The organism is Flavobacterium sp., assembly GCF_049240005.1.
Taxonomy (GTDB): Bacteria; Bacteroidota; Bacteroidia; order Flavobacteriales; family Flavobacteriaceae; genus Flavobacterium.
In genome coordinates, this window is the sequence record NZ_JBMLTK010000069.1 from 1 (window position 1) to 57671 (window position 57671).

The window sequence follows — 57671 nt, forward strand, 5'->3', positions numbered from 1 at the left end:
TGGAAAGCGCCACCTACTAAAGCAAAAACTGTAATAAGTACGTTTACGTTTTGTAAGTCATCAAATAATGGGAAGTTTGTGTTGGTATAGTAACGACGTGGTAAACCAGCCATACCAATAAAATGCATTGGGAAGAAAACTCCGTAAGCACAAACCGCAGTTACCCAGAAGTGGATGTAACCTAAATTTTTGTTCATCATACGACCGTACATCTTTGGGAACCAGTGATAAACACCCGCGAATAGACCGTACAGTGCCGAGATACCCATTACTAAGTGGAAGTGCGCAACAACAAAATACGTATCGTGAACGTTGATGTCGAGCGTACTATCACCAAGGATGATACCTGTTAAACCACCTGTAATAAATGTTGAAACCAATCCGATTGAGAACAACATCGCAGGGTTTAACTGCAGATTTCCTTTCCACAATGTAGTAATGTAATTAAACGCCTTTACTGCCGAAGGAATCGCAATCAAAAGAGTCGTGAAGGTAAATACCGATCCTAAGAATGGATTCATACCCGATATAAACATGTGGTGCCCCCATACGATAGTTGAAAGGAACGCAATTGCTAAAATCGAAGCAATCATAGCACGGTAACCAAAAATTGGTTTACGTGAATTTGTTGCAATAATTTCAGAAGTGATACCTAAAGCTGGTAATAATACGATGTATACCTCAGGGTGTCCGAGGAACCAGAAAAGGTGCTCGAATAATACAGGTGAACCACCTTGGTAGTGCAGTACTTCTCCAGCAATATAAATATCTGATAAGAAGAAAGACGTTCCAAAACTTCTGTCCATAATCAACAATAAAGCAGCAGATAAAAGAACAGGGAACGAGATAATACCGATAACAGCAGTGATAAAGAAGGCCCATATGGTAAGCGGCAAGCGTGTCATCGACATACCTTTAGTTCTCAAGTTGATTACAGTTACAACGTAGTTTAATGAACCCATCAAAGACGAAGCGATGAAAATTGCCATCGAAACTAACCATAACGTCATACCTGTTCCTGAACCCGGAATTGCTTGTGGTACTGCAGAAAGCGGTGGGTAAATTGTCCAACCAGCAGAAGCTGGCCCTGATTCAACAAATAAGCTCGACACCATGATTACACTCGATAAGAAGAATAACCAGTATGAAATCATATTCATAAAACCGGACGCCATATCTCGTGCTCCACATTGCAGTGGAATAAGTAAGTTACTAAACGTACCACTTAAACCAGCGGTAAGAACGAAGAATACCATAATGGTACCGTGAATGGTAACTAAAGCCAGATAGATGTCATTTCGCATAACTCCGTTTGGTGCGAAATCATCACCTAAAAAGAAACTAAAAACTTTAAAAGATTGTTCAGGCCATGCTAACTGCATTCTGAACAATAAAGACATTCCAATACCTATTACACCCATAATGATACCAGTAATCAGGTACTGTTTGGCGATCATTTTGTGGTCAATACTAAAGATGTATTTTGTAATAAAAGTATCCTTGTGGTGGTGCTCATGGTCGTGAGCGTGATCCAATGCGTGGTCGTGTGCGTGCGCTGCTGACATAATATTATACTTTTAAATTATTTTCTTAAAACTTGAGCCATTGTTTTTGGAGCATCGGCTGGAGCCGCAGCTGGTTCTGTTGCAGGGGCAGCACCTTCAGCAGGAGCTTCCTCAGCAGCTTTTGCTTCTTTCACAGCTTGCGCTAAAGTAGGCTTAGCATCAAGCCACTGTTTGAAGTCGGCCGGTGTGTCTACAACAAGTTTAATTTGCATGTTATAATGCGAAGCACCACAAATCTTGTTACACAAAAGCAAGTAATCAAAGATGTAAGGATCAAGAGGCGCCTTACCCTCAGCCTTTAATTCATTACTTTTTTGGATTCGGATTTTATTGATGTTGGCAACTTTCTCAATCATTTTTGGATCGTTGCGCATTTCGTCGGTAGTTAGCGTTGGAGTGAAGGCAAATTGCGTCACCATTCCAGGAACACAGTTCATCTGTGCTCTAAAGTGTGGCATATACGCTGAGTGCAAAACATCCTGGCTTCTAAACTTGAATAAAATTTTCTTACCTTTTGGGATATGGAATTCACCCGTTACCGTTTTATCATCCTGGGCATTAGGATCCGACATATCAACACCCATGCTATTTACACCTTCGATATAACGAACGTTTGCTTTGCCAAGCTCGTTATCATTTCCAGCATAACGCACTTCCCAACCAAACTGCTTTGCGTACACTTCAACAATCATTACGTCGTCTTCTTCATCAACGAACATGATGTTGTTCCAAGCGTAAAGTCCATATAAAATAAGACCGGCCAAAACAATTGCAGGGATAACGGACCAAATGAATTCTAGGCGATCGTTATCTGCAAAATAAAGAGCTACATTACCTTTTTTGCCTCTGTACTTGAAAGCAAAATAGTGAAGTAATACTTGAGTCACTGCTTGTACGATAAAAATTACCACCCAAGTTATATTCATCAACTGGTCGATGTCTTTACCGTGCTCGGAAGCTGGGTTAGAGAGTACTAAGTGACCCCACTTTAATAAACCGTAAATTGTAAAGATATAGATGAACGCCAAGAAACCGAACATAAGGTAACCTTGGATATTGTTGTCTTTGTCATTTGCGATTTGAGAATCGTCGTAACCACCTTTCCTGGCCTGTGTTAACTGAAATATCTTTGTCAGTTGCCAAACAGCAATCCCCAACAAGGCTACGACAATAATTACCAACAAACTTTGCATCTGTTTAAATCTTTAAAATTAATAATGAAAATGCTTACTTTCTTCAATAAATGGATTGCGCTTCACGAGTAAATCTGCCTTTCCAAGCGCGGTAAATACAACCAAAAGGAACAAACCTACAAAGAACATGAGTGCTCCAATTTCTGGAATTCCGATGAACCACTGGTCGCCAACAGCCGATGGCATGATCATGTTAAAGAAGTCAACGTAGTGTCCTAACAAGATTACGATACCTGCCATTACGATTACCCATTTGACACGTTTGAAATCCGTATTGATTAGAATCAATAATGGGAAAAGGAAATTCATAACGAGCATTCCGAAGAATGGTAGGTTATAATCTTCTATTCGTTGAACGAAGTACGTAACTTCTTCAGGTATGTTTGCATACCAAATCAACATGAACTGCGAGAACCATAGGTACGTCCAAAATACGCTGATACCAAACATAAATTTCGCTAAATCATGAACGTGGCTGCTATTCACGAATTTCAACTCACCCACTGATTGTAGGTAAAGTGTCACTAATGCAATTGTAGTAATTCCACTTACGAAGAAACTAGCGAACACATACCAGCCAAACAGCGTACTGAACCAGTGTGGATCGAATGACATAATCCAATCCCAAGCCATAATAGACTCGCTCACAATAAAAAACACTAAGAAACCCGCCGAAAGTTTAAAATTCTTTTTATAGAAGCTGTCGTCAGAAGCAGCATCTTGTGCCAAGCAATTCTTTCTTGATAGATAACGATATAGATTCCATCCGATTAAGAAAATAGCTGCGCGAATCAACCAGAATGTCGGATTCAAATATCCAGCTTTGCCTTGGATCAATTTATCATTCTTCACCACCTCTTCATCCATCCATACGAACAGATGATTAAAGTGCATAGCAGACAATACTAATATCACAAAGAAAATAATTGAACCTACCGGAAGATACGCAGTGATTCCTTGCATTACTCTAAACAATACTGGAGACCATCCGGCCTGTGCTACTTGCTGAATTGCGTAGAATACAAGCACCCCTAATGAGATTAGCATTACAAAAATACACGCCACATATAAAGCAGCCCAAGGCTTGTTTTGCAATTGGTGGAATTGGTGCTCTAAATGTGCTTGGTGAGCTGCGTGATCATCATGTGCGGCATGAACGCCTTTTTTTGCTGCATTTTCATGGGCTACTGGATCCACAGGAGCTACTGCGGTATCTTTTGCTACAATGCTTTCAGAAGACTTCACGTCAGCTGCAGCAACTTCTACAGTATCGACGGCCTTCTTAATAGTATCGACCTTGTGTGCCACATTTTCGTGTGCAACACCCTCATGTTTAGTTTCCTCAGTATGAGCGGCGTCTTTGTGAGCTACCTCTTTTGATGCAGCGTGAGTATCCCCATGCCCTGAAGTATGTGCAGCGCCGTGAGCTTCGCTATGGCCGCCATGCTCGCTATTTTTTGCAATAATTTCTTGAGCCTGTTCAATAGTCTTTGGAGCTTGCATAAAGCCCACTGCAATACCTATTCCTCCGAGTATAATCAGGAGAATTGCTGTTATTCTAAGATTGCGTGATATAGTGTACATAATCCGTAGTTCAGTAAATTAAGATATTACAGTTCGCTTTTTAATTTCATAACATAGGCAGCTACCATCCAACGCTCTTTGGCATCTAGTTGGTTCGCGTAAGATCCCATTGAATTCAAACCATAAGTTTGAACATGGAACACACTACCCACGGTGATAACTCTATCCTTATAGCTCGGAATACCCAAAAGCTTTTCTCTTTTTACAAGGTTCCCTTGTCCGTTTCCTTTTTCGCCGTGACAAATGGCACAATACACGTTGTAAAGTTCCTCAGCTTTTTTCATATCCACCTGCGTAGAGTCTAGAGGTGAAGTCACAACTAATTTAGATGCATCGTAGCCTGCAGTCGTATTTGGCAAATCGTAAATTTCTGCTCCTCTTTTCAAGGTACCGTTTGGTGGAAGCTGCGCTTCTTGACCATTTTTAAAAGCACTAGACTCAGAATAAGTTTCGTAGCCAACAGACTCGTACATGTTAGGAAAGTACTGGTAGTTTGGACTCTTCTTATCATGACAAGAGGTCAACAAAACAAACAAAGCAAAAATGGAACTAATCTTTAATATATGTTTCATGGCTGAATTAGTGCTTTTCTATAACTTTAACTTCGACAGCTCCAGTAGATTTAAAGAAACTCACGGCTTCTTCTTCTGAACCTTTTAGTTCAACTTCCATAAGAAAATGATCATCGGTAGTTCTAACATCTGGATTTTCAGCTTCCTTAAAAGGCCACAATTTACTTCTCATGTAAAATGTTATTACCATTAAGTGTGCAGCGAAAAATACGGTCATCTCAAACATAACAGGCACAAAAGCCGGCATATTCTCGATATAACTAAAACTTGGTTTACCACCAATATCTTGCGGCCAGTCAACAATCATGATGTTGTTCATCATCCAAGTTGCGAAACTGATCCCACAAACTCCGTAAAGAAAAGCACAGATTGCTAGTCGAGTTGGAGCCAATCCCATTGCTTTGTCTAGTCCGTGAACAGGGAAAGGTGTGTAAACTTCTTCTATATGATGATGTGCCGCACGGGTTGCTTTTACTGCATCCATTAAGACATCGTCGTCGTTATAAATGGCGTGGATAACTTTATTAGTCATGGTGTACGTCTTTATTAGCTTCTCTTCTCTTTTTGTAATATTCTCCAGATGACTTCAAAATTGTCTTAACTTCTGCCTGAGCGATAACAGGGAAAGCACGAGCATACAATAAAAACAACACGAAGAAAAATCCTATAGTACCTATAAATATTCCAATATCTACGAAAGTCGGCGAGAACATTGTCCAAGCTGAAGGCAAATAATCTCTGTGTAGCGAAGTAACGATAATTACGAAACGCTCGAACCACATGCCAATGTTTACTACAATCGAAATAACGAATGAGAACATGATGCTCGTTCTTAATTTCTTAAACCACATGAACTGAGGTGAAAACACATTACAAGTCATCATCGACCAATATGCCCACCAGTAAGGTCCAGTTGCTCGGTTCAAAAAGGCATATTGTTCAAATTCTACACCTGAATACCAAGCAATAAACAACTCAGTGATGTAAGCAACACCTACAATCGAACCTGTAATCATAATAATGATGTTCATCAATTCGATATGCTGTATGGTAATGTATGCTTCAAGATTAGATACCTTTCTCATGATGATAAGGAGCGTATTAACCATCGCAAAACCTGAGAATACTGCACCAGCCACGAAATACGGTGGGAAAATCGTAGTATGCCATCCTGGAATTACCGAGGTAGCAAAGTCAAAAGATACGATTGTGTGTACGGAAAGTACAAGTGGCGTAGCTAAACCTGCAAGTACAAGTGATACTTCTTCAAAACGTTGCCAGTCTTTAGCTCTACCTGACCAACCAAACGATAATATTGAGTAGATTCTTTTGTTGAATGGCGTTACAGCGCGGTCGCGAATCATAGCGAAATCAGGAAGTAAACCTGTCCACCAGAAAACTAATGAAACAGAGAGATATGTTGAAATCGCGAAAACGTCCCAAAGAAGCGGCGAATTAAAGTTAACCCATAACGAACCGAATTGGTTTGGAATTGGTAATACCCAAAATGCCAACCATGGACGACCCATGTGGATGATTGGAAACAAACCTGCTTGCACAACCGAAAATATGGTCATCGCTTCCGCAGATCGGTTAATTGCCATTCTCCATTTCTGACGGAATAAGAGAAGTACGGCCGAGATAAGTGTTCCTGCATGACCAATACCAACCCACCAAACGAAGTTGGTGATGTCCCAAGCCCAACCAATTGTTTTGTTCAATCCCCAGGTTCCAATACCTGTAGAAATGGTATAAGTTATACAACCAACTCCCCACAGAAAAGCAGTGAGTGCAATAAGAAAGACAGTCCACCATTGCTTGTTTGCTTTACCTTCAACAGGCGCAGCAACATCAACAGTCACGTCGTGATAAGATTTATCACCAATTACTAAAGGTTTTCTGATGGGTGCTTCGTAGTGAGACGACATATTTCCTTTATGATATTACTTAATAGTCAATTAAACGTTTCTAACCTTAACATGATACATCACGTTTGGTTTTGTCCCGACGTGCTCTAACAAATGATACATGCGCTCATCATTCAACAATGAAGCAACTTCGCTGTCTTTGTTATTTACATCTCCAAACTTCATAGCACCAGAAGAACATGCTGCCGAACAAGCGGTTTCAAATTCGTCTGCACGAACTTCTCTGCCTGAACGTTTAGCTTCTAAGATAGTAGCTTGGGTCATTTGGATACACATCGAACATTTTTCCATAACTCCACGTGAACGAACATTAACATCAGGATTTAGAACCATTTTCCCTAAATCATCGTTCATGTGGAAGTCAAACTCGTCGTTGTTATTATACAAGAACCAGTTGAATCTTCTTACTTTATATGGACAGTTATTGGCGCAATAACGCGTTCCAACACAACGGTTGTAAGCCATGTGGTTTTGTCCTTGACGGCTATGCGATGTTGCGGCAACCGGACAAACAGTTTCACAAGGCGCATGATTACAGTGCTGACACATAACAGGTTGGAAAGCTACCTGTGGATTCTCCGAAGCGGATTCTAATTCTAAGAAACCGCCTAACGATCCTTTATCACCAGTTAATCCATCGAAATTTTCTTTCTTTTCGTTATCACCTTCGAAAGTCGTTTCACTTGAGTAGTATCTGTCAATACGCAGCCAGTGCATATCGCGGCTTCTTCTCACCTCCGACTTTCCAACAACTGGAACGTTATTCTCAGCATGACACGCAATAACGCAAGCGCCACAACCTGTACATGCATTTAAATCGATAGACAAGTTGAAGTGATGCCCGGTAGAACGATCGAAAGAATCCCACAAATCAACTTCAACAGCTTTAACTGGACTGTGATCTAGGGAAACCATCGGAGCAACGTTCCATTTAGAAGCGTCTTCCGTTCTGAAGATTTCAAGACTAGTTTCCTTAACAATATCGCCACGACCCATCAAAGTTTTGTGCAACTGAACGCAAGCAAATTCGTGCTCACCGTCGGCTTTTGATATACTTACAGGTACTGAGGATTTGAAATTTTGGTACAACATAAATGCGTTGCTACCCACTTGCATCTCTTCTTTTAATCCTTCTTTCTTACCATAACCGAAAGAAAGCCCAATTGTACCTGGAGCTTGACCTGGCTGAATGATTACTGGAACTTTCTCCAATTTCGCAGATCCTACAGTTAAGTTAACATAGGAACCGTTCAAACCACCGTTTGCAACATTTACATTAACCAAACCTAATTTATCAGCATCGGCTTTTGAAACAGTTGCGTAGTTATCCCAAGACACTCTAGTAATTGGATCTGGGAACTCTTGTAACCACGGGTTATTGGCATGTTGACCATCGCCCATCCCTACTTTAGAATATAAATTCAATTCGTAAGGACCTTCGCTTTTCGCAGCAGATAAAACAGTAACAGCATCTCCAACAGCAACACCTGTTGACTGACCTATTGCATACGTTCCGTTTACACCATCGTGTAGAACTTTACCCCAGCTTAATCCACCAGAAACTACCGGGAAATTAGCTTTAAGATAATCGTAATATGAAAGATTTTTGCGACCTGTTAAAGCCAATAAAACATCTTCAAACTGTTTGTTAGCAGAAAAAAGTGGACGAATAGTAGGCTGTGCTAAAGCATAGCTTCCCTTCAACAATGAGTAATCACCCCAAGATTCTAGGTAGTGATTTGAACCAATAACAATTGAAGAAGCAACAGCAGTCTCATCAGATCGTAAACCTATGAATACTGAAGTCGGAACTTTCTTCATCGCAGCTTCAAAGCCGTATGATTTTGGTAATGAATAAACTGGATTTACGTGTGATGTAATCAATACACCCACATTACCGGCATTCATTTCTTGTAATACTTGTGCTATTGCAGCATTTGAACCTTGGCGAACTAATCTAGTTCCCGCAGTAGTATATGCTTCAGAAGTAAGCGCAGCATTTATAGCTAATGCTAATAATTGTGCATTTTTATCGTCGATTCCACACAATAAAACACCTTTAGAACCAGCTGCTTTTAATTGTTGAGCTGCTTTTGAAACAGCGTCTTTGTATTTTGCATCAACGTTACCACTTACTCCTGTTCCAGTAACTACTCCGTAAACAGTTAAAAGTGCTTGAATTTGCTGGTAATTTGACATTGGTACACGCTTGTCGGCAGCTGCACCAGACAAAGTCATGTTCGCTTCAAACTGGAAATGCTTTGACATTTTTCCATTCTTCGGAACACGTTTAGATGCATATCCTTTGTCGTAACCTCCACCTTGCCAATCGCCAAGGAAGTCGGCACCAATTCCCACAACTACATCTGCTTTCGACAAATCGTAATCAACCAAACCTCTTGTTCCGAAGGCTTGCTGATAGGCGTCTAGAGCTGCCGAAGAAGAAACAGCATCGTACATTACGTGTTTTGCTGTTGGGTTTGCAGCGATAAATTCTGCAATAAGTTTAAAAGTTGTCGGACTAGCGATTGTCGGAGTCAACAAAACAACCTGTTTTCCAGCGCTCTTGGCATCAGCTAAGGCTTTCGAAATGGCATTACTAACCGTATCGAAATCGGCAGTCTTACCTTTAATTGAAGGTTGTTTGATTCTATAATTATCGTAAAGACCTAAAATCGACGCATGAACACGCGCATTTGCAGAAAAAGTAGCACCTGCAGTTTTATTATTTTCGATTTTAATTGGTCGGCCTTCTCTCGTTTTCACCAAAACGTTGGCAAAGTCGTAACCATCGAAAACAGTTGTAGCGTAATAATCTGCTACACCTGGAATCACTGATTCTGGTTGCACAACATAAGGAATGGATTTATGAACCGGACCTTCGCAAGCCGCCAATGTTGCCGCTGCAGTAGAGAAACCTACGAACTTTAGAAAATCTCGTCTAGAGGTTCCGGTAGCATTTAGTTTATCTGCATTTCCTAAAAACGAATCTGTCGGAATTTCTTCTACAAACTCATTGCTTCTCAATGCGTCAACAATAGAACTATTTTCATTTAGCTCTTCAACACTTTTCCAGTATTTTTTATTTGATGACATTCTTTTCGATGTTAGGCTAGAAACTTTATTTTTTTACTCTGTGTATCGGACTAGTAGTGACACTTACCGCACTCTAATCCACCCATTTGTGCAGCAGTTAATTTTGTTACACCGTACTTTTTAGACAATTCTTTGTGTACTTTGTCGTAATACGCGTTTCCTTCCATTTTCACTTCTGTTTCGCGGTGACAATTAATACACCATCCCATTGTAAGCGGAGCAAACTGTTTTTGTATTTCGTACGTTTCAACTGGACCGTGACATTTCTGACATTCGATGCCCGCTACGGTTACGTGTTGAGAGTGATTGAAGTATGCGAAGTCGGGAAGATTATGGATACGTACCCACTTAACTGGTTTCGTTTTTCCCGTATATTTCTGATTGGTTTTATCCCAACCTACTGCATCATATAATTTTTGGATTTCAGCAGTATAGAATTCTTTTGAATATTCTGTATATGTTGAGTCTTTATCACCAACGAATTCAGCAATGTTTTTGTGGCAGTTCATACACACGTTAAGTGAAGGTATACCTGCGTGTTTAGAAACTCGAGCCGATGAGTGACAGTATTTACAATCGATACCGTTATCACCAGCATGAATTTTGTGAGAGTAGTGTATTGGTTGAATTGGCGCATAATCTTGATCGACACCTATCTGCATTAAAAATCCATACACGAAGTAAGCACTCGAAAGCAACAAGAAAATAGCTGTCACCAATACTAAGAACTGGTTTTTAGCATATGCTTTCCAAATTGGCGTACCTGCTACTTTTGGCTCAGGAAGCGTTCCGTTGTTTTTAGCAATTTGTGTAAGCACCGAATTAACTTTAACGAGCATGAAAATCAATATCGCTAAAACTAAAATGAGCGCACCTAATATAATTGCGTTTGTGCTTCCATCTTCCGCCGCAGGACCGCCAGGAACTGCACCAGCAACAGTTGTGGTTGGAGCTTCAATTGGCTGCGAAGTATACGCCAAGATGTTATCAATATCGGCATTTGTTAACTGCGGAAAAGCAGTCATTACCGATTTGTTGTATTCGTTAAAAATTTTTACAGCGTATGCATCGCCAGATTTAATTACCTCAGAACTGTTCTTGATCCACTTGTAAAGAAATTCTTTGTCAAGACGCTCAGCCACACCGCGAAGTGCAGGTCCAGTCATCTTGGCATCTAATTTGTGACAAGCAGCACAATTGGCATTAAATAAAGCCTTGCCTGCAACAGGATCACCAGCACCAGCAGGAGCAGCAGCTGCAGCGGGAGCAGCAGCGGCTGGCGCAGCAGCAGGAGCAGCTGCCGCCGGAGCCTGAGCCTGTGTCGCAAATTGCGCCACGACCAATAGTAATAAAGTAAAAAATGATGTTTTTGAAATCAGAGGACTAATACCCGGTAGTTTCATATCAGAGTTGATTATCGTCTTTTGCGTATAATTATTGAGAATTCACCAAAACACAGCGCTCCCTCAAAAATTTGAGCAAAAATACGACGAAACACCAATTTGAAAAACCTTAAAATTATGATAATTTATAATTTATAATGACTCTAAATAACAGCTATTTTCAAGTTAAATTTAATTTTTACATTTGTTTAAACTCATTATCGATGCACGTAAAGACGTTTCAGATTACACTCATCGCGCTAACATTCGCATGCTGTTTTAGTTACGGACAAAATCAAAGTTCTTCCACCGAAGAGAGTGTGAACAAAATCCTAAAAGAGAGACAGAAAATAGCTAGTGTTATTAACTTTTCTGACACCTATCGCATTCAAATTTATACAGGCACAAGCGAGGAATTGAAGAAAAAAATGTCGGAATTTAAGAAGCAATTCCCCGATTTAGATGCCGTAGTGTCGTTTAGCGCACCTTTATATAAACTTTGGGTTGGGAATTTTCGAACACGCATAGAAGCAGAACGACAACTTCTCGCACTTAAAAAGAGCTACAAACAAGCTTTGGTTATTAAACCTAAAAAGTAGCACATTGCCTTAAAGCGACTTCCGCACTATTAGTCGGCTCGGATTCTCAATTTTAACCTGCTCTTGGTCCCACACCATCTCTGCCAAACGTTTTCCCATGGCAGCAAAATCGGTGGAAATAGTGGTAACTCCATTGGCAACTACCCGCTTTAAAGCTGTATCATTATACGAAATCAATCCGACATCGTCTCCTATTTGGAATCCTTTCTCCAAACAGCTTTCAATAATAAACACCAAATCTTCGTCGTTAGGCACTACGTAAACGCAGCGTACTTCTAAACGAAACTGCGCTATGTCTGTCACTATTTCATAAGAAAAGTCGTTTTCTTCACAAAAGCGCTTAAATCCCCGCACCATACCAATCGGTTCTTTATAACTAGTGAAAATCAATTTTATTTTCTGATATTTCATAAGTGCTCCTTTTGCTTCCGATAGAGAATTATACATGGCAGCTGAAAAATTTTGATAAATCGACGGATAGCCTTCTAAAGAATCGCGAATCTGATCCAAGATAAAAACGTCGGAGACTGGCAGCGTCGCTATTACATCTTCAATATCCGTTAAATTCGAGGGCATCAAGATATACTTCGCATAATTTCCCTTCGCATCGCGAATTAACTTCCGAAACATATTTGCATTGAAATGATGAAAGAAAAAATCTATTTGTGCCTTTCCGCCTAAAGCAGAAATAAACGCTTGAAAAAGCTGCTCTTTAAATGCATTCAATTCGTCAAACAACAAGAAATAGCGCAGTCCTTGCTGGAAATCGACCGTCTTGACAAAATAGCCTTTACCCATTATGGCATAGATAATTCCGCGCCGCTTCAGTTCATCGAACGCTTGAAAAACTGTATCGCGCGAAATCCTATTCTCCAAACAAACCTTATTTACCGAAGGCAAACGATCGTCTTTAAACAAGCGCTTACTCAAAATCGCCATTTCTACCTGAAAAACAATCTGTTTATACGCCGGCACGACCGACTCCTTATCTACTTGTATGATCCGCATAATTCAAAAACCGGTAGCGTTTTTATGTAAAACCGGTAGGTACTGGTCTGCAATTTACCAAAATGTGTCTATTTTTGAAAATAGTTGAAAAAAACAGCCATGAAAAATTACATTTCGCAATTTAATTCCGATATAATTACCAGCTCATTTGGTTTGCTTGCCGACGGTCGCGAAGTATTCAAACACAAAATATCGAATGCAAACGGCTACGAATTAAGTGTTTCGAGTTATGGCGCAGCAATTACAAACCTGTTAATTCCTGTTTCAGATTCAGAAAAAATAGATGTTGTTTTGGGTTTTGATTCGGCTGCCGATTATGAAAATTCATTTTCGCTACCCAATGCACCTTATTTAGGAGCTGCCGTTGGTTTATATGCCGGAAGAATCGATCAGGCCTCATTCGAACTCGATGGAAAAATCGTTCAGCTCGATCAAAATCACGGACCGCACCAACTCCATGGCGGTTTTAAAAATCTGAGCAACCAAATTTGGAATTTTGACTCAGAAAAAAGCAACAAACAGCAATTAGTCTTTAATATAGGTACAAAACTCAACAGTGCTAATTACAACGCCGAGGTAAGCGTTACTGTTTCTTATGTCTTAACCGACGACAATGCTGTAAAAGTTCGATTTACTGCAACAACAGACCAACCAACAGCCATAAACCTCACACAACACAGTTATTTCAATTTAGATGGCGATGGACGATCGGTTTTAACTCAAAAACTAAAAGTATTTTCGGAATCCTATCTCGAAACGAAACCCGACGGTATTCCTACAGGAAAGATTGTGCCAACAATAAATACCGCCTTAAATTTCACTGAGGTTCAAAATTGTCCGCGTTCGATCGACAATACATTTACGCTCGCTCAACCTCTAGCAGCAGTGCTGTACAGTCCGTCTACAAAAATTAAGCTGACCGTATTTACCAATCAACCCGCAGTACATATATATGTAGGAGGAAATTGCTTTAATACCCTTGCTGGGAAGAACTTTGCCAACTATGGTGAAACTTCGGGTATTTGTTTTGAAACACAAAACTATCCCGACGCGCCCAACCAAAAACATTTTCCGAAATCAATAATTCAAGCACACGAAACCTATTTCAACGAAAGTATATTTCAATTTGAAACAAATAAAACCGAATAGAATATGAAAAAGATTGCCATTTTTTGTTTAGCAGCACTGTTTGCAGCGTGCTCATCCGAGAACAATTCGACCACCACGCCACCTGATGTGGTTACCGACGAATTCATTCGCGGAGCCGACATGTCGTTTTTACCATTGATCGAAAGCGAAGGAACAGTTTTCAAAAACAACAACGTACCCGAAGATCCGATCATTACCTTAAAAAACGCAGGCTGTAACTACATTAGAATTCGTATTTGGAATAATCCTGAAACCTCGAGCAGCAGTTTTCAAGAAGTAAAAACGTTTGCAGACCGCGTACATCAAGCTGGTTTAAAAGTTTGGTTAACCGTGCACTATTCCGACACTTGGGCTGATCCCGGACATCAAACCAAACCACAAGCGTGGCAAAACATGAATCTCGAAGCACTTAAAACGGCTGTTGCAAGTTACACGACCGAGATTATGACGCAAATTAAACCCGACCTTATTCAAATTGGAAACGAAACCAACGACGGAATGCTTTGGCCGGAAGGTCGCTTATCGACAAACGAAGCAAATTTTAAAGCGCTAGCATCGGCGGGTATTGAAGCGGTTCGTGCGCAATCAACACAAACTAAAATTATGCTGCACTTCGCTGGTATGAACGGTTCCGATTGGTTTTTTGATAAAGTTAAAGATTTAGATTACGACTATATCGGACTCTCCTACTACCCTATTTGGCATGGGAAAAGTTTGAGCGACTTGATGCAAACTATGAATACGCTCGGAGGTTTATACAACAAAAAAGTTGTAATTGCCGAGACCGCCTATCCGTTCACGCTTGGATTTAACGACTTCACCAATAACATCATGGGACTAACAAGCCAGCTAATTCCCGCATTTCCTGCAACCGAGGCTGGACAAAGCGGCTTTATGTCGACTATCTACAACACTGTAAATCAATCATCTCACGGGATTGGCTTTTGTTATTGGGGTGCTGAATGGGTTGCGTTCCGCGGAAATACTGCAAGCAATGGCTCAACTTGGGAAAACCAAGCACTTTGGGATTTTAACAACGATGCACTACCTGTAATGACGCAATTTAGAGACCGTAATTAATCGCAATGAAAAAGAAATATTGGTTGCCTATTTTATTATTGCTCAGCTACATTTATAGTTCTGCACAAACAAATGCTGAATTTGCAAAAGGAGCGGACGTGAGCTGGCTTCCGCAGATGGAAGCGACCGGGTTTGTATTTAGAGATGCCAATGGAAATCCGGCGGACTGTCTTCAAATCCTTAAAGATCTCGGCATGAACACCGTTCGACTTCGCGTGTTTGTAAACCCAAATGACAACCCACAAAGCGGACATTGCAGTAAAGAAGAAACTGTTGCCTTGGCTTTGCGCGCCAGCAAATTGGGTTTTCGCATTATGATCGACTTTCATTACAGCGATTCGTGGGCCGATCCTGCAAAGCAATTCAAACCAAAAGCATGGGAGAAATTGGCATTTCCTAAACTAAAAAAGGCCGTTTATAATCATACTTACGACGTCTTATCCGCTATCAAAAAAGCAGGCGTTACTACCGAATGGGTTCAAATAGGCAACGAAATTCCGGGAGGCATGCTTTGGCCCGACGGTTGTACGCACAACTGGCCACAATTGGCGCAACTTTTAAACGAAGGCTATAAAGCTGCAAAAGCTGTAGACGCCAACATGGGCGTTATTGTACATGTCGATGAAGGAAACAACATCGATAAGTTCAATGCTTTTTTCGATCAGGCTACCAAACACGGAGTGCAATACGACATCATCGGGCTTTCATACTATCCGTTTTGGATTAAGAAAGATTACACAGAAACAATAACAGACTTAGAAACCAACATGATCAACCTCAGCAAAAAGTACAATAAACAGGTTTTTGTTGTGGAAGTTGGTGGTGAAGTTTCTCAAGTTGAAAACACCTACAAATTACTCGAAGCCACAATTAAAGCCACTCGAAACGTTCCCAATAACAACGGCTTAGGTGTTTTATATTGGGAACCACAAGGTGCCGAAAGCTGGAGCAAATACAAACTATGTGCTTGGCAAAACGACGGCCGACCCTCACCTGCATTAAACGCTTTCAAAAACTAAACGTATGTCGAAACTTAGCTCAATTGTACTTCTTTTTACAGTACTTACTTGGACCGGATTTTCACAAAAACGAACATCTTTAGACGACGACTGGCGGTTTCATTTCGGACACGCTGCCAATGCAGAAAAAGACTTCAATTACAGCATAGCCACAATTTTCTCGAAATCGGGTGGCGCTGCAAAAACAGCTATTGATCCGAAGTTTGTTGATACAACATGGACTAAGGTGCAGCTACCGCACGATTGGGCTGTGAAACTCCCCTTCGTGTATTCCGACAACTTCGATGTGGTTTCTCACGGCTTTAAACCCGTTGGCGGATTATATCCCGAAACCAGTATTGGCTGGTACCGCAAGAGATTCCAAGTAAGTAGCAATTCCAAAAACAATCGTTTTGAAATACAATTCGACGGTGTTTTCAGAAATGCGTCGGTTTGGCTAAACGGCTTTTACTTAGGAACAAACCAAAGTGGCTACCTCGGCTTTTCGTACGATGTTACCGATTATCTGAAGTACGGAGAAGACAATATACTCGTTGTACGCGTCGACGCCACACAGTACGAAGGTTGGTTCTACGAAGGTGCCGGCATTTACCGACACGTATGGCTCCATGAAACAAACAAAATTCACATTCCACAGCATACTGTATTTGTAACTGCTACGCCTTCCGGCAGAAAAGCAAACGTTTCCGTGGCACTCGAGGTGGAAAACAAAAATCTAACTTCCGATAATTGCTCGGTTTACACATACATTACCGATCGCAATGGAAAAGAGATAACGCGCTCTTCTAAAAAGAACTTACAGATTGGTGCACACCGAAAAACCGACGCTAGCTTTAATCTTACACTCAACAATTGTACACGCTGGGATTTAGAAAATCCGTACCTCTATCGTGCAGTTGTTGTCGTTGAAAAAAACGGACAAAAGATTCACCAAGAAAAAGTGAAATTTGGGATTCGCAGCTTTGAATTCGACGTAAAAAAAGGCTTTTCGCTGAACGGAAAACGATTCAAGATTAAAGGTACAAACAACCACCAAGATCATGCAGGTGTTGGTGCTGCAATGCCCGACGATTTACAGTACTACCGCATTCGCTTACTAAAAGAAATGGGAAGCAATGCCTATCGCGCCAGCCACAACGCACCTACACCCGAGCTTTTAGAAGCCTGCGACAGTTTGGGCATGCTCGTAGTCGACGAGCAACGATTGCTAAATAGCAGTCCGGAATACTTAAACCAATTTGAGCGTTTGATTAAGCGCGACCGCAATCATCCGTCGGTTATTCTTTGGTCGATTGGCAATGAAGAGGGCTGGATTCAGAAAACAGAAACTGGGAAGAAAATCGCACAAACCTTATTAACACAACAAAAAATCTTTGATCCGACGCGAACTTCTACCTATGCTGCCGATATGCCGAATGAGTTCAATGGAGTAAACGAAGTAATTCCGATCCGAGGATTCAACTACCGCCAAAACGCCGTTGCCGATTACCACCGCGATCATCCAAACCAACCGCTTATCGGAACTGAAATGGGAAGCACCGTAACAACTCGTGGAATTTACGAAGTAGATAAACAACGCGCCTATGTTCCCGATCAAGACATCACAGCTCCTTGGTGGGCAAGCAGAGCCGAAGAATGGTGGGTGCTTGCCGCAGAAAACGATTTCTGGTTGGGCGGTTTTATCTGGACCGGCTTCGATTACCGAGGCGAGCCCACACCCTACCAATGGCCAAACGTTAACTCGCATTTTGGCGTTATGGATGTTTGCGGATTCCCAAAAAACATTTATTACTATTACAAGAGCTGGTGGACTGATGAAGATGTTCTTCATATCTCTCCGCACTGGAATTGGCCTGATAAAGTAGGTGAGGAAATCGATGTTTGGGTGAATTCGAACGCCGATGAAGTAGAACTATTCCTCAACAACGAATCGCTTGGCAAACAAATTATGCCTCGAAACCGACACTTGAAATGGAAAGTGCCCTACCACGCCGGAACACTGGAAGCAGTTGCGCTCAAAAAAGGTAAAACCATTCGTGCGCAAGTAAAAACAACCGACACTCCGTTTGCCATCAAACTCACGCCAAGTGTTGAAAAAATGCGCGCCAACGGAACCGACCTCGCCATCATCAATGTATCGATCGTCGACAAAAACGGATTGGAAGTTCCGGTTGCCGATAACGTAATAAAATTCCGCGTAAGCGAAAATGCCAAAATATTGGGTGTGGGTAATGGCGACCCAAGCAGCCACGAACCCGATCAATGCGCTCCCGGAACTTGGCAACGCAGCGCTTTTAACGGCAAATGTCAACTGATCGTACAAGCGGGAAAAACAGCTGGCGACATCACCGTGGAAGCATACTCGAATACGTTACAAACAACAAAAATTACCCTAAAACAACTACCCTAAGTGCTCTTATCGATGAAGAAAAAACTCATCCGAAATACGGTTTCACAATTTAAAATCCAATTTCATCAAGAACCCGACGCCGTATTCCTTTCGCCCGGACGCATCAACATAATCGGCGAACATATCGACTACAATAACGGATTTGTCCTGCCTGCGGCAATTAACAAATACGTTTGCTTCGCTGTAAAAAAATCGTCGGGAACAACGATACGGCTTTTTGCTGCCGATTTAAACGACTACTACGAATTTGAAAGTAATACAAAACTCCAACCCATAGACAAAACGTGGGTGAACTACCTGATTGGTGTCATTCAAGAATTAAAAAATCGCGAATTGCACTTCTCTGGCTTTGATGTGGTTTTGAGCAGCAGTATTCCCATGGGATCGGGCCTGTCGTCGTCGGCTGCTGTTTCTTGTGGAATGGCGTTTGCCCTAAACGACTTATTCGACATGGGTTTAACTCGCGAAACACTTGCGCGGATGGGACAAAAAGCCGAGCACGAATTTGCAGGTGTGAATTGCGGAATCATGGATCAGTTTGCCTCTGTTTTCGGAAAGAAAAATCAGGTTATCAAACTCGATTGCGATGATCTTTCCTACCAATACTACAACGCCGAACTCGACGAAAACTGCTTGCTGCTGATCGACAGCTGTGTGAAACATACGCATTTAACCTCGGGCTATAACGACCGCCGACAAGAAGTTGAAAGCAGTTTTGCGATTATTCAAAAGCACTTTCCCGACGTTCAAAATTTTAGAGATTGTACTTCAGAACATTTAGCCGTTGTTGCCGAAGAATTAGGCGCCGTTCGGTTAAAAAGATGTGCCTTTGTAATTGCCGAAATTGCTCGCGTAGGCAGAGCCGCCGACGCTTTAAATGAAAAAGACTTCGAAACGCTCGGAAGTTTAATGTCGGAAACACATCGTGGATTATCGAACGACTACGAAGTAAGTTGCCCGGAACTCGATTTCCTAGTTGCCGAAGCGCAAAAAAATACTGCGGTTTTCGGAGCACGCATGATGGGCGGTGGATTCGGTGGCTGCAGCATCAACCTAATTAAGAAAGCGGCTGTTCCTGATTTTATCAATCAGCTGAGAACAGCCTACAGCCGAGAATTTGGAATTGAACTCAAATACTACCCCGTAAAAATTTCTAAAGGAACTGCGAAAATTAAGAAAACATGGTAGCATTCGACAAACTGCAACACCCACACCGACGATACAATCCGTTGCTCGACGAATGGATTCTAGTTTCTCCACACCGAGCCGGACGCCCTTGGCAAGGACAAACCGAAACACAAACACAAAGCGAACGCAAACCGTACGATCCAGACTGTTACCTCTGCGCTGGAAACACCCGTGCAAATGGAAAACAAAATCCGATGTACGACAATTGTTATGTCTTTGAAAACGACTTTCCCGCCTTGCTAAACGAAAACGTAGAACCGGCAAAATCGACACAATTCTTTAAATCGGTTCCCGAACGCGGCGTAAATCGCGTTGTGTGCTTTTCTCCGAACCACGCGCTAACTTTAGCAGAAATGACCGTTACCGATATTTCGGAAATCAGTAAAACTTGGCAGCAGCAATATCTGGAATTAGGCAGCTTACCGTACATCAACTACGTGCAAATTTTCGAAAACAAAGGAAGCGTCATGGGTTGCAGCAATCCGCATCCACACGGACAAATCTGGGCACAACAGTCTATTCCTTCTTTAATAAAACGCACACAACACCAACTTAAAGAATACTTCGCCGAACACGGAACGAACTTACTTTCAGATTATCTTAAAGAAGAATTAATAGCCGGTGAGCGCGTATTATTTGAAAACAATTCTTTCGCAGTAGTCGTTCCGTACTGGGCAACTTGGCCGTACGAGACGCTGTTGCTTTCCAAGAAAAATCACAAATCCATTGCCGAATTTTCGGAATTCGATCATCTGGCTTTCGCGGAAGCGCTCAAATTTGTTACAGTAAAATACGACAACTTATTTCAAACTTCGTTTCCTTACTCGGCAGGCATTCACCAGGCTCCGACCGACGGCGAAACGCACGAAGAATGGTTATTTCACATGCACTTTTATCCGCCTTTGTTGCGAAATGCACATGTCAAAAAATTTATGGTAGGCTACGAAATGCTTGCTGAAGCCCAACGCGACATCACGCCCGAGCAAAGTGCCAAGATTCTAAAATCGCTTTCCAACCAACACTACAAAGACCAAAAACCATGAACACGCTCTCGTTTCAAGATTATGCCGTTTTTATCCTCTATTTTTTCATCATAGTAGGCTACGGATTGTACATCTACAAAAAGAAAAAACAGAAAACGGCCGATAGCAAAGATTACTTTCTCGCCGAAGGATCGCTAACGTGGTGGGCCATTGGCGCTTCGCTAATTGCCAGCAACATCAGCGCCGAGCAATTTATTGGCATGAGCGGCTCGGGTTTTAAAATGGGATTGGCCATTGCAACCTACGAGTGGATGTCGGCTCTTACCCTCATTATCGTTGCTGTATTCTTTATTCCGGTGTATCTTAAAAACAAGATTTACACCATGCCGCAGTACCTAAACCAACGCTACAATGCAAACGTAGCCATGATCATGTCTATTTTTTGGCTACTGCTTTATGTTTTGGTAAACCTAACGTCGATTTTATATTTGGGCGCATTAGCTATTAACGCAATTTCAGGTTTAGACCTTAATCTGTGTATGTTCTTTCTGGCGTTTTTTGCGATAATGATTACCCTCGGCGGCATGAAAGTAATTGGATACACCGACGTGATTCAAGTATTTTTCCTCATTCTCGGCGGACTCATCACTACTTACCTCGCACTCGATTTAGTGGCAACGCATTTAGGTGGCGAAGGTATTGTGAGCGGTTTCCAACTTATGCAAAAAGCTGCTCCCGATCACTTTCACATGATTTTCGAGAAAACCAACCCAAACTACATCGATTTGCCGGGCTTATCGGTTTTAATTGGCGGTATGCTTATCATAAATCTCAACTATTGGGGTTGTAACCAATACATCACGCAACGTGCGCTCGGCGCCGATATGAAAACAGCCCGCAACGGTATTTTATTTGCTGCCTTCCTGAAGTTGCTGATGCCGCTTATCGTGGTTATACCCGGAATTGCGGCTTATGTGCTCTACCAAAACGGCTACTTTGGTGCCGAGTTTTTACAAGACGGCAGCGTAAATCCCGACAAAGCCTATCCAACGCTGCTAAATTTGCTACCCAGCGGATTAAAAGGTTTGTCGTTTGCCGCGTTAACTGCCGCAATTGTAGCCTCGCTTGCCGGAAAAGCCAACAGCATTGCCACCATTTTTACGCTCGATGTGTACAAAAAAAGCTTGAACAAAGCCGCCGACGAAACCAAATTGGTAGCCATCGGAAAACGCACGGTTGTCGTAGCCATGATTATTGCCGTTATCGTTGCGCCTTTGCTGGGCATCGATAAAAAAGGCGGATTTCAATACATTCAGGAATACACCGGTTTTGTAAGTCCCGGGATTTTTGCCATGTTCTTTTTGGGCTTCTTCTGGAAAAAGACGACAGCCAACGCTGCGTTGTTTGCTACAATCTGCGGATTTATCTTATCTGTATTGTTTAAGTTTTTACCGGGTGTCGTTTCGTTAGAATTCCTTTATCCGTATGGTTTTGCCGTTCCAAATGCGTCGGGTGTGTACGAAATTCCGTTTGTTGATCGTATGGGATTTGTATTCCTGATTTGCATTATTGGCATGTGGTTAATTAGCACTTACGAAACCCGCAAAGGTGTTGAAACTAAAGGCCTAGATATCGAACCAGGCATGTTTAAAACCTCAACCGGTTTTACTGTTTGGACGCTAATCATCTTCGGAATACTAACAGCGTTGTACACAATTTTTTGGTAGCACGTACAAGCTAGCTATTTACTCGTAAAACATTGATAAACAATTGCTAGAAATTAAAAGACTCAAATTTAATTGCGCATTTTTATCTCATAATGCACAGATATTTGACGAAATTCCCACGAACAGATTTCAGCGAATTAATTTTAGCGGATAAGCATTGTATATTTGTTACTATATAATCTGCTTGTGCCTTTTATACATAAACGTCGAATACTATTTAATAAGTTCAAAAAATGAGTTTTAATTTTAAAGAAATTAAAGAATCTATTCGAATTAAAGACAAAGAGATTAAGTTAAAAGTGCTTACTTTCTCAGGAAAAGATGGGGATTTTTATGTAGTTGTTTCTCCTGCTTTACTCGTTAGTGGCTACGGAGACACAACCGAAGAAGCGGAACAATCATTCAAGGAAAACTTAGAAACATTTTGCCGCGATCTGTTGATTTTAGACGCAGAACAACGCGATTTGGAACTCAAAAAACTCGGATTTTTAAAGGAAAAATACCACACGAAGAATTTTTCGAAAGCGTATGTCGACGAAAACGGCGTACTGCAAGGGCTTGAGAAAAGCTCGATAAAAACGGCTATGCTCGAAGCAACGGTTTAAGTTTTTACGCTACTTCGATTATGGGAAATAACAGACCTGTAAAAACAAAAGATTGGGTAGCATTTCTAGAAGCCCACGGATGCAAGTATTTGCGAACAAAAGCTTCACACGATCACTACAAGTGTCCGGGTTGCTTTCGAACGATAACGCATCGCGAAAAAGACAAAGAAACGATTGGGATTTTAAAAAACTTCAATAAGATTAATCTCTAGAATTACTGCTTTAGCTCACTCTGCCGTTTCGATACGTTGAGTTTTTTATAATTGCCTTCTCACCTCCAAAATTTGAGCCGTCAATTATCATCTTAAGAAGTGAATTAATATACTTTTCGTAATACGCTTTCTGCTCGAGAAGTTTCAATCTAGTAAATGGCACGTTATTGATGTTTCTACCGCCAATTTCGGAAATGAACTCCGACTTGACTATCTTTAGAAAACTGTCTGGAAATATATATTTCCTGTACTGACCTTTTTCAATATCATCTTCACAAATATCCTCAATTCCCGGAAAAACACTTTCTATCGTATCTAAAGCAAATTTACAAAGATGAATTTGCTTAGTTTTTTCATATAGCAAGTTAAGGTGTTGATTTAAGTAAAGCTCAACAAAAAATCTACATGTGTAATTTTCTCGTAACTCGATATCCTTCGCATACTTTTTAGATAACTTACCTTTTAATTTGTTTTGGAGTACTAGAGCCTTTTCAATGAGCTTTCGTTTACCAGCAACTATTTTAACCTCATTTTGAAGTACCTTATCTAGAATCATATCTTTTGAGTCAAGAACTAGATGATAATATTTCAAAACACGGTAAGAAGTACTTGAATTGAAGAATATATCCCGATAACTGAAATTTTGCTTGACTTTGTCGATACTTCTATTTTCTTTTTTAATAAAATCGTGATAAAATTCTCCATTTAAGTAGTTTACAAAAAGATGAGGGGAAATACAGCTATAAGCTAGCCTTTTAAGTTCTACATCTTGCGGTCTTAAGTCAATAAAGTACTCATTAACACACCTCATACACTCTTCAATAGCACTAATTTGGTTGGTAAACTTATAAACATCCAATAAATGATCATTTAAAAGATCTAACGTATCAATCAATAATTCTTCTGAAGTTGTTTTAGAAGTTAGTCTATTACCATAAAAATCGTCGTAATACAAATCTTCTTGCAATAAGTATTTAGATATAGCAAAATAGGAATCGAACTTCGCTACAAAAGAGTTACAATTCTCAAGTATTATACGGTAATCAACAATATCGCCGGCCTCTTGAAAGAGAAACAAATCTTCTTTTTGAATTTTTTTCATGCTATAAAGTTCTACTTTTTGAAAATCACCCTTAAATGAAACAAAAAAATTCTAAAAAAACGTAAAAAATACAAAATGAATGCCGTTAAGACCAACACAATTTAGACAAACGAGACTGAGGCTAATTGAAGATTTCTTAGGAAATTTAGAGTGGGTCTGCTGAGTTACTAAGAACAATTAAATTTTAAAGAAACAGGATTTTAAAAAATAAATCTTCCCACTCACCGAGAGTTTAAAACACTCTGAGAGTGGGAAGTAAATTATTTTTCGAGTAATCCAAAAAACAAGCTTCCAATTGAAAGAATCCCTTTGTAGTTAGCCAATACTTTAAAGCAGTTGCCGATATACTTGTTGCAGTTGCTAATACTCTTTTAGGAGTTACAAATATTCTTTTCGCAGTTGTTAATAATCTAAACACAGCTTTTTACTTTTTAAATGCCGACGATCGAAAACTACGTGCAGTTGTGTATATACTAAATGAAAAAGCAATAATACGCATTGAAGTTGCCTATTATTGCTTTGTAGTGGTGCTTTTCTAAAGCGTGATTGATTGGTATTTAAAAATGTTAGCTTTTTACTTTTTTGAATTCAATGCCTTTTACTTGAGCAAATTCGGGACTTGCTGCGCCGAAAACAGATTTAATGTACTTTTTAACTTCAAGTGCTGTAGTTACTAAACCAGCGGTATCGTTATAAAGTGTGTTGTTTCGTGCTATGCGTGAGTTGCTAACGTTAGCAAAAGCAGTTGCTACTGCGGTGTTTTTTGCTTGTAAACTAGCTTGTTTTGCGCTTAGCGTTGTTATTTTAAGATCGTTCTCGTTAGGAGCGTAGCTTGGTTCTGACTCGAGTACCGATACCAAACCGGCGAAGTGTTGAATGCGCTGATCGAACGATTGTTGACTAGCACTGATTTTATTTGGTGCAGGCGCATCGGTGCTTGTAGTGGTTGGTGCGGTTTGCGTGGCGCGTTTGCCTTGTAATTTGCGATTGAAGCCTTTGGCGTCGCGTATTTTCTCTGCCGAAGCGTCGGTAGCTTGAATTGCGTTAACCAATCGGGTTGCTAATTCTCTTACAGAACCGAACTCTAATACTCGCTCGTTTACTGCATTGTTATAGCTCGTGTTTTTTGCTACAACATCGGTTAGTTTGTTTTGCGCCTCGGCAAGTAGGGCGTTTAATTGGGGTACTTTCAGTGCATTTTTTGTGGGGTTGTACGCGTTCCCAAAGCCTACTACAAATGCTGTTAGTTCCTGAAAGTTTGCCACATTTTTTGCATGTCCTGTTTCACTCACCGAGTTTTTATTTTTAGCGGTGTTCGTGCTTGTTAAGTCGAATTGTGATGCCATAATTTTAATTTTTTAAGTTAATATTAAATAATTCGATTAAAAATCTGGCTTGAAATTAAAAATTATTTATCGATTTTCATAAATGTTAAGAGTGTTTTTTCAGGTACTAAATTACAAGTGCATTGACCTGAGAATAAAATGATATTGGGATAAAAAGATATGTCTGTTGTTCTAAATGAAAATCAAAATTCGACGATTTAAGTTTACGAATTATTGGATAGGGCAGATTCGATATTTTTTACTTGTGGCATTTCATCATAAGTGCGACCATTTAAAATCCTTCCGGCTGCTTTTTTATTCTTACCTCCCCATTGCTTAAAGAAAAAAGCAACATTAGCATTCTTACTTTGCTGCTGAATATCAACTACCCATTCGAGCTTCATAGGTCGCGGATTATGCCCACTTTCTCCGCCGACAATGACCCAATCAATATTTGTAAGATTTAGGTTTGGTAATGCGCCAATAAGTGGCTCCAACGATAAGAACTTAACTTTTGCATTTGTTTTTCTCAGCAAGTCAATTCGTTCCGTTACATTTTCATCTTCAACTGATACACCCATCCAAATATTATGAGTCCAATTTAATTCTTTGTGTATCTCGAAAAGTCTTTCTGCTCTCTTAGTCAATAACTGAAAAACATGCTGCGGATTGTCGTTCATAACCTGAAAGACATCTTTAATAAAGTCGAGCGGCACGTCTTTATGAAACAAATCACTCATCGAATTAACAAAAACAATTTTTGCTGTCTTCCAAGTATAGGGAATCGCAAGAGTCTCTGGATGTACTTTTACTATTTTGAATCCATGTTTGTACTTTTCTTGCCCCATTGCTTTTAATCTACGGGTCATAATTTCTGCATAGCAAAATTTACAACCTGCCGAAACTTTAGTACAGCCTGTTGTTGGATTCCAAGTCATTTCAGTCCATTCAATAGATGAATTAGCCATTTAATTAAAGTTTAATTTACAATCTTTTGAAATAATTACTGAAACCTTGTGCGATCTACCATCGGTAAACTCTGCTGACAATTTGTTCTCTTCAACTAACCTACGAAGTGCATCTGTGTAGTGTTTTCTGCTAAAAGGAGCTGAGGTATTTTTTACGTGATGGCTCTCAAAAAGATCAAATGATGTAAGTCTTGCACCAGTGTAAGTCTTGTACAGTTCTTCCTTCAGGTTCTCGATATTAATAGAATTGAAATCAAACAATTCATTGACTTCTTTACCATATGTTTTTGCATCAAATGTGTATGTGTTAATTCCGTCAAAAACAGTCCCAACGTTAGCGAAATCATTGTATATCGTTTTAATCAAGTCATAGCCTCTTGCACCCTTCGTAAGGTGTAAAATGTAATGGCTTGTTGCATCACTATCCTCTTCTTGAAACTTGAATGCCGTGTAGTACAATTTGCCTCCTAAAATATTTTCATATTCCTTTCCTAATCCTTCAATAATTAAATTTAGACGCTCGGAAACTGTAGCCGTATATCTTCTGTCTGACTTTATTTTTTGAAATGTAGTAGGAAATAAATCGTTCATTAAACCTTCAAACTTATCGTTTTCTAAAGCAGGATGAATCCTCTTGGTGTTAACAAAAAGAAATATCTCGTTCCCCCAATTTTTTAAAAACTCTGCTAAAACTTTTGTTTCGATACCCTTATAACCAAACGGATCAATAAAAAGCAATGATGGAGCATCATTCTTTCTATTTTTATTCATCGTACTTTTTTTCAAGAAGTTTGTTATCGCTATATTCTCGCCAACAGTACCGCTTCCGAAATGCGGTTTGTGTCTAAAAGTGGCCTCAGCAAACTGACTTTCAAAATTTCTTCTTAACTCATCGAAATAAATATTATCATTAAAAATCATTTTAACGATGTTTTTTAATACTGGATCTTTTTCACAGTGTCTTGCGATAAGAATGGGAGTCGATGGATTTTGATCGTTGTAAAAGCCGGGGCCTGCAAACAGATCTATATATCTTACCGACAATGGTGTATGTTTATTTATAATTATCTTACAATAACTTGGAAAGTACTCGGAAACTATGCTTGCTTTAATGCGGGACGAAAGTGTTTGTTTTTCAAAAAACTTGTTTTCTGATGAAGCCATAAAGTCTAAATATTAAAAAGCGTTAAACTTATCTCCTAAATAGTGTTTTAAGTTCCATTTTTTGGTGGTGTCGAGGGCACGTTCGAGGCAAATGAACTTTTGTTTGTTGTGTTGTTTAAAATGCTCTACTGTTTGCATATCTATGGAAACATCTAAGCAAATTAGGGTTTCTTTTTCTCCGTCTGTGGCAAAGAAAACTTCGTTTTTCTGGAATTCTTCTTGCTTGTTTAATGTGTAGTTGAGTGTAAAACCGTTTTTGATTAAAATTTCGGTAACCAATTCTTCTCTATTGAATGCCGTAACAAGCTGCGACTCCTTGTCTTTAATGTACTTTTTAAGTAGCTCTATATTTTCTTCGTCTGTTTTCTCTGGATCAGGTGCAAACTCTACTCTCGGAAAATTAGACTTTTGCAACTTGAACACTTTAAATCCTAAACCCGTAAACGTTGGGGCTTTTTGCTCAGAAGTAAAAAGATCGGGCTGTTGCTGTTTCTTATCTGCAATTATCTTTTCAACTACGCGTTTGTTGCGCTCGATCGTAATATCACTGATTTTTTTGTAGCCTTCTTTGTAAGCTTCGCTTGATGTTTCAGTAAATTCTGGCATCTGCACCAATATAAATTTTCTAGTACCGCCGTCTAAACGGTTAAGCTCGTAGATTGCATGCCCTGTTGTGCCAGAACCAGCAAAAAAATCAACTACTAAAGCGTCTTTACTGTTTAGTAAACTTATAAAATGTTTTATTAGTGCAGTAGGTTTTGGAAAACTAAAAATTTTACCTCCTAATAACTCGTATATCTCTTTATTACCGTCTTCATTCATACCTACTTCTTTAGGCAGAAAAGTCGAAACCGCTTTAATCGGATCTTCAGAGCCGTACTTTTGAAGTGCTTTTGCTTTGTCCTCAAATTCAAATACGCGAAATGCTGGTATACTTATATTCAAAAAAGGATAATCGTCGGGGAACACAATTTTGCCCTTTATATAATATTCTTGGAATGTATCTTCAGTAACAGCCCAGACTCTCCTAGGATTGAAAGGGTATGATTTCTTTGTCTTAGGATCTACCATATTGAAAGCAGAATTTGGTCTCTCACTAGCGGATGTCTGTTTGGTTAAATCAGAAAGTCTCCATCTGCTATTTGGAAAATCATCGCTGTTATAATATTTCCTTTGTATTTCCAAACCGGCATTAAACACTTCTTTTGCATATCCAACAATCCATTCGTAATCCTGAGAGATCCCAAATGGTACGTCGCTTTTTGCAGTTCTTTTCTTCCAAGGAAAAACTGCAATAAAACACTCTGCACCAAAAATCTCGTCACATATTTTTCTTAAATGGTGTAACTCATTATCATCAATCGAAATAAAAATCACACCATCTTCTCTCAATAACTGCCGAGCAATAAGCAAACGGCTATACATCATGTTTAGCCAATTGCTGTGGTATCTACCGGAAGTTTCTGCATTTGTGTCAATTTTTATCCCTTCTTCGGTTACGCCAGCTTCTTCCCAATATGCTTTTTTGTCTTGGGTGTAATTATCGGAGTACACAAAATCTTTACCCGTATTATAAGGCGGGTCAATGTAGATGCATTTTACTTTTTCGCGATAGCTGTTACTAAGTAATTTCAATACCTCTAAATTTTCTCCTTCAATAATCAGATTGTCGCTTTCGGTTGGGTTTTTACTTCTCGATTCATCAAAAACCAGAGTGGCATTACTTGGGGTAAAAGCTTGGCGTTTGGCTGCACTTTTGCCAAACCATCGAAATTCGTAGCGTTCTGTTTCGCTCACGCTATCGGGCTCAACTACTTTTTTCAATTCATCGATGTTCAACTTCCCTTCGTTGGTAAAAAGGTCGGGCATCAATTTTTTTAATTGCTCCAAGCGCTCTTTATTCCAATTGTGTGTTTGTACGTTTTCAAGCGGGTTGTATTGTTCTTCCATGGCTTATTTTTTCTTACTGGTTGGCTTTAAAGCTTTTTTTTCTTCTGCTAAATGCTTTCGCTGTAATTTCTTAACATCTTCGGCGGGTGGCAGATTTTCGGGCACAATATTTCTTTCGGTTAACATTTTACGCACTGCTAAGTTGTTGTCTACATGTTCTTTTTCTATCGGATTTTGTCCTTTCAAATCTTTATTTTGAACATTAAGGCTGGTCATTTCAGCAGCTAAATCTTTTGCCTTTATACTAATTGTTGGGAGAAAATCGGCTACGGGTCTGTTGCCGGGAACGCCCATTTTTTTCTTTAGTGCTAGTGTGTTTAATTTAAACAATGCTTGATCTCCTTTAGATCGGATCAGGGCAAATCCTTGGCTATCTACCCCTCTTTCGTAAAGTACTCCTGAGAGTTGTTTTTCGGTTTGACTTAATTTTTCACGTGCTTTAATACGCTCGTTTTCCAGTAACCTTTGTTCTACTAACTCGGCTCTTCTTGTTTGTACAGCGAAATAATTTTGGGCAAAAGCTATTTGCTCTTTCCGACTATCGCCATTTTGGGCAATGAGGTAACAAGCATACCTTGTGAGTAGCATGTCATCAATTTCTTTTTGGGCACCTTTGGGCATTGGTATCGTTTTCCTGACGTCAGGAAAATGATACATTATCTGTTCACCTGCATTGGCGCAAGCTTCTTTTGCTTTGGCAATTACTTTTTCGAAATTTTCCCATTTACTGTATCCGAGTAGTGCTTGCATTTCTCTTGCACTCCAACATTCAACACCTTCGTATTCAGAGGCAACTGCCTCAAACTGCTCGAACAGTTCTTTTATTTCTTGTGTTTTCATCGGTTTAGTTGTTCGTTTGAGTTATTTTGTTTATGGCGTTTTCTTTAAAATGTAGGTACTCTTTGACAGGTGCTTTATATTGTACATCTATCCCAAGCGCTTCAAAATGTTTCATAGCGCATTTTATTTTGTACACTTCGCTCTCTTTAAGCGCCTTTTTATCGTTGATGTTGTTGGTGCCTTTCGTTTCAACTACAAAATAAAATTCACTATCCTCATTTGTTTTTAAGCTTTTGCGTTTCATTACTATTCCAAAGTCGGGCGCGTAATCGCCAATGGGCGTTTTTATTTTGTACCAATTTGGCAATTTCAAGAAACAAACCACTTCGGGGTCCATATCTGCTCCCCTGCCGAATAAATGCTCTACATCGCTGTCGTTTATAAATTTGTCGTAAAGTCCCTTGTTTGGGGTTTCCGTAACGCTTTTTTGATCTACTTGCTTGACAAAGTCGTTAAATTCAAATGGAAATTCTTCGCCCGTTACTTCATAGCTCAAACCGCGGAGCATTTCGTTTAATTCAATGTTTCGGATAATGGCCGCTGCTTGATGAATAAATTGGGGCGGATTTTTTATGAACTGATCTAGGTTGGTTATAGCGTTTACAATTTTAAACGCGCTTGCGTAGCACAATTTAGTGTTTTCACTAATTTCTTCGACTAGATCGAGCGGTGTAAATTGGGCTTTTAAAGCATAAGCTTCCGTTCCTTCAAAGTCATCTTGTATACCTTCTTCGGTAATTTGATTGATCGAACGGCTGCTTACCTCTGCTATATAATCTTTTATCTTTAGCTCACTAATTTCCTGAATCGCTATTCTTAACAGCTCATCTTCGTTAAATGCAACGAGGTAGTCCGTTTTCTTTGCTAACGATTTCCAAAAGCGTTTAAATGCTGTGTTGATACTTTCGTTTTGGTTTCTTTTAAAGTGCACTTCATTTTGCCGCTTACCTTTATGTGAGTATGTAAATCCTGCACCTGCGTTAGTGGTTCCGTAAACCTCTTTGATTTCTTGCTGATATTGTGTTACGAACGTTTCGTAGGTCTCATTTGGTATAACTGTTAATTGGTTAACGCGTTCGGAATCTTCGACATCCAAAGCATCGTAAACCCTTTGTCCGTGTTGGTTCACACAAATCCGCAAGCCTCTGCCAATCTCTTGTCGTTTACGGATTTCGGAATAAGCTGTGTTTAATGTCGCAATATTGAAAACATTTGGATTGTCCCAGCCTACACCCAATGCTGAGTGCGAGAATATAAACTGCACTGAGTTAGTACTCGAAAGAAGTTCTTCTTTACCTTCTAAAATTAGCTTGTAGATTTTGGTTTGTTCCTTTATTCCGCCTTCATTGTCAGCAAACTCTCCACTCGCTTTTTGAGCAAAGTAGTATCCTTGTATTTGTTTGATATGTTCGTCTGTAGGTATTTTGCCTTCATTATATTCAGCGTAAACTAGCTTATACTTCTCAATAAAAAGGTTTTTAATAATGGGGGTTTCGCCTATGTAGTTAGCAACTTTATCGATGAATATTAGCGAAAGACACTTGATGTGCTTTTCTTTTAACTTTTGCGCTTTTTGAAAATGTCTGCGGATAAGCCATTCTAATTGTAAAGCCCAAATATTTTTTAGGTTTCCTGCTGTTTGTTTTTCTTGTATGATGGCACCATTTGAGAATTTGACCTCCCATTTACCCGTGTTTAAACTTTTGTTTATTCGGTCAATATTGTAATTTAAGTAACTTGGGTTGTTTGCTTTCTCTCCTAAATTGTCGCCATCCTTGAGCCAATTTGTTTCTTCAAAAACAAATTTTCCACTTTTTAGTTTCCATACTTTGAGTTTGGCTTTCGGGAGACCTTTTCCGTTTTGTATTTCTGTAAGTTCAATTTTAATTGTGGCTTCATCATTTTTTTCTGTCACTGTAAGTACTTCAATTTTCTTTACTAGCCCCTCTTTATAACTGTCGTAGGGCGTTAAGCGGTACAGTAAATTTTTAAACACTTTATGAGTAGCCGAATAACGAAGCTTAAACAACGGCTTGAGTTTAGCGATTTGCCTAATAGAGTTTTCGGTGTCCATACCTTCTTGTGGCTCATCCATAATGATAATCGGTTTTGTTTTCCCGATTGCATTTATGAAAGGTATGTTGGCAAATAAATCTTCTCTTTGCGCCTGATTAAGAATTTTTTCTTCAGAGTTAAACGACGCAAGTGTCATTACCATTATTTGCGGGTGCTGTTCCTCTATAAAGTTGGTTACTTTATTGAGTCGCTTACTATCATATTCGAATGCTTTAGGCGTAAAACCATAGCTATTTTCGAGCTGCTTTTCGAATATACGAAGCGCATTTAAAACACCCTGGCGAATAGCTACTGAAGGAACTAAAATTATAAATTTGGTAAACCCGTAATGCTTATACAGCTCATAAATGGTTTTAATATACACGAGCGTTTTTCCCGTTCCTGTTTCCATTTCAATGCAAATATCATTTTCAGTAGAAAGCTTAGCTATAAGCTCGTCAATGCCATTTTCCTTACAGACACTACTGATGTTTTCTCTTATTTGCTCGGCGGTTAGTTTACAAACATTGGCTCGAATTCCGTCGATACAGGCATTATCGAAAGTATTTTTTTCCGTTCCATCAAACACCTTCACGACTGATGAAACAGCGATATCTTGGTATAGTAAGCTTTCTAATTGTATCTCCATTACTATTTACGATTCTTCTTTATTTTATTTTTGCTGTGCTTTTCTGTTTTCTCGCTTTCAATTTGTGTCTGCGCTTTCGAATAGCTCAGCTCCTCTTCTGCTGCAATTAAAATGTCTTTAGCGTACTTTTCGTCTGCCAACTGATATGCCACCTGCTTACTCATAAACGTCACTACAAGTTCTTTCTCGTCTAACTCAAAAGTTTTAGCAATCATGGGCAATATTTGTCTGTTTACCGGGCGTTCTCCCCGCTCTAATTTACTCAGTGTGCTTTGGTCTATATCAAGCAGCGCTGCAAGTTTCCGCAAAGGCATTTCAGCCTGTTCACGCAACTGTCGAATAAACTCTCCTAAATTATCTCTTTGCATCTTGAAAATGGTTTCTTGACAACTATGTCAAATATAAAAAATTAACCTTACAAAGACTTTTTTTATTAAAAATTGAATTCTAAAATAGGAGGGGCAATTTTGGTTTAAAATTCGCACTATTGTTGTTGCACATTCCCCGCGGCCGCGATTGCAGTGGAAATACGGGCGTGGCGGCTGCGTGTGTAGGCTATTTGGTTGCAGCGACCAACGGAAGCTGCAACCAAATAGTGCCGAAACCGCAGTTGCTAGCGCGGATTGCAACGTAAAGCGCAAAATGCCGCCCAAATAAAAACTATTCTGCCTTTTGATATCGGTGAAGAGTTACCCTGCAAATGCAATTCTCTAGCTTCTTTCGCAGTTCAACAAACGCGCCACCGAAAAATACAATTCGGGCAGCTGTGTTTTCAACTGTTCAGGCGATTCGAAAAAGTGTTCTACCAAAACCGCTAAAAACTCAAACTCGTTGGTTTTTGCATAATCGCGAAACAAAGCTGCTTCTTCAATCTTTTGCTTGTAGTCGTCTTGGGTTAGTAAAACCAAAATGTTGTTGAAGTGTTTTCTAAACAAACGCGCGTTAGCATGCTGAAAGCGCATCGAATCGAAATGCAAAACGTGGGTAAACTCGTGTATGCCCAAATTCAAATTGTCGTTTTCAATTTCATGACCATCTCGAAAATCTTCCCACGAAAACACCACCGATTTCGTGGCTGGGTTAAACTCGCCTTTGTGATAATCGTCGGAAACCGATGATGGGTACACGCTGGGATAAACCACAATACGTTCGAAGGATTTCGACAAAAAGTCGCGAAACCCAAATGTTAGCATCACATAAGTCCCCGAAATCGTTAACGCCATTTCTTTGGTAATGCTGATATCGCGGCCGTGAATGCGGTACTGCTCTAAAAAGATAACTACCCGATGATTAAAAAACAATTGCTGCCGTTGGGTAAGTTGGTTATAAAACGGAATCGTATTTTGCAATACTGCGCTGTCGGCTAAAGAGAGTTTCCGCAAACGCAACGCAAACCGCGATACCGGAATGCGATCGAAAAAATAACTGTGGAGCGAATCGTAAACTTCTCTAACGAAGTTATAAAACAGGAATAGAATCCATATGCCGAGAATAACGACAATTCCCATGATAAAATATTCCCCAACTGCTTCGTTTTTTTCCAACTGCTTCGTTTCTGGCATAAAAAAAGCTGCCCTAAGGCAGCTAATATATCAAAATATACGTTTGATTACTTCAACTTCTTACGTACGGCAACTTCTTGGAAGGATTCGATAATATCGTTTTGTTCGATATCGTTAAATCCTTTGATTTGAATACCGCAATCGTAACCTTTACTTACCTCTTTCACGTCGTCTTTGAAACGTTTAAGGGCAATTAAATCTCCGGTATGAACTACCACGCCGTCGCGAATAATACGCACTTTGTTGTTTCGGAAAATTTTTCCATCGATAACCATACATCCAGCAATCGTTCCGACTTTTGAAATCTTGAACAATTCGCGGATTTCTGCAGTACCAGTAATTTCCTCTTTCATTTCCGGCGACAACATACCTTCCATCGCGTCGCGTAAATCATCGATTGCGTCGTAAATGATTGAGTAGTTACGGATATCGATTTCTTCCTTATCTGCTAAAGCACGTGCAGCACCTGCCGGACGTACGTTAAATCCGATGATAATGGCATCCGATGCAGAAGCCAACATCACATCCGATTCGGTGATGGCACCTACTCCTTTGTGAATGATATTGATTTGAATTTCTTCCGTCGATAATTTCGAGAACGAATCGGAAAGTGCTTCCACAGAACCGTCCACGTCACCTTTAAGGATAATGTTCAATTCTTTAAACTGACCTAAAGCAATACGTCTTCCGATTTCGGCAAGGGTAATGTGACGCTGAGTACGCACCGACTGCTCGCGCATCAATTGTGTACGTTTTGCAGCGATTGCTTTTGCTTCGCGTTCGTCTTCAAATACAGCAAATTTATCGCCTGCGGTTGGCGCACCGTCGAGTCCGAGAATAGATACTGGTGTCGATGGTCCTGCAACGGTAACTACGTGTCCGCGTTCGTCGTGCATTGCTTTTACTTTACCGTGGTGTTTACCTGCGAGGATATAATCGCCTACGCGAAGTGTTCCGGTTTGTACCAGTATGGTTGACACGTAACCTTTTCCTTTATCTAAGAACGCTTCCACAACAGTTCCTTGTGCGGTTCTAGCTGGGTTGGCTTTTAATTCTAAGATTTCAGCCTCAAGCAGTACTTTCTCTAAAAGTTCGTGAACACCAGTTCCCACTTTTGCAGATATGTCTTGCGATTGGATTTTTCCACCCCAATCTTCAACCAATAAATTCATTCCGGCTAAACGCTCCTTAATTTTCTCTGGATTTGCGTTTGGCTTATCGATTTTGTTGATGGCGAAGATAATTGGTACACCAGCGGCTTGTGCGTGCGAAATCGCTTCTTTGGTTTGTGGCATGATGTCGTCGTCGGCAGCAACCACAATAATAGCGATATCGGTAACCTGCGCTCCACGTGCACGCATCGCGGTAAACGCTTCGTGACCCGGTGTATCTAGGAATGCGATTTTCTGACCGTTTTCGAGTGTCACGCCGTAAGCACCAATGTGCTGGGTAATTCCACCCGATTCACCGGCAATAACGTTCTCTTTACGAATGTAATCGAGCAAGGATGTTTTACCGTGGTCAACGTGACCCATAACGGTTACAATCGGCGCACGAGTTACTAAATCTTCCGGACGATCTTCAACAACTTCTAGTGTTTCTTCGATGTCGGTAGTGATGAATTGTACTTCAAAGCCAAACTCATCGGCAACGATGGTTAGCGTTTCGGCATCCAGACGTTGGTTCATGGTAACCATGATTCCGAGCGACATACAAGTACCGATTACTTTGGTGATCGGCACGTCCATCATGGTAGCAATCTCACCTACGGTAACGAACTCGGTAACTTTTAAAATCTTGCTACCTTCTTCGATAGCTCTTTGCTCATCGTCTGATTTTTGTCGGTGGCTATCGCGCTTATCTCTTCTATACTTCGCTGCTTTGGATTTGTTTCCTTTTCCTTGCAGTTTTTCTAGCGTTTCGCGAATCTGGTTTTTAACTTCTTCTTCGGTAGGCTCAACTTTTGGTGTGATGGCCGGACGTTGTCCTTTTACAAAACCAGGACGTTGACCCGGTTTATTTTGTGCGCTATTCGGAACGATGCGTTGCCCACTTCCCATTCCGGGCTTGGCGCCTGGAGCTGGCGTTATGCGTTTGCGTTTTCCTTTGTTCGGATCGTTCGACGCATCTGGTTTGGTATCTTCTTTTTTCTTTTTCGGTTTATTGAACTGAGAAAGATCGATTGTTTTTCCGGTGAAAGTAGTACCGCTAAGTTGCACATATTGCGTTTGAAAGGTCTCTTCTGCCGGAGCCGCAGGCGTTTCTGGAGCAGGCGTTACTGCTTCTGGCGCTGCCGCAACTGGTTCAGCTGCAACAGGTTTAGGCGCTTCAACTTTTGGTTCTTCCTTAACGGGTTGTGGTGCCTCAACCTTAGGGGTTTCCACAGGTTTTGGCGCAGCTGCAACCGGTGCTGCTGGCGCAGGTGCAGGTGCAGCGGCAGGTTTAGGTTCCGGTTTTTTCGGATTTAAGTCGATGGTACCAACTTGTTTAATGGTTGGTGCATTGGCTTTTGCCTTAATAACCTCTTGCTGCTGACGCAGTTTTGCCTCATCAGCTTTGCGCTTTTCCTCAATTTCGCGTTCGCGTTCCAAACGAAGGAGTTCTTTCTCCTTGCGTTTTTCTTCGCTTACTTCTTTTGAGGCTTCCTTATTGGCTAAATCACCGGCAAACTGTTTGTGCAAAATCTCGAATTCAGTATTCGAAATCTTGGCATTCGGATTTGCATCGATGGCAATTCCCTTTTCTTTCAAGAATTCAACAGCTCTATCTAGCGAGATATTGAATTCGCGTAAAACTTTATTTATTCTTATTACTCTTTCCTCAGACATAAATTTATTTAAAGGTGTCCGTTGTGTTGTTGTTGTAGTTGTTAGTTGCTAAATTCTTCTCTCAGAATTTTAAATACTTCGCGGATTGTTTCTTCTTCAAGATCCGTTCTGCGAACCAAGTCGTTAATGTCGTGTTTAAGTACGCTTCTTGCCGTATCAAGACCAATTTTTGCGAATTCGTCGATGATCCAGCCATCGATTTCATCCGAAAACTCTGTCAATTCTACGTCGTCTTCCTCGTCGGCAGCAACGCCTTCGCGAATTACATCAAGTTCGTAACCTGTAAGTAATCCTGCTAGTTTAATGTTGTGCCCGCCGCGTCCGATTGCCTTCGATACTTCGTCTAACTTCAAGAAAACCTCGGCACGTTTGCTGTTTTCATCAATTTTAATCGACGAAACTTTTGCAGGCGAAAGGGCACGAGTAATGTACAACTGCGTATTGGTTGTATAGTTGATTACGTCGATGTTTTCGTTTCCTAATTCGCGAACGATACCGTGAATTCGAGAACCTTTCATACCTACGCAAGCGCCTACCGGATCGATACGATCGTCGTAAGAATCCACAGCTACTTTTGCTTTTTCGCCTGGAATTCGTACTACATTTTTAACCATAATTAAACCGTCGAAAACCTCTGGAATTTCTTGTTCGAATAATTTCTCTAAGAATTTTTCCGAAGTGCGCGACATGATGATTTGCGGTTTGTTGCCTTTCAGCTCGACGCTTTCGATGATTCCACGCACATTATCTCCTTTGCGGAAGAAATCGTTTGGAATTTGTTTTTCTTTTGGAAGTACGATTTCGTTTCCGTCGTCGTCAACTAAGATAACTACGCGCGGACGAACGTGGTGTACTTCGGCTGTATAGATTTCACCGACAAGGTCTTTAAATTGCTTGTAAAGATTGGTGTTGTCGTGTTCGTGAATTTTTGAAATCAGGTTTTGGCGTAAAGCGAGAATAGCTCGTCTTCCGAGATCGATTAACTTCACTTCTTCCGAAACTTCTTCACCGATTTCGAAATCGGGCTCAATTTTACGCGCTTCAGTAAGGGTAATTTCTTCGTTTTCAAGATCGAGATCGTCGTCGGCAACGATTACGCGTCGGCGCCAAATTTCCATATCTCCCTTATCAGGATTGATGATGATATCGAAATTCTCGTCGGAGCCGAATTTCTTTTTGAGTGCATTTCTAAATACATCTTCGAGTATTGCCATCAGGGTTACGCGATCAATCAGTTTATCGTCTTTAAATTCCGAAAACGACTCGATTAATGCTAAATTCTCCATACTAAAAATTCTATATTGTTAAAATGTTATGGTCACTATTGCTTGTTTGATCTCGGCGTAAGGTAAGATCAGTTCATGTTGAACAGTTTCTTTTCCTTTACCTATCTTTTTTGGCTCGCGAGCGGACCAAGAAAGTTTTATGTTTTCATCGTTTGCTTCTGCCAAAGTTGCTTCGATTTCTTTGGTTTCGGTTTTCACTTTGAGCGTTCTTCCTACATTTTTCTTGTATTGGCGAACGTTTTTTAGTGGAGAACCTACACCGGCCGACGCTACATCGATGGCAAAATCTACGGCTTCGCGGTCGAGATTGTGCTCAACAGCTCTACTAATGTCGATGCAATCCTGCAAAGTTACACCCTTATCGCCATCAATTGTTATCTCAACTTTATTTAAATCACTAATTTTCAAATCAATTAGAAACAAGTCGGCCCGTTCGGCGAGCGCTTGGTCTAATAAATCCTGAACTGTTTTTTTAAAATCCATATTGTAATAAAAGAGGGAAGCTGCGCTTCCCTCATTATCCCGTTTTCGTAAATAACGGTGCAAAGATACGGTAAATTTTTAAAAATCAAAAACATCCGTTTACGCGCAATAATTTCGTAACTTTATTGTGAAAACCAATAATCAATAAATTTTCATTCTTTATGAAACGAATACTTGTCCCTACGGATTTTTCTGACCATGCTCATTATGCTTTGGAAGTTGCTGCGCAGCTTTGTCGCAAAACCGGCTCTGAGCTTTTCATTTTAAACTTGCTCGATTTACCTACTCATATGAACGATGCCGTAAACAGCGGCGTTAACATTCCGGAAGTCATGTTATTTCTGAAGAAAACCGACGACCGTTTGGAAGATTTAAAAGACGAAGCGTTGCTTGAAGGCATTAAAGTAACTACGGCAACACGCATTGAAAAAGCCTTTGAAGGCATTGTTTCTTACAGCAAAGAACACGCTGTTGATTTAATTGTTATGGGATCACATGGAGCTTCTGGTTTCCAAGAACTACTGATTGGATCGAACACCGAAAAAATTGTTCGCACCTCTGACGTGCCTGTTTTGGTGATTAAGAATCGTGTTGACACCTTTACGGCAAATAAATTTGTTTTTGCATCGGATTTTTCGTCTGAGATCCGCAAGCCTTTCCAAAAGCTGATTGAACTTGCTGGTATTTTTGATGCGGAATTGCATTTGGTAATGATTAATACGCCGAACAGCTTCAAACCAACGCATGTAGCTGAAGATATCATGAAAAATTTCATCAAAGAATTTTCGCTTCCAAAACATCAGTTGCATATTTACAACGACACCAACGTGGAAAAAGGCATTTTGAATTTTGCGAATAAAATTGATGCTGATGTTATTGGTGTGAGCACGCACGGACGCACAGGTTTTGCGCATTTCTTTAACGGAAGTATCTCTGAAGATTTGGTAAACCATGCGGTTCGACCGGTGGTGACATTTAAGATCTAACTTTTTAATACCGCATTTAAAAGACCAGACGCTTCGTTTGGTCTTTTTTTTTGAAGAAACGTTTCTTTGGTAACGATTGCCCGTGTTAACGATTGCAGCGAAAACCCCGCAGCTGCTGAAGATATGAAGCAGCGAGGAGTTGCAGCGGAAAGCGTGGCGACGCGATTGGGTTTAGGACGGGGCGGCGAAACACCCAAAAAAAAATCCTCTCAAAAAATGAGAGGACTTTTCGTTGGCCCACTAGGACTCGAACCTAGAAAGACGGCACCAAAAACCGTAGTGTTACCATTACACCATAGGCCAGTTTTGCTTAATGCGAGTGCAAATTTATAACAAATCTCAATACTTCCAAATGTTTCAAAATATTTATTTCAAAAAGGATAAATTTTTTGCGTTAAAACTTACTTAATACGGCTTAGAAAATGTGTGTAAGTTGTTGTAATGCGGCAAGAAATCGTTTCTTTGTAGCGCAAAAATCACGTGTTTTTATGAGCGAACAGCAATTTAAAAAATGGAATACAATTGGAGGCTGGCTATCTTTTACCATCGCCTTGCTCGTTTATTCGCTAACTGTTGAGCCTACGATGAGCTTTTGGGATTGCGGCGAATACATTGCAACCTCGGCAAAGTTAGAGGTTGGACACCCGCCTGGTGCGCCTTTATACCAAATGATGGGTGCTTTTTTCTCGATGTTCGCTCCAGATAATCAGACCGTGGCATTGATGATTAACATGATGTCGGTGTTTTCGAGTGCTTTTACCGTGTTATTCATGTTTTGGACGGCAACTATTTTGCTTCGAAAACTCGTGGCAATTGCCGATAAAACTGCTGGTAGCATAGATGGTTGGGCGATTTTAGCCGCTTCGTTTGTTGGCGTGATGGCTTTTACTTTTTCCGACAGTTTTTGGTATAATGCCGTTGAAGCTGAGGTTTACGCTATGGCAACGCTATTAATTGCATTGCTGTTTTGGTTGGGATTGCGCTGGGAGCAAGACTTAGATAAAGCGCGCGGAAACAAATGGCTGTTGCTTATAGCGCTCGTCATTGGATTGTCGTTCGGAATCCACTTTATGGCTTTGCTTACCATTCCTTCAATCGGATTTTTATATTTCTTTAAAAAATATCCGGCAGTAACTACAAAAAACTTCATCATCGCAAATATTGTGGTGGTTTCGGTTTTGTTATTTATTTTCAAGTTGTTGCTTCCGTGGACGATGGCTTTGTTTGGAAACACTGAAGTATTTATGGTAAACAGCCTCGGATTACCTTTTAATTCGGGTACCATTTTCGTAGCCGTAGTTTTAATTGGTTTATTCTATTTCGGTTTGCGTTATACCAAACAAAAAGATTTACCGAAGTGGAACACACTTATTTTAAGTGTACTTTTTATATTGATTGGTTTCTCGACCTGGATGATGCTTCCGATTCGTGCGAATGCAAACACGGTGATTAACGAAAATAAGCCTTCGGATGCGCGCGAACTTTTGGCGTATTACAACCGCGAACAATACGGTATTAATCCGCTTTTCTACGGACCACAATTTTCGGATATGTATGCCGGCTTGGATGAAGAAGAGCCTTACAAAGATAAAGCACCAAATTACGAACGCGATTACACGACAGGTAAGTACATCATTACCAACAATTATAAAAACGCGGAGCAAAACAGTTCGTCTGCGCACAAGTCGATCTTGCCACGTATGTGGAGCACCGAGCACGCAAAGAATTACATGACGTTTACGCATCCGCTTGAGTTCCGAATTAATCCGGAATATTCCGAAGAAGCTGAATTGGTTCAGATTATTTCTGAATTCAGACAAGCCTACTCTCAAGGTCAGGTGGATATGGAAGGCTATGCCGAGTTTTTAAAAGCGTACAGCGATTATCTAATCGTGGAACGCCCTTCGTTTGGCGACAATATTGGTTTTATGTTTGAATACCAATTTGGATATATGTACTGGCGTTATTTGATGTGGAATTTCACCGGACGTCAAAACGACATTCAAGGCAATTACGACACGCAAGATGGAAACTGGATCAGCGGTATCAATGCAGTAGATTCGTATCGATTGGGCAATCAGGATTCGCTTACGCAAGATGCTAAAAACAACAAAGGACGAAACACTTATTATTTCATTCCGTTTATTTTGGCGATTCTGGGCATGATTTACCATGCGAATCGCGACGTGAAAAGCTTTTATGTGTTGCTCATTTTGTTTTTGTTCACGGGATTGGCTTTGAAGATATACTTGAATGAGCGTCCGTTTGAACCACGTGAACGCGATTACGCACTTGTAGGATCGTTCTACGTTTTTGCATTATGGATTTGCTACGGCGTGTACGGACTTATTGATTACGCACGCAAAGCGGTATCTTCTAAAATTGCTGTTCCTGCCGTTTTTGTTGCCACACTTTTGGGTGCACCGGTTTTAATGGCGAGTCAGAATTGGGACGATCACGACCGCAGCAACAAATACACTGCGGTAGCGATGGCCAAAGCGTATTTATCGTCTTGCGAACCAAACGCCATTTTATTTACCATTGGGGATAATGATACGTTCCCGCTGTGGTATGCACAAGAAGTGGAAGGATTTAGAACCGATGTTCGTATTGTAAACACCAGTTTGTTGCATATGGATTGGTACATCGATCAAATGAAAGCCAAAGCGTACGAATCGGAACCTTTGCCTATTAGCTTTACCCACAAACAATACGTGGGTGACAAATTGGATTATTCTGTCTTCACCGACCGAACCGATGCGCGTTGGGCTTTACAAAACTTTATCAAATTCTTAGCAACCGACGACGAACGCACGTTGATTGAGCTTAAAAACGGTCAGAAATTACACTTCTATCCCACCAATAAAGTACGTTTCAACATCGATAAGAACGCGGTTATTGCCAATAAGGTGGTTTCGGAAAAAGATCGCGACAGCATTGTCGATTTCATCGATTTCGATATCAAAGGACAGGCGCTGTATAAAAATCGGGTGATGATGCTCGACATTGTGGCAAACAATCAGTGGAAGCGTCCGATTTACTTTACTGGAGGCAGTTTTGGCGACGACGATTATTTGTGGATGAAAGATTATCTGCAACTCGACGGTATTGTATTTAAGTTAGTTCCTGTGAAAACACCTGTTGCAAAAGACGCGAGCGTGTTGGATATGGGGAAAATTGATGCCGACAAGATGTACAAGATTGTCAAGAATTGGGAATGGGGCAATAGCGGAAGTCCGGATATTTACCACGATCCGGAAACGCGCAAAAACTCGCTGACGTACCGAACTAATTTATCGCGTTTGATTTTTGCTTTAATCGAAGAAGGTAAAAATGCTCAAGCTGCCGAAGTGGTTGAAATTGCTATGAAAAATATGCCTTTTGAGTATTTTGGCTATTATTCGTTGCTCGACACTTACGTGGAAGCCTACTATAAACTGGGCAAGCGCGCTGAAGGACGAAAATTATACGAACAACTTGCGGCGAAGTATCAAGATCAATTACAGTATTTCCAATCGCTTACCGCTTCCGAACAAATGGATTTATACTACGAAGTGGTAGCTGCCATCGAGCGGTACAGAAGTGTATTGCAGTTGGTTAAGAAATACGACGAAGCTGCCTATTACGAAAAGTCGAAGACTACATTTAACAGCTGGAACGGAAAATTTGGTCGTTTTCAGCGCGACAATGAGTAATGTGGTACTGGGTTAAAACGAGTCGGTTTGTACGCTGGCTTTTTCCGCACTTTGTCTGGAAAATGCCGGCGGGCGAACGATTGGTGTACCTGACTTTCGACGACGGACCGATACCGGGCGTAACCGATTGGGTTCTGGAACAGCTCGAAAAATTTCAGGCAAAAGCCACGTTCTTCTGCATAGGCGAAAATGTAAATCGCCACAGAGCCGTTTACGACAAGATTCGAGCACAGGGCCACAGCATTGGCAACCATACGCAAACACACGCCAACGGCTGGAAAACCGATTCAAGTCTATATATTCAGGAATTTGAAGATTGCCAGAAGCAATTGGACACGAAAACTACTTTATTTCGACCGCCTTACGGGAAAATTCGGCGTTCGCAACGCAAACAATTGGAAAAATTCGGAACGCGAATTATTATGTGGGACGTACTTTCGGCCGATTTCGACACGCAAATTAGTCCAGAGAACTGTTTAGAAAACGTGCTAAACAATATTGAAGACGGCAGTATCGTGATTTTTCACGACAGTTTAAAAGCAGAAAAAAACTTGCGGTATGCGTTGCCGAGAACTTTAGAATTTCTTCAGCATAGAGGTTTTAAAGCTGTAGCGTTAACTCAGACTTGTTCTTGAACGATGGCAATAATGCTGTTTGCATCGAGTTCGCCCGATTGTCTCCAAACCATTTGCCCGCTTTTGTAAATCATTAACGTAGGAACGTTTTTGATGCGAAGGGCTTCGGCTAATTCTTGATTTTTATCGACATCGATTTTGATGACTTTGGCTTTATCGCCCAATGCAGCAGCCACATCTCTGATCACAGGGTGCATAGAAGTAGACTGTTCGTTCCACTCGGTATAAAAATCGATTAAGACCGGAATCGGCGCGCTAATCAGTTCTCCAAATTTTGACATTACTGCAAAAAATTAAACTTGATAGTACAAATATATGTTTTTTCGGTATTACGCCGGTTTTTCGCCCTTTTTTAGTTCAAAAACACTGATTTCTGGCCAGATACCAACGCGACCCGGATACGCGTGGAAGCCAAAACCGCGATTTACGTAGATTTTACGATTCTCGTGTTCATACAAACCTGCCCATTGTTTATACACGTATTGAACCGGACTCCATTTGAAAAATCCAGGAATTTCAATCCCAAACTGCAAGCCGTGCGTGTGTCCAGACAAAGTTAAATGCACATTCGACGGATGCGTTTTAACTTCGTACTCCCAATGCGATGGATCGTGCGACATTAAAATCTTAAATGCGTCGCGATCCAATCCGGAAACGGCTTTACCTAAATCGCCCGCTTGTTTGAAGTTTTTGCCCCAATTTTCAACGCCAACAATGTGCAAAGCTTCACCATCTTTGTTAATCGAAGTGTGTTCGTTCAACAACAGTTTAAAGTCGATATCGCCATATAATTTTTTGATGTCTGAAAAATTTTTCTCTTTTTCCTGCTGCGACGGCCAAGAAACGTATTCACCGTAATCGTGGTTCCCCAATACTGCAAACTTTCCGAATTTATGTGGTTTAATTTTTTTGAAAGTGTCAATCCACGGATGCATTTCGGTAGCGTGTGTATTTACGATATCACCTGTAAAGAGAATTAAATCGGTTTCTTGCTGATTGATCAAATCGATTGCGTATTCAATTTTCTCGGGATTGTCGAAACTGCCGCTGTGTACATCGGAAATCTGGGTGATTTTTAAACCGTCGAAGGCCGCGGGCAAATCTGGGAAATACAGTTTTGTAGTGATTACTTTATAGTTGTACTTTCCTTCAAAAATGCCGTAAATTAAACTCGCAAACGGTATGGCGGCGAGGCCGAGAGCAATCTGGCTGATAAACTTTCGGCGTTCGGGCAAGGCTGGTGTGTTTGAATCGTAATCCACGAAATAGCGCGAAATGGCGCAAAAGACGCGGAATAAATCTTCGCCAAAAAGCACTAAACCAATAAGCATTTTAGGAACGTAAATGACCAGCATTAATCCAAGGGTAAAAAGCGACATCCGATTTTGCCCTACCGAGCGATCGAACTGCGTAAAACCGTAGAAGATAATTCCGACTATAGCAACAGAAATTACGAGATACGAAATGATAAAACCTTTGTCTTTATTGACTGTTTTGAATGCTTGAAAGGCATACAGTTCAATTAAACCAAAGATCAGGAGAAGAATAATCCAACGAACCACAGTAAAAATTTTCGGCAAAGTAACGGTTAAACGCGCTTTGATATTCGAGCATTCCAAAATATTTAACTAAAAAACAATATTGAAGAAGGCTTGAGGGATCGTGACGTTTACCCTTTTACGTATCGTTTTAGGGGAAGCTAGAAGTTAGAAGCTAGAGGCTAGACTTCGATGAATTCACCATTTTACGTATCGTGTTCCCACCCTAACCCACAATTTGTTGGTGCCTGAGCTTGTCGAAGGCTGGTGCCTGAGCTTGTCGAAGGCTGATGGAGATTTTTGTATTAAGACTTCGCGACGTTCACCATTTTGCGTATCGTTTTAGGGGAAGCTAGTCCCGATAGCTATCGGGAGAGACTTCATGACGTTCATTACTTAACGTATCGTTTTCCCACCCTAACCCACGTATCGACGGTGCCTGAGCTTGTCGAAGGCAGCATTGTGTACATTGTGAAAAACTTTGAGAAACATCGTGCTCCATTTTTGCTTTTTTCGCTTTTTTCACTTTTTTCTATTCTTTCTATTCTTTCTATTTTTTCACTTCCAATAGCTATCGGAATTCCCTTTTTGTTAATCTTTCAATCTCGAAATCTTTCAATCTCGAAATATTTGCGCAGCTCCTTCCCGCTGTTCGCTGTAGTCCTCGTAAAATACGGCAGGTTCACGCGCGCAGCATTCGGCTTCTGAGGTCGCCGATTGCTTCGCGGTTCACCTAGCCGTCTTTTCTTGCGGGCTGCCGCTGCCATCGGGGCTAGAGCAAACGTTACCAAAAATTCGTAAAAAAATACCTATACGTAGGTAGTTTTGAGAGGAAGGAATCCTTTAAATTAGCGAGGAATAAAAGAGCAATATTTTTTAATTGCTAACACAAAAGGCGAAACAAGTGTCCAATTTAATAGATCAAGAATGCGCATAAATTTATCGCTGCAATGCGCTGTGATTAAATAAATTAAGGGTGTTTTTGAAAATTGGGAAAAAGGTGGGACTTCGCCAATTGTTGAGTTACCTGCAAGCCTAAAAGACAGACACAACAAACAAAAACGAACAGTAAAACGACAGACAAAATGCCAACTCTTCGCAAAATAAAAAGAGCTTCAACCAACCGCACAAGCCGACACAAATTACAGCACATTTTATTTTGCCCAACCGCACCCAAGCCCACCTACCACCCTGACTATTTCTAAAAAATACAGAATAATTTGCCATACTAAAAAACTTAGCTAAATTTGTCATCTATTGACAAGTTAATTTTTACAAGCAAATGAAAGCAACTTTTGGTGAATATATCAGGCAGTTACGGTCAGACAAAGGTTTGACATTGACACAACTTGCGTCACAACTTGACCTTGACTCAGCGAATTTGAGCAAAATTGAGAACGGTAAACGTGAATTTGACGAGAAGCGTTTAGAAAAATTAGCGATAGCTTTTGACCTTAACATTGACGAACTGAAAACAGAATATTTTGGCGACCAATTCGCTAAGAAAATGTATCAATACAACTGTTCACCCGAAACATTGATTGTTGCGGAAGAAAAAGTGAACTATCTAAAAAGTATAAATGTAAAACAAGCCGAAATAAAATTCTAAACTATGAACAAACCATTGACATATATAAGTTTATTCAGCAGTGCGGGAGTTGGTTGTTACGGCTTCAAACAAAACGGTTTTGAATGCATTGCTACAAATGAAATACTCACAAAACGCTTGAAGATTCAAGCGTTCAACAGCAAGTGTAAATACGACACAGGCTATATAGATGGAGATATTTCTACAAAAGAAACCAAAAAAAAACTGTTTGCTGAAATCAAAAAATGGCAAATAGAATATAAAATTTCAGAACCTGATGTAATTGTGGCTACGCCACCCTGTCAAGGAATGTCTGTAGCAAACCACAAAAAAAATCAAGAATTGACAAGAAATTCTTTAGTTGTAGAATCAATCAAAATTACAAAAGAAGTCAATCCAAAATTTTTCATTTTTGAAAACGTAAGGGCGTTTTTAAATACAACTTGCACGGACATTGACGGAATAGAAAAAACGATTGAAGAAGCAATAAGAATAAATTTAGGTGGACATTACAACATACTTTTCAAAATTGTAAACTTCAAAGATTACGGTTCGCATTCAAGCAGAACAAGAACTCTTGTAATAGGCGTTCGCAAAGACATTCAGAACATTAGTCCGTTTGACATTTTTCCCGAAAAACAAAAACCAAAAACGCTACGAAAACTTTTTGCAGGTTTAGAAGAAATAAAGGAAATGGGAAAAATATCGGAAACCGATATTTTTCACTCGTTTCGTGAATACGATGCAAAAATGTTGCGTTGGATTGAGAATTTAAAAGAAGGACAATCTGCGTTTCAGAATACCGAAAAAGACAGAATACCACACCAAATTAAAGACGGAAAAATTGTAATCAACGAAAGTAAAAATGGCGACAAATATGCACGTTGGTATTGGGACAAAGAAGGCCCGTGTGTTCATACGAGAAACGATATTTTGTCAAGCCAAAATACCGTTCACCCAGCAGAAAATAGAGTTTTCAGCATTAGAGAGCTAATGCTGATGATGAGTATTCCTTCAACTTTTCAATGGACGCATCAATCAACAGGCAAGTTGAATAAAATGAGTTTACTTGAAAAGAAAGTATTTTTGAAGAAAGAAGAATTAAACATTAGACATTGCATTGGCGAAGCAGTTCCGACAGGCGTTTTTAGCAACATTGCAAAAAGAATAAGTGATGTTTTAAGTCAAAAATTTCTTTCAACAACCGAAATCAACAACGTAATTAAAAAAGAAAAATTGAACGAAACACAAAATTTGCTTTCGTTCATCAATTCTGATTTTTCCAAGTTAGGTCTTGAAAACATATATCAAATAGCGGAATATGCAAATTCAAGCCGTCAAGAAAATTCAGCATTTTTCACACGGAAAGATATTGCGTTTTCCGTTGTAAAGGATTTGCCCGAACTTAAAGGAAAAAAGAAAATCAGAATTTTAGAACCTTCGGTTGGTATTGGCAATTTCATTCCTCTGTTGGTTGAGAAATACGGAGACAAAGATGAAGTAATTTTTGACCTTGTTGATATTGACAACAATTCATTTGTTGTGCTGAAAAATATTTTAGCCAAATTGAAGCTACCTAAAAAATTTAAATTCAATTTCATCAATGCAGACTTCCTTACTCACAGTTTCAATGTAAAGTATGATATTGTCGTAGGAAATCCGCCTTATAAAAAGGTAACGAACAACCAAGAATTGTTGTCGCTTTACAGATTCAATGCAAAAAACGATGAATCAAATAACCTGTTCTCGTTCTTTATTGAAAAAGCAATTACATTGGGAAATTTCGTTTCCCTAATTGTTCCCAAAAGCCTAATCAATTCGCCCGAATTTAATATTACAAGAGAAATTTTGAACGGACAAAACCTTTTGAAAATTTGCGATTATGGCGAAAAGGGGTTTAAGGGCGTTAAGATTGAAACAATTAGTTTTTTACTTGAGACTTCATCAAAAAAACAAAGTGAAAATATTTTAATTGAAAGTTACATCACGGAAACATTAGAAGAAAAGCAAAAAGATTATATAATGTCTGACAAGTTCCCGTATTGGCTGATTTACAGAAATGAAGAATTTGACCAAATTTCAGAAAAACTCAAATTTAATATTTTTCAGAGTTTTAGAGACAGGCAAATTACCAAGCAAATCACAAAAAACAATGGAAAATATAGGGTATTGAAATCTCGTAATATTGGTAATAACGAAGTTAGGGAATTAGAAAACTACGACTGTTATATTGACGATACAGAAAATTTGGCTGTCGCCAAATTTCTCAATCGTGATGATGTTGTTATGATTCCAAACCTCACATATTATCCAAGAGCGAGTTTTTTACCAAAGAATACAATTACTGACGGCTCCGTTGCTTTATTAACATTGAAAAACGGAAGTCGACTTCCGACAGAAAAAGATTTAGAATATTATGGAACAAAAGAATTTGAGAAGTTCTATCGTGTTGCACGTAATTATGGCACACGTTCACTAAACATTGATAATAATTCCGTTTTTTTCTTCGGACTCTTAAAAAATATTGAATAAATGACAGAAATCGAAAAGTTGCTTAAAAGCAAAAACTATGACATCAGACTTACCAATGATGCAAGATTTATGGATCAGAAATGCACACCAGATGTTGTTTGTATAATTGCGGACTGTGTTTTGAATTTAAGAGAAAATGAACCCCAAAAAGAGTTCATTGTGCAGGACATTTGGGACTCTCAATACTTTATCAAAAACGTAAAAGCAATATTCAATAAACCATCTGCAACCAATCCAACAACACGAAGCGAATACGACAAATTTATTCAACAACCTTTAAGACTTTTGGCATATGCGGGAGTATTGGACATTGATAAGCGTGGAACTAAAAACTATTATAAAATTGCCAATTTATCTGTATTAGAATACATATCGTTGAAAGACCGACACGCTTACAATTTTCTTTACCAATACTTTGTAAAAGTTTTATCAGATAGTGGTTTACTCAAATTTTTTGAAGTTTACAAGAACAAATATGAAAAAGGTAATTTAACACAGTCAGATTTTGAAGATTTGCAAAAGCGTTTTATTAAATTCATTATCGGAAATACTGCAATTAACGGAGAAGTTGAAGTAAAGCGTATTTATCCAAAATTGCTAAACATCTACGCTTGCGAAAACAATTTGCCGGGTTCAATCAAAGGGCGAATGTCAGAAAATGAATTTTACTATACAGACTTAATGTATAATCGAAAAAATTGGCGTGATTTATCAAAAGACAAAACCATTTCACGACAAGAAGCAAATGCAGAAAGCGAACAAAACGTATTACCTGATACTGCGTTTAATGCTTATTTGGTTCAAAAAGCAATGAACCAAATAAAGAAAATGTATTCTGAAAGCGAAGTCAAAGACCAATGGGCTAATGGTGATGCGACACAAGTTCATCACATTTTCCCGAAAAGCAAATTTCCACAACTTGCTCATTACTTAGAAAACTTAATTAAACTAACTGCAACGCAACATTTTACAAAAGCACACCCGAACAATAAGACCGATGCGATAAATCCCGATTATCAACTTGTTTGCTTACTTGCAAAATCAGACACCATTGAAAAATCATTGAAAAAAAACGAACTTTATTACAGAAAGGAATCTTTCATTTATTGCATAAACACAGGACTTGAACAAGATTTGAAAGCTGATTTAACTTTCAGACAAATTAAAACGGAATTAGCAACAATTTACAACGACCTGTAAAAACTTAAAATTATGTATAGACAATTTTTCGGTAAAAGAAACAAAATGCGATTTGACACTCAAACAGAGTATTATGAAACATTAGGTTTTTTGGCAAAATCAGATGGCTCAATTTCTTTAGTTTGGGAAAATAATGAAAATCAAGGTGCTTGGGGTAGCGAAGGCCGAATTCATTGTCATTTCAACATAAACAGATTTACCCCACCTTTGACACGTAAATTTACAAAGGGAAGAGCTAAAAATGTTATTCATAGAATTAATTGTAACGAATTTGTTCAGGACATTGTAACAAATCACGGATTTGCAATGGGAAGTGTTCAAAACACAAATGCAATTAGAGCGACAATCCCTCCTGCTCATATTGTTGATTTCGACAATGGCCTTGCACTATGATTTCCACTACATTTGGTGGCACATTTGCAAAAACGCACAAGCCCACGCTAAAGCTAAGTTTTGCAAAAGAGCCGCCAAGCCAACGCACCAAGACAGACACGAAATGACAATGAACAAACTCGACAGAAAAGAAAGGCGAACCGCTAACAGCAGTAACCGTTACACATCTACCATCTTTCGCCAAAAAAATGGAAATTCCTAATCAAAGCGAGCTCAAATAAGAGGTTTACAAGTGCGCTCGTTTGTAAAGTAGCGTTTAGTTCTCAAAAATAACGAAGCGGGAAAACGCCGCTCTACACAGCCTCCCGTATTTGAGGTTACCATTAACAACACGCCACACCTTTTCATTGCCATCCGCAGCCCTAACCCACGTTTTGCCGGTGCCTGAGCGTGTTAAAGGCGTAAATTATTTTTAAGAAGCTAGAAGCTAGAAACGAGAAGCTAGACTTTGTTGAATTCACCACTTCACGTATCGTATTCCCACCTTGACCCACGATTTGGTGATTCTAGAGCGATTCTGGGAGTTAATCGCAAATGTTTATTTCACTTTTCGATTTCCTCCTTTTTTCTATTCTTTCGCTTTTTTTGCTTTTTTCCTTCTTTCTATTTTTTCGCTTGTGAATCTTTTCCGCGCGAACGGGTGGAGTGGCATCCTTTTTTGCGCTACGGTTTTTCCACTACTTGTTTGCAAAAAAGATAGAACGGAACACGTGACGGCGTGAACCTCTTTTGCGCAGCGACGACTCGTTTGCCGGCGCGCCCAAAAACAAAAAAAGAATGCATCGTCGGTGGTAACTTGCGAGTAAGGGTATCAAAATTTAAATACCTTTACTTTCTTTAATTTTTGAAATGGAAACCAAAAAACGCCTGTACTTACTCGACGCCTATGCCTTGATTTTCAGAGGATATTACGCTTTTATCAAAAACCCAACCATCAATTCCAAGGGCATGAATACCTCGGCAATTGTAGGTTTTATGAATTCGTTACTCGACATCATCAAGCGCGAAAAACCCGATCATTTGGCCGTAGCGTTTGATAAAGAAGGAAGTACAGTGCGTACGGAAATGTTTCCGCAATATAAAGCCAATCGCGACGAAACGCCCGAAGCTATAAGCCTTGCCATTCCGTACATTCACGACATTTTGCGCGCCATGCACATTCCGATCATCGAACTTGCCGGTTGCGAAGCCGACGATTTGATTGGAACCATCGCCAAACAAGCCGAACAACAAAATTATCAGGTGTTTATGGTTACGCCCGATAAAGATTTTGCGCAGCTCGTAACCGAAAACGTATTTATTTACAAACCCGCACGCATGGGCAACGGCATCGAAATCTGGGGCATTAAAGAAGTACAAGAACGCTTTGGCGTAGAACGTCCGGAACAGGTAATCGACTTTCTAGGCATGATGGGCGATGCTGTAGATAACATTCCTGGACTTCCCGGCGTAGGCGAAGTAACTGCAAAAAAACTGCTCGCCGAATTCGGTTCTATGGAAAATTTGTTGGCTAACACCGACAAGCTGAAAGGCAAAATGAAAGAAAACATTGAAGCCAACGCCGAACTGGGAATACTTTCGAAAAAACTCGCGACCATTTTGGTAGATTGCCCCGTAACCTTTAACGAAACCGACTACGAACTGAGCAAACCCGATTTCGAAAAAACGCAGGCGCTGTTTCATGAACTCGAATTTCGCCGCATGGCCGAACAATTCGATGCTATTTTTCGAACCGACTTCTCGGCCGTAACCAACGCCACCGAACAGAAAGAAGCGCAACTGTACCGTAAAGCCAAACCAAATCTCACGGGACAAATCGACCTATTTGGCGTCGATACCGATATGGAAAGCGCCACCGGTTACAGCTTGTACCAAAACATTGAAAACACCGAACACCACTACCAATTAGTAAATACTGACTTTGCCAAGAAACTGTTGCTCGACCATTTGCTCAAGCATAAAACCGTAAGTTTTGATACGGAAACCACCGGAATCGACGCGCAGCAAGCCGAATTAGTAGGAATTTCGTTTTCAACCGAAAAAGGAAAAGGTTACTACGTGCCTATTTCTGAAAATCGCGAACAAGCCGAAGCTGAAGTACGCTATTTCGACGCCTTTTGGCAGAATACGGAGATTGAAAAAGTGGGTCAGAATATTAAATACGATTTAAAAATCTTGGCACAATACGGTGTTCGCATTGCCGAACCCTGTTTTGATACGATGTTAGCGCATTATCTGATTAACCCAGACATGCGTCATAACATGGATGTATTGTCGCAAACCTATTTGAATTACGCGCCGGTTTCCATTGAAACGCTAATTGGAAAAAAGGGTAAAAATCAGAAATCGATGCGCGAGGTCGATGTAGAAGTGATTAAAGAATACGCCGCCGAAGATGCCGATGTAACTTTGCAATTGAAAAACGTTTTTGAACCCAAATTGCAAGAATCGGAAACAACAAAACTGTTTACAGAAATCGAAATGCCGTTGATGCCCGTTTTAGCCGACATGGAACTAACGGGCGTAAAACTGGATATTGCTTTCTTGAAAGAAATGGAATCGGAAATTGCTACGGAAATCAGTTCGTTGGAACGCAAGATATACGAGACTGCCGGCGAGACTTTCAATTTAGCGTCGCCTAAACAATTGGGCGAAATTTTGTTCGACAAAATGAAAATTGGCGGTGCAAAGCAAAAGAAAACGAAAACCGGACAGTATGCCACGGGCGAAGAAATATTGTCGTATTTGGCGCTTACGAGTCCGTTTGTACATGACATACTCGATTGGCGTCAATTGGTAAAACTACAAAGTACGTATGTTACGGCACTACCGACGCAGGTAAATCCAAAAACGGGTCGGATTCACACCGATTACATGCAAGCTGTGGCGGCAACCGGACGTTTGAGTTCGAACAATCCGAATTTGCAAAACATCCCGATTCGTACCGAACGCGGTCGTCAAATCCGAAAAGCTTTTGTGGCGGGTTCCGACAAGCATGTATTGTTGTCTGCGGATTACAGTCAGATTGAATTGCGCATCATTGCAGCTCTAAGTGGAGAAGACACGATGATTGAAGCGTTTAGAAACGGCGAAGACATTCACCGATCAACGGCTTCGAAAGTATTCGACATACCGGTAGAGGAAGTAACACGCGAACAACGCAGCCATGCAAAAACGGTAAATTTTGGAATTATCTACGGCGTATCGGCTTTTGGGTTGAGCAACCAAACTACCTTATCGCGATCGGAGAGTGCCGATTTAATTAACGCTTATTACCGAACCTATCCCAAATTAAAGACCTACATCAACGACCAGATTGAGCACGCACGCGAATTGGGTTATGCACAAACTATTTTTGGGCGTCGCCGGTACTTAAAAGACATAAACTCCGGAAATGCGGTGGTTCGTGGTGCGGCAGAACGCAATGCGGTAAACGCTCCGATACAAGGGTCGGCTGCCGATATTATCAAAATTGCTATGATCCGCATTCACAAAGCGTTTGCAGCTCAGCAATTGCAATCGAAGATGTTGCTACAGGTGCACGACGAATTGGTGTTTGATGTATTGGAATCGGAATTGGAAGTGGTGAAGCAAATTGTAAAGTCGGAAATGGAAGGTGCAGCCAGCTTAACGGTTCCGTTAGAAGTTGAAATGGGCGTGGGTAAGAACTGGTTGGAGGCGCATTAAACTACTTTCTTATGTAAACCTCCAAAATTTTAATCTGAATTTTAAAACAAAATTTCTTTAAAGGAAAAACCATACGTTATATTTTTTTTTGAGCGAAGTGGATGGTTTTGGTGCTCGAAAAGTTAAAATAACGTATTGATTTTAAGGTTTTAACAAAAGGTAATATTGCAATATTACAAATGAAATAATACCAAGCCCCATAAAATCACTTTTACGAAATTAGTTTTCAATTCACTCCATAAAAAAAGGCTCTCTTTCGAAAGCCTTTTTTGTTTTATAGCGGGAACTAATTAACCTAAAGCAGCACGCTTAAATCCAGTTACTACTAGATCTGGGTTAACTGTTTTCACGTATTTAGCTACGCTAAGTTCACCGTCTTTAATGTAATCCTGGTTCACCAAAGTATTGTCTTTGAAGAAACGTCCCAATTTACCTTTTGCAATGTTTTCGATCATTGCTTCTGGCTTACCTTCCTGACGTAACAAATCTTTAGCGATTTCTATTTCTTTATCGAAAATCTAAAGTTGACTTATTTACTCATGCCTTAAAAACAAATTCAAAAAAAGCTTTTAAAATCACTTATAAAAAGCTCAGCAATTCCATTAAAAAAAGTGAATAGTATGGTTCTCTGGGAAATCGCTCACTTATTTATACATTCTGCGACACTTTTTTTTACTGGTGAAAACATCGTAGGTAGCCCAATCAATGTATTTTTTTCTTTTTCAATTTAAAAAGCGGATGCTATATAGCGAAACAATTTCTACCTTGCTGTATTTCAAAAAGTCTGAAAAGAAATTTAACAAAATAAGAAAACACTGCGTTAGTTTTTTAAATATTTTTACAAAGGCTAAAGTAATTAGTGTAATTACAGATTTTTTTTAGTGTTGTTTTTTTAGATGTTTATTTTCCTGCAAGTATTACACTAATTTAAAGAATGTCTTTTTGAAATATCTAACTCGGTAGTTCATTAATTTCATACTCGTTCGACTTTATTTCTTTGGTATATTATTGCTAATCAAAAACTAAACCCATGAAACCATCACAACTGCTGATAGCATTTTTAATTTCTTTTAATTTATTCGGACAATCGTGGCCGTGGGGATTTAGAGGTGGGGCTGTCGATGATACTTCAAACGCACCCGAAACGGTTTTATCGCTACAAACCGACAGTCAAAAAAATATTTATGCATTAGCTCGAGTGGGCTATGCGGGTATTTTTCTTGGAAATCAACTCATTCAACCCAATGGAGATGCAATTACCAAAAATGATGTGGTGCTTTTCTCGCTTAACTGCACGGGTGAACTACGATGGTACAAGGTCTTTGGTGGTCGAAGTGAGGAACGGGTAGGACAATTAGCTATAGATGAAAACGACAATATTTATTTTGCAGGAACAGTTTCAAGCTGTGCACCTGTGGGAGATATAAACGGGCCAGCCGCTTTCTTCGGGGAGTTCGATTTCAACAACACTCTCGAAGCTTGCAGCAGAAGTATACTTGCAAAAATTAATAGTGACGGAGACTTTATCTGGATCCGGAGGCCTCAACCGTTTTTGTCGCAATCGGAAGCACAGGGAACTGTGAACGTAGACTTACTTAGAGACGAAACGGGTACTTTACATTGGTTTATGAGTATGCGTAGCGGTACTTTTTGCGATGGTCAATATACCGTACCTCAAGGTGGTAGTAAACATCATATATTAAAGTATGACACTGATGGTAATTTTGTACAAGGTATATCTTTAAATATGTCTATTGACATTTTACCTCTACCGAAATTCTATCGAAATCCGAACAACGGTCATTACTTTTTTACCAATTATCGCGACCCTGAAAATGTAGTTAGCTTTAACGGAACACCAATCACAGGTACAGGATATCTTGCCAGCTACGACCAAAACGGAAA

General features: G+C 40.0%; 41 protein-coding genes, 1 tRNA gene and 1 pseudogene (1 of these 43 running past the window's edge). 18 read left to right on the plus strand and 25 right to left on the minus strand.

Features of this window, described 5'->3' with window-relative positions; all coding sequences use genetic code 11:
* From ACOVQQ_RS07145 to ACOVQQ_RS07180, 8 genes are all read right to left on the minus strand, one after another.
* The coding region (locus ACOVQQ_RS07145; RefSeq protein ID WP_421817591.1) for a cytochrome c oxidase subunit I at positions 1-1565 on the minus strand (1565 nt) is incomplete at its 3' end.
* 17 nt (positions 1566-1582) lie between these two features.
* On the minus strand, positions 1583-2758 hold the full coding sequence (locus tag ACOVQQ_RS07150) for a cytochrome c oxidase subunit II (protein ID WP_094486412.1): 1176 nt from the start codon (positions 2756-2758) through the stop codon (positions 1583-1585).
* 18 nt (positions 2759-2776) lie between these two features.
* On the minus strand, positions 2777-4342 hold the full coding sequence (locus tag ACOVQQ_RS07155; RefSeq protein WP_421817592.1) for a quinol:cytochrome C oxidoreductase: 1566 nt from the start codon (positions 4340-4342) through the stop codon (positions 2777-2779).
* Between the two features lie 26 nt (positions 4343-4368).
* Positions 4369-4914 carry a c-type cytochrome gene (locus tag ACOVQQ_RS07160; protein ID WP_421817593.1) on the minus strand — a complete coding sequence of 182 codons (546 nt, stop codon included), beginning with the start codon at positions 4912-4914 and terminating at the stop codon, positions 4369-4371.
* Between the two features lie 7 nt (positions 4915-4921).
* Positions 4922-5446, minus strand: a complete 525-nt coding sequence (locus tag ACOVQQ_RS07165; protein WP_094486409.1) for a DUF3341 domain-containing protein — start codon at positions 5444-5446, stop codon at positions 4922-4924.
* Complete coding sequence (gene nrfD / locus ACOVQQ_RS07170) at positions 5439-6842, minus strand: NrfD/PsrC family molybdoenzyme membrane anchor subunit (RefSeq protein ID WP_421817594.1); 1404 nt, start codon at positions 6840-6842, stop codon at positions 5439-5441. The genes ACOVQQ_RS07165 and nrfD overlap by 8 nt, the downstream gene beginning before the upstream one ends.
* Positions 6843-6872: 30 nt before the next feature.
* Complete coding sequence (locus ACOVQQ_RS07175) at positions 6873-9938, minus strand: TAT-variant-translocated molybdopterin oxidoreductase (RefSeq protein ID WP_421817595.1); 3066 nt, start codon at positions 9936-9938, stop codon at positions 6873-6875.
* A 50-nt stretch (positions 9939-9988) separates the two neighbouring features.
* Positions 9989-11341, minus strand: a complete 1353-nt coding sequence (locus tag ACOVQQ_RS07180; RefSeq protein ID WP_421817596.1) for a c-type cytochrome — start codon at positions 11339-11341, stop codon at positions 9989-9991.
* Positions 11342-11544: 203 nt separating this feature from the next.
* On the opposite strand from ACOVQQ_RS07180, the gene ACOVQQ_RS07185 reads away from it, so the two are divergent.
* Positions 11545-11919, plus strand: coding sequence for an SPOR domain-containing protein (locus tag ACOVQQ_RS07185; RefSeq protein WP_421817597.1), 375 nt, complete (start codon positions 11545-11547; stop codon positions 11917-11919).
* A gap of 9 nt (positions 11920-11928) precedes the next feature.
* Here the strand turns inward: ACOVQQ_RS07185 and ACOVQQ_RS07190 are convergent, their stop codons facing one another.
* Positions 11929-12927, minus strand: a complete 999-nt coding sequence (locus ACOVQQ_RS07190; RefSeq protein WP_421817598.1) for a substrate-binding domain-containing protein — start codon at positions 12925-12927, stop codon at positions 11929-11931.
* Positions 12928-13026: 99 nt separating this feature from the next.
* On the opposite strand from ACOVQQ_RS07190, the gene ACOVQQ_RS07195 reads away from it, so the two are divergent.
* The 8 genes from ACOVQQ_RS07195 to ACOVQQ_RS07230 all read left to right on the plus strand — a co-directional run bounded on the left by ACOVQQ_RS07195 (position 13027) and on the right by ACOVQQ_RS07230 (position 23088).
* Complete coding sequence (locus ACOVQQ_RS07195; protein ID WP_421817599.1) at positions 13027-14076, plus strand: aldose epimerase family protein; 1050 nt, start codon at positions 13027-13029, stop codon at positions 14074-14076.
* 3 nt (positions 14077-14079) lie between these two features.
* A complete protein-coding gene (locus ACOVQQ_RS07200; RefSeq protein ID WP_421817600.1) occupies positions 14080-15156 on the plus strand; it encodes a glycoside hydrolase family 53 protein in 1077 nt (358 codons plus the stop codon).
* Between the two features lie 5 nt (positions 15157-15161).
* Positions 15162-16175: a glycoside hydrolase family 53 protein gene (locus ACOVQQ_RS07205; RefSeq protein ID WP_421817601.1), complete on the plus strand. Its 1014-nt coding sequence runs from the start codon at positions 15162-15164 to the stop codon at positions 16173-16175.
* A 4-nt stretch (positions 16176-16179) separates the two neighbouring features.
* Positions 16180-18585 (plus strand): beta-galactosidase GalA, encoded by a 2406-nt coding sequence (galA, locus tag ACOVQQ_RS07210; protein WP_421817602.1) that lies wholly within the window; start codon positions 16180-16182, stop codon positions 18583-18585.
* Between the two features lie 12 nt (positions 18586-18597).
* A complete protein-coding gene (gene galK, locus ACOVQQ_RS07215) occupies positions 18598-19773 on the plus strand; it encodes a galactokinase (RefSeq protein ID WP_421817603.1) in 1176 nt (391 codons plus the stop codon).
* The gene (locus ACOVQQ_RS07220; protein WP_421817604.1) at positions 19767-20816 is read left to right on the plus strand and encodes a UDP-glucose--hexose-1-phosphate uridylyltransferase; all 1050 of its coding nucleotides are present in this window, start codon (positions 19767-19769) and stop codon (positions 20814-20816) included. Before galK ends, ACOVQQ_RS07220 begins: the two co-directional genes overlap by 7 nt.
* A complete protein-coding gene (locus ACOVQQ_RS07225) occupies positions 20813-22483 on the plus strand; it encodes a sodium/sugar symporter (protein ID WP_421817605.1) in 1671 nt (556 codons plus the stop codon). Before ACOVQQ_RS07220 ends, ACOVQQ_RS07225 begins: the two co-directional genes overlap by 4 nt.
* A gap of 233 nt (positions 22484-22716) precedes the next feature.
* Positions 22717-23088 (plus strand): hypothetical protein, encoded by a 372-nt coding sequence (locus ACOVQQ_RS07230; RefSeq protein WP_421817606.1) that lies wholly within the window; start codon positions 22717-22719, stop codon positions 23086-23088.
* A gap of 222 nt (positions 23089-23310) precedes the next feature.
* Here the strand turns inward: ACOVQQ_RS07230 and ACOVQQ_RS07235 are convergent, their stop codons facing one another.
* The 12 genes from ACOVQQ_RS07235 to rimP form a co-directional block, all read right to left on the minus strand.
* The gene (locus ACOVQQ_RS07235; protein WP_421817607.1) at positions 23311-24402 is read right to left on the minus strand and encodes a hypothetical protein; all 1092 of its coding nucleotides are present in this window, start codon (positions 24400-24402) and stop codon (positions 23311-23313) included.
* A 566-nt stretch (positions 24403-24968) separates the two neighbouring features.
* Positions 24969-25748: a hypothetical protein gene (locus ACOVQQ_RS07240; RefSeq protein WP_421817608.1), complete on the minus strand. Its 780-nt coding sequence runs from the start codon at positions 25746-25748 to the stop codon at positions 24969-24971.
* 203 nt (positions 25749-25951) lie between these two features.
* The gene (locus tag ACOVQQ_RS07245; RefSeq protein ID WP_421817609.1) at positions 25952-26695 is read right to left on the minus strand and encodes a DUF5131 family protein; all 744 of its coding nucleotides are present in this window, start codon (positions 26693-26695) and stop codon (positions 25952-25954) included.
* Complete coding sequence (gene tcmP, locus ACOVQQ_RS07250; RefSeq protein WP_421817610.1) at positions 26696-27859, minus strand: three-Cys-motif partner protein TcmP; 1164 nt, start codon at positions 27857-27859, stop codon at positions 26696-26698.
* Positions 27860-27871: 12 nt separating this feature from the next.
* The gene (locus ACOVQQ_RS07255; RefSeq protein ID WP_421817611.1) at positions 27872-29809 is read right to left on the minus strand and encodes a site-specific DNA-methyltransferase; all 1938 of its coding nucleotides are present in this window, start codon (positions 29807-29809) and stop codon (positions 27872-27874) included.
* Between the two features lie 3 nt (positions 29810-29812).
* A complete protein-coding gene (gene dinD / locus ACOVQQ_RS07260) occupies positions 29813-30649 on the minus strand; it encodes a DNA damage-inducible protein D (protein ID WP_421817612.1) in 837 nt (278 codons plus the stop codon).
* A gap of 4 nt (positions 30650-30653) precedes the next feature.
* Positions 30654-33353 carry a DEAD/DEAH box helicase family protein gene (locus ACOVQQ_RS07265; protein ID WP_421817613.1) on the minus strand — a complete coding sequence of 900 codons (2700 nt, stop codon included), beginning with the start codon at positions 33351-33353 and terminating at the stop codon, positions 30654-30656.
* A 2-nt stretch (positions 33354-33355) separates the two neighbouring features.
* Positions 33356-33721: a helix-turn-helix domain-containing protein gene (locus ACOVQQ_RS07270; protein WP_421817614.1), complete on the minus strand. Its 366-nt coding sequence runs from the start codon at positions 33719-33721 to the stop codon at positions 33356-33358.
* Positions 33722-34063: 342 nt separating this feature from the next.
* Entirely contained in the window at positions 34064-34897 is an 834-nt protein-coding gene (locus ACOVQQ_RS07275; RefSeq protein ID WP_421817615.1) for a zinc-dependent peptidase, read from the minus strand.
* A 65-nt stretch (positions 34898-34962) separates the two neighbouring features.
* Positions 34963-37743 carry a translation initiation factor IF-2 gene (gene infB / locus ACOVQQ_RS07280; protein ID WP_421817616.1) on the minus strand — a complete coding sequence of 927 codons (2781 nt, stop codon included), beginning with the start codon at positions 37741-37743 and terminating at the stop codon, positions 34963-34965.
* Positions 37744-37784: 41 nt separating this feature from the next.
* Entirely contained in the window at positions 37785-39029 is a 1245-nt protein-coding gene (nusA, locus tag ACOVQQ_RS07285; RefSeq protein ID WP_094485552.1) for a transcription termination factor NusA, read from the minus strand.
* A gap of 18 nt (positions 39030-39047) precedes the next feature.
* Entirely contained in the window at positions 39048-39512 is a 465-nt protein-coding gene (gene rimP, locus ACOVQQ_RS07290; protein ID WP_298148421.1) for a ribosome assembly cofactor RimP, read from the minus strand.
* Positions 39513-39673: 161 nt separating this feature from the next.
* Between rimP and ACOVQQ_RS07295 the strand changes: the two genes are divergently transcribed.
* Positions 39674-40498, plus strand: a complete 825-nt coding sequence (locus ACOVQQ_RS07295; RefSeq protein ID WP_421817617.1) for a universal stress protein — start codon at positions 39674-39676, stop codon at positions 40496-40498.
* A 232-nt stretch (positions 40499-40730) separates the two neighbouring features.
* On the opposite strand, the gene ACOVQQ_RS07300 is transcribed toward ACOVQQ_RS07295, so the two are convergent.
* A tRNA-Gln gene (locus ACOVQQ_RS07300) sits at positions 40731-40801 on the minus strand.
* A 185-nt stretch (positions 40802-40986) separates the two neighbouring features.
* Between ACOVQQ_RS07300 and ACOVQQ_RS07305 the strand changes: the two genes are divergently transcribed.
* Positions 40987-44193: a DUF2723 domain-containing protein gene (locus tag ACOVQQ_RS07305; protein ID WP_421817618.1), complete on the plus strand. Its 3207-nt coding sequence runs from the start codon at positions 40987-40989 to the stop codon at positions 44191-44193.
* Positions 44193-44828 (plus strand): polysaccharide deacetylase family protein, encoded by a 636-nt coding sequence (locus ACOVQQ_RS07310; RefSeq protein ID WP_421817619.1) that lies wholly within the window; start codon positions 44193-44195, stop codon positions 44826-44828. Before ACOVQQ_RS07305 ends, ACOVQQ_RS07310 begins: the two co-directional genes overlap by 1 nt.
* Here ACOVQQ_RS07310 and ACOVQQ_RS07315 read toward each other — a convergent pair.
* Positions 44813-45109, minus strand: a complete 297-nt coding sequence (locus tag ACOVQQ_RS07315) for a thioredoxin family protein (RefSeq protein ID WP_094485557.1) — start codon at positions 45107-45109, stop codon at positions 44813-44815. The two genes, ACOVQQ_RS07310 and ACOVQQ_RS07315, sit on opposite strands and share 16 nt — an antisense overlap.
* Positions 45110-45157: 48 nt before the next feature.
* On the minus strand, positions 45158-46390 hold the full coding sequence (locus ACOVQQ_RS07320; protein ID WP_421817620.1) for a metallophosphoesterase: 1233 nt from the start codon (positions 46388-46390) through the stop codon (positions 45158-45160).
* Between the two features lie 1258 nt (positions 46391-47648).
* On the opposite strand from ACOVQQ_RS07320, the gene ACOVQQ_RS07325 reads away from it, so the two are divergent.
* The 5 genes from ACOVQQ_RS07325 (at position 47649) to polA (ending at position 55766) form a co-directional block, all read left to right on the plus strand.
* On the plus strand, positions 47649-47975 hold the full coding sequence (locus ACOVQQ_RS07325) for a helix-turn-helix domain-containing protein (protein ID WP_421817621.1): 327 nt from the start codon (positions 47649-47651) through the stop codon (positions 47973-47975).
* 3 nt (positions 47976-47978) lie between these two features.
* Entirely contained in the window at positions 47979-50486 is a 2508-nt protein-coding gene (locus ACOVQQ_RS07330) for a DNA cytosine methyltransferase (protein WP_421817622.1), read from the plus strand.
* Positions 50487-51686, plus strand: a complete 1200-nt coding sequence (locus tag ACOVQQ_RS07335; RefSeq protein ID WP_421817623.1) for a hypothetical protein — start codon at positions 50487-50489, stop codon at positions 51684-51686. It begins immediately after the preceding gene.
* A gap of 12 nt (positions 51687-51698) precedes the next feature.
* Entirely contained in the window at positions 51699-52079 is a 381-nt protein-coding gene (locus ACOVQQ_RS07340) for a hypothetical protein (protein ID WP_421817624.1), read from the plus strand.
* Positions 52080-52928: 849 nt separating this feature from the next.
* The gene (gene polA, locus ACOVQQ_RS07345) at positions 52929-55766 is read left to right on the plus strand and encodes a DNA polymerase I (protein WP_421817625.1); all 2838 of its coding nucleotides are present in this window, start codon (positions 52929-52931) and stop codon (positions 55764-55766) included.
* Positions 55767-56056: 290 nt separating this feature from the next.
* Here polA and ACOVQQ_RS07350 read toward each other — a convergent pair.
* Positions 56057-56284: pseudogene (locus tag ACOVQQ_RS07350) on the minus strand (elongation factor Ts); the annotation flags it as partial.
* Between the two features lie 512 nt (positions 56285-56796).
* On the opposite strand from ACOVQQ_RS07350, the gene ACOVQQ_RS07355 reads away from it, so the two are divergent.
* Positions 56797-57671, plus strand: partial view of a T9SS type A sorting domain-containing protein gene (locus tag ACOVQQ_RS07355; RefSeq protein WP_421817626.1) — the 5' portion only. 844 nt of this gene lie beyond the right edge of the window; 875 of the gene's 1719 nt are visible here — the first part of the coding sequence; the start codon lies at positions 56797-56799; its stop codon lies off the right edge, out of view.

What these genes read in the sequence shown, in the direction of transcription:
- ACOVQQ_RS07305 (WP_421817618.1), top strand. Translation starts at nt 40,987, where the DNA reads ATGAGCGAACAGCAATTTAAAAAATGGAATACAATTGGAGGCTGGCTA.
- ACOVQQ_RS07315 (WP_094485557.1), bottom strand. Translation starts at nt 45,109, where the DNA reads ATGTCAAAATTTGGAGAACTGATTAGCGCGCCGATTCCGGTCTTAATC.
- galK (WP_421817603.1), top strand. Translation starts at nt 18,598, where the DNA reads ATGAAGAAAAAACTCATCCGAAATACGGTTTCACAATTTAAAATCCAA.
- ACOVQQ_RS07230 (WP_421817606.1), top strand. Translation starts at nt 22,717, where the DNA reads ATGAGTTTTAATTTTAAAGAAATTAAAGAATCTATTCGAATTAAAGAC.
- ACOVQQ_RS07295 (WP_421817617.1), top strand. Translation starts at nt 39,674, where the DNA reads ATGAAACGAATACTTGTCCCTACGGATTTTTCTGACCATGCTCATTAT.
- galA (WP_421817602.1), top strand. Translation starts at nt 16,180, where the DNA reads ATGTCGAAACTTAGCTCAATTGTACTTCTTTTTACAGTACTTACTTGG.
- ACOVQQ_RS07160 (WP_421817593.1), bottom strand. Translation starts at nt 4,914, where the DNA reads ATGAAACATATATTAAAGATTAGTTCCATTTTTGCTTTGTTTGTTTTG.
- ACOVQQ_RS07270 (WP_421817614.1), bottom strand. Translation starts at nt 33,721, where the DNA reads ATGCAAAGAGATAATTTAGGAGAGTTTATTCGACAGTTGCGTGAACAG.
- nusA (WP_094485552.1), bottom strand. Translation starts at nt 39,029, where the DNA reads ATGGAGAATTTAGCATTAATCGAGTCGTTTTCGGAATTTAAAGACGAT.
- ACOVQQ_RS07200 (WP_421817600.1), top strand. Translation starts at nt 14,080, where the DNA reads ATGAAAAAGATTGCCATTTTTTGTTTAGCAGCACTGTTTGCAGCGTGC.
- ACOVQQ_RS07330 (WP_421817622.1), top strand. Translation starts at nt 47,979, where the DNA reads ATGAACAAACCATTGACATATATAAGTTTATTCAGCAGTGCGGGAGTT.
- ACOVQQ_RS07175 (WP_421817595.1), bottom strand. Translation starts at nt 9,938, where the DNA reads ATGTCATCAAATAAAAAATACTGGAAAAGTGTTGAAGAGCTAAATGAA.
- ACOVQQ_RS07165 (WP_094486409.1), bottom strand. Translation starts at nt 5,446, where the DNA reads ATGACTAATAAAGTTATCCACGCCATTTATAACGACGACGATGTCTTA.
- ACOVQQ_RS07235 (WP_421817607.1), bottom strand. Translation starts at nt 24,402, where the DNA reads ATGAAAAAAATTCAAAAAGAAGATTTGTTTCTCTTTCAAGAGGCCGGC.
- ACOVQQ_RS07220 (WP_421817604.1), top strand. Translation starts at nt 19,767, where the DNA reads ATGGTAGCATTCGACAAACTGCAACACCCACACCGACGATACAATCCG.
- ACOVQQ_RS07150 (WP_094486412.1), bottom strand. Translation starts at nt 2,758, where the DNA reads ATGCAAAGTTTGTTGGTAATTATTGTCGTAGCCTTGTTGGGGATTGCT.
- ACOVQQ_RS07325 (WP_421817621.1), top strand. Translation starts at nt 47,649, where the DNA reads ATGAAAGCAACTTTTGGTGAATATATCAGGCAGTTACGGTCAGACAAA.
- ACOVQQ_RS07185 (WP_421817597.1), top strand. Translation starts at nt 11,545, where the DNA reads ATGCACGTAAAGACGTTTCAGATTACACTCATCGCGCTAACATTCGCA.
- polA (WP_421817625.1), top strand. Translation starts at nt 52,929, where the DNA reads ATGGAAACCAAAAAACGCCTGTACTTACTCGACGCCTATGCCTTGATT.
- ACOVQQ_RS07195 (WP_421817599.1), top strand. Translation starts at nt 13,027, where the DNA reads ATGAAAAATTACATTTCGCAATTTAATTCCGATATAATTACCAGCTCA.
- dinD (WP_421817612.1), bottom strand. Translation starts at nt 30,649, where the DNA reads ATGAAAACACAAGAAATAAAAGAACTGTTCGAGCAGTTTGAGGCAGTT.
- ACOVQQ_RS07180 (WP_421817596.1), bottom strand. Translation starts at nt 11,341, where the DNA reads ATGAAACTACCGGGTATTAGTCCTCTGATTTCAAAAACATCATTTTTT.
- ACOVQQ_RS07240 (WP_421817608.1), bottom strand. Translation starts at nt 25,748, where the DNA reads ATGGCATCACAATTCGACTTAACAAGCACGAACACCGCTAAAAATAAA.
- ACOVQQ_RS07225 (WP_421817605.1), top strand. Translation starts at nt 20,813, where the DNA reads ATGAACACGCTCTCGTTTCAAGATTATGCCGTTTTTATCCTCTATTTT.
- rimP (WP_298148421.1), bottom strand. Translation starts at nt 39,512, where the DNA reads ATGGATTTTAAAAAAACAGTTCAGGATTTATTAGACCAAGCGCTCGCC.
- nrfD (WP_421817594.1), bottom strand. Translation starts at nt 6,842, where the DNA reads ATGTCGTCTCACTACGAAGCACCCATCAGAAAACCTTTAGTAATTGGT.
- infB (WP_421817616.1), bottom strand. Translation starts at nt 37,743, where the DNA reads ATGTCTGAGGAAAGAGTAATAAGAATAAATAAAGTTTTACGCGAATTC.
- ACOVQQ_RS07205 (WP_421817601.1), top strand. Translation starts at nt 15,162, where the DNA reads ATGAAAAAGAAATATTGGTTGCCTATTTTATTATTGCTCAGCTACATT.
- ACOVQQ_RS07190 (WP_421817598.1), bottom strand. Translation starts at nt 12,927, where the DNA reads ATGCGGATCATACAAGTAGATAAGGAGTCGGTCGTGCCGGCGTATAAA.
- ACOVQQ_RS07155 (WP_421817592.1), bottom strand. Translation starts at nt 4,342, where the DNA reads ATGTACACTATATCACGCAATCTTAGAATAACAGCAATTCTCCTGATT.
- ACOVQQ_RS07310 (WP_421817619.1), top strand. Translation starts at nt 44,193, where the DNA reads ATGTGGTACTGGGTTAAAACGAGTCGGTTTGTACGCTGGCTTTTTCCG.
- ACOVQQ_RS07245 (WP_421817609.1), bottom strand. Translation starts at nt 26,695, where the DNA reads ATGGCTAATTCATCTATTGAATGGACTGAAATGACTTGGAATCCAACA.
- ACOVQQ_RS07255 (WP_421817611.1), bottom strand. Translation starts at nt 29,809, where the DNA reads ATGGAAGAACAATACAACCCGCTTGAAAACGTACAAACACACAATTGG.
- tcmP (WP_421817610.1), bottom strand. Translation starts at nt 27,859, where the DNA reads ATGGCTTCATCAGAAAACAAGTTTTTTGAAAAACAAACACTTTCGTCC.
- ACOVQQ_RS07340 (WP_421817624.1), top strand. Translation starts at nt 51,699, where the DNA reads ATGTATAGACAATTTTTCGGTAAAAGAAACAAAATGCGATTTGACACT.
- ACOVQQ_RS07265 (WP_421817613.1), bottom strand. Translation starts at nt 33,353, where the DNA reads ATGGAGATACAATTAGAAAGCTTACTATACCAAGATATCGCTGTTTCA.
- ACOVQQ_RS07335 (WP_421817623.1), top strand. Translation starts at nt 50,487, where the DNA reads ATGACAGAAATCGAAAAGTTGCTTAAAAGCAAAAACTATGACATCAGA.